Annotated in this window: 50 protein-coding genes (1 of these 50 running past the window's edge); 26 read left to right on the top strand and 24 right to left on the bottom strand. The window is 37.0% G+C overall.

Annotated features, from left to right (window positions below; genetic code table 11):
• The first annotated feature begins 90 nt into the window (after nt 1-90).
• Nucleotides 91-906, top strand: a complete 816-nt coding sequence (locus AC27VX_RS01345) for a GLPGLI family protein (protein WP_488693486.1) — start codon at nt 91-93, stop codon at nt 904-906.
• Between the two features lie 323 nt (nt 907-1,229).
• Here AC27VX_RS01345 and AC27VX_RS01340 read toward each other — a convergent pair whose 3' ends face one another.
• Nucleotides 1,230-2,765 carry a YifB family Mg chelatase-like AAA ATPase gene (locus AC27VX_RS01340; RefSeq protein ID WP_488693484.1) on the bottom strand — a complete coding sequence of 512 codons (1,536 nt, stop codon included), beginning with the start codon at nt 2,763-2,765 and terminating at the stop codon, nt 1,230-1,232.
• A 575-nt stretch (nt 2,766-3,340) separates the two neighbouring features.
• Here AC27VX_RS01340 and AC27VX_RS01335 point away from each other — a divergent pair.
• Nucleotides 3,341-4,549 carry a PepSY-associated TM helix domain-containing protein gene (locus AC27VX_RS01335; RefSeq protein WP_488693482.1) on the top strand — a complete coding sequence of 403 codons (1,209 nt, stop codon included), beginning with the start codon at nt 3,341-3,343 and terminating at the stop codon, nt 4,547-4,549.
• A gap of 10 nt (nt 4,550-4,559) precedes the next feature.
• Nucleotides 4,560-6,686 (top strand): TonB-dependent receptor domain-containing protein, encoded by a 2,127-nt coding sequence (locus tag AC27VX_RS01330; protein ID WP_488693480.1) that lies wholly within the window; start codon nt 4,560-4,562, stop codon nt 6,684-6,686.
• Nucleotides 6,687-6,880: 194 nt separating this feature from the next.
• Here AC27VX_RS01330 and AC27VX_RS01325 read toward each other — a convergent pair whose 3' ends face one another.
• The 11 genes from AC27VX_RS01325 to AC27VX_RS01275 form a co-directional block, all read right to left on the bottom strand.
• Complete coding sequence (locus tag AC27VX_RS01325; protein WP_236856806.1) at nt 6,881-8,083, bottom strand: DUF4374 domain-containing protein; 1,203 nt, start codon at nt 8,081-8,083, stop codon at nt 6,881-6,883.
• 6 nt (nt 8,084-8,089) lie between these two features.
• The gene (locus AC27VX_RS01320) at nt 8,090-10,450 is read right to left on the bottom strand and encodes a TonB-dependent receptor (RefSeq protein ID WP_488693478.1); all 2,361 of its coding nucleotides are present in this window, start codon (nt 10,448-10,450) and stop codon (nt 8,090-8,092) included.
• Nucleotides 10,451-10,939: 489 nt separating this feature from the next.
• On the bottom strand, nt 10,940-11,902 hold the full coding sequence (locus AC27VX_RS01315; RefSeq protein ID WP_488693476.1) for a T9SS type A sorting domain-containing protein: 963 nt from the start codon (nt 11,900-11,902) through the stop codon (nt 10,940-10,942).
• Between the two features lie 43 nt (nt 11,903-11,945).
• Entirely contained in the window at nt 11,946-13,358 is a 1,413-nt protein-coding gene (locus AC27VX_RS01310; RefSeq protein ID WP_488693474.1) for an outer membrane beta-barrel protein, read from the bottom strand.
• A complete protein-coding gene (locus tag AC27VX_RS01305; RefSeq protein WP_236856802.1) occupies nt 13,351-13,917 on the bottom strand; it encodes an RNA polymerase sigma factor in 567 nt (188 codons plus the stop codon). The genes AC27VX_RS01310 and AC27VX_RS01305 overlap by 8 nt, the downstream gene beginning before the upstream one ends.
• A 98-nt stretch (nt 13,918-14,015) precedes the next feature.
• Nucleotides 14,016-14,591 carry a DUF4840 domain-containing protein gene (locus tag AC27VX_RS01300; protein ID WP_488693472.1) on the bottom strand — a complete coding sequence of 192 codons (576 nt, stop codon included), beginning with the start codon at nt 14,589-14,591 and terminating at the stop codon, nt 14,016-14,018.
• Between the two features lie 224 nt (nt 14,592-14,815).
• Nucleotides 14,816-16,231: an efflux transporter outer membrane subunit gene (locus AC27VX_RS01295; protein ID WP_488693470.1), complete on the bottom strand. Its 1,416-nt coding sequence runs from the start codon at nt 16,229-16,231 to the stop codon at nt 14,816-14,818.
• Nucleotides 16,218-19,376, bottom strand: coding sequence for an efflux RND transporter permease subunit (locus tag AC27VX_RS01290; protein WP_488693468.1), 3,159 nt, complete (start codon nt 19,374-19,376; stop codon nt 16,218-16,220). The genes AC27VX_RS01295 and AC27VX_RS01290 overlap by 14 nt, the downstream gene beginning before the upstream one ends.
• Before the next feature lie 30 nt (nt 19,377-19,406).
• Nucleotides 19,407-20,525, bottom strand: coding sequence for an efflux RND transporter periplasmic adaptor subunit (locus tag AC27VX_RS01285; protein WP_488693466.1), 1,119 nt, complete (start codon nt 20,523-20,525; stop codon nt 19,407-19,409).
• A gap of 355 nt (nt 20,526-20,880) precedes the next feature.
• Nucleotides 20,881-21,645 (bottom strand): LytR/AlgR family response regulator transcription factor, encoded by a 765-nt coding sequence (locus AC27VX_RS01280; RefSeq protein WP_236856797.1) that lies wholly within the window; start codon nt 21,643-21,645, stop codon nt 20,881-20,883.
• Nucleotides 21,642-22,700, bottom strand: coding sequence for a sensor histidine kinase (locus tag AC27VX_RS01275; RefSeq protein ID WP_236856796.1), 1,059 nt, complete (start codon nt 22,698-22,700; stop codon nt 21,642-21,644). Before AC27VX_RS01275 ends, AC27VX_RS01280 begins: the two co-directional genes overlap by 4 nt.
• Nucleotides 22,701-22,989: 289 nt before the next feature.
• Here AC27VX_RS01275 and AC27VX_RS01270 point away from each other — a divergent pair, with 289 nt between their 5' ends.
• Entirely contained in the window at nt 22,990-23,814 is an 825-nt protein-coding gene (locus tag AC27VX_RS01270) for a universal stress protein (RefSeq protein WP_488693463.1), read from the top strand.
• A 208-nt stretch (nt 23,815-24,022) separates the two neighbouring features.
• Here the strand turns inward: AC27VX_RS01270 and AC27VX_RS01265 are convergent, their stop codons facing one another.
• Entirely contained in the window at nt 24,023-24,283 is a 261-nt protein-coding gene (locus AC27VX_RS01265; protein ID WP_488693461.1) for a hypothetical protein, read from the bottom strand.
• Nucleotides 24,284-24,629: 346 nt separating this feature from the next.
• Here AC27VX_RS01265 and AC27VX_RS01260 point away from each other — a divergent pair, with 346 nt between their 5' ends.
• From AC27VX_RS01260 to AC27VX_RS01225, 8 genes are all read left to right on the top strand, one after another.
• Nucleotides 24,630-25,961 carry a hypothetical protein gene (locus tag AC27VX_RS01260; protein WP_236856793.1) on the top strand — a complete coding sequence of 444 codons (1,332 nt, stop codon included), beginning with the start codon at nt 24,630-24,632 and terminating at the stop codon, nt 25,959-25,961.
• Between the two features lie 16 nt (nt 25,962-25,977).
• Entirely contained in the window at nt 25,978-27,156 is a 1,179-nt protein-coding gene (locus tag AC27VX_RS01255) for a lamin tail domain-containing protein (RefSeq protein WP_236856792.1), read from the top strand.
• 84 nt (nt 27,157-27,240) lie between these two features.
• Nucleotides 27,241-34,080 carry an RHS repeat-associated core domain-containing protein gene (locus tag AC27VX_RS01250; protein WP_488693459.1) on the top strand — a complete coding sequence of 2,280 codons (6,840 nt, stop codon included), beginning with the start codon at nt 27,241-27,243 and terminating at the stop codon, nt 34,078-34,080.
• Nucleotides 34,070-34,603, top strand: coding sequence for a hypothetical protein (locus tag AC27VX_RS01245; protein ID WP_236856790.1), 534 nt, complete (start codon nt 34,070-34,072; stop codon nt 34,601-34,603). Before AC27VX_RS01250 ends, AC27VX_RS01245 begins: the two co-directional genes overlap by 11 nt.
• Before the next feature lie 101 nt (nt 34,604-34,704).
• A complete protein-coding gene (locus AC27VX_RS01240; RefSeq protein ID WP_488693457.1) occupies nt 34,705-35,214 on the top strand; it encodes a hypothetical protein in 510 nt (169 codons plus the stop codon).
• Nucleotides 35,211-35,558 carry a tRNA-binding protein gene (locus AC27VX_RS01235; protein ID WP_488693455.1) on the top strand — a complete coding sequence of 116 codons (348 nt, stop codon included), beginning with the start codon at nt 35,211-35,213 and terminating at the stop codon, nt 35,556-35,558. The genes AC27VX_RS01240 and AC27VX_RS01235 overlap by 4 nt, the downstream gene beginning before the upstream one ends.
• A gap of 14 nt (nt 35,559-35,572) precedes the next feature.
• Nucleotides 35,573-36,274, top strand: a complete 702-nt coding sequence (locus AC27VX_RS01230; RefSeq protein WP_300687858.1) for a 3'-5' exonuclease — start codon at nt 35,573-35,575, stop codon at nt 36,272-36,274.
• A 3-nt stretch (nt 36,275-36,277) separates the two neighbouring features.
• Nucleotides 36,278-36,604, top strand: a complete 327-nt coding sequence (locus tag AC27VX_RS01225; protein ID WP_034691980.1) for an SUF system Fe-S cluster assembly protein — start codon at nt 36,278-36,280, stop codon at nt 36,602-36,604.
• A 51-nt stretch (nt 36,605-36,655) separates the two neighbouring features.
• Here AC27VX_RS01225 and AC27VX_RS01220 read toward each other — a convergent pair whose 3' ends face one another.
• Nucleotides 36,656-37,492, bottom strand: a complete 837-nt coding sequence (locus AC27VX_RS01220) for a sulfurtransferase (protein ID WP_236856786.1) — start codon at nt 37,490-37,492, stop codon at nt 36,656-36,658.
• Between the two features lie 142 nt (nt 37,493-37,634).
• Nucleotides 37,635-38,483, bottom strand: a complete 849-nt coding sequence (locus AC27VX_RS01215) for a hydroxymethylglutaryl-CoA lyase (RefSeq protein ID WP_236856785.1) — start codon at nt 38,481-38,483, stop codon at nt 37,635-37,637.
• A 189-nt stretch (nt 38,484-38,672) separates the two neighbouring features.
• Here AC27VX_RS01215 and pepT point away from each other — a divergent pair, with 189 nt between their 5' ends.
• The 6 genes from pepT (at nt 38,673) to AC27VX_RS01185 (ending at nt 43,536) form a co-directional block, all read left to right on the top strand.
• The gene (gene pepT, locus AC27VX_RS01210; protein WP_488693451.1) at nt 38,673-39,920 is read left to right on the top strand and encodes a peptidase T; all 1,248 of its coding nucleotides are present in this window, start codon (nt 38,673-38,675) and stop codon (nt 39,918-39,920) included.
• A gap of 2 nt (nt 39,921-39,922) precedes the next feature.
• On the top strand, nt 39,923-40,489 hold the full coding sequence (locus AC27VX_RS01205) for an energy transducer TonB (RefSeq protein WP_236856783.1): 567 nt from the start codon (nt 39,923-39,925) through the stop codon (nt 40,487-40,489).
• 198 nt (nt 40,490-40,687) lie between these two features.
• On the top strand, nt 40,688-40,927 hold the full coding sequence (locus AC27VX_RS01200) for a hypothetical protein (protein ID WP_236856782.1): 240 nt from the start codon (nt 40,688-40,690) through the stop codon (nt 40,925-40,927).
• Nucleotides 40,928-41,073: 146 nt separating this feature from the next.
• Nucleotides 41,074-41,670 (top strand): porin family protein, encoded by a 597-nt coding sequence (locus tag AC27VX_RS01195; protein ID WP_488693449.1) that lies wholly within the window; start codon nt 41,074-41,076, stop codon nt 41,668-41,670.
• 80 nt (nt 41,671-41,750) lie between these two features.
• Nucleotides 41,751-42,821 (top strand): sensor histidine kinase, encoded by a 1,071-nt coding sequence (locus AC27VX_RS01190; RefSeq protein ID WP_488693447.1) that lies wholly within the window; start codon nt 41,751-41,753, stop codon nt 42,819-42,821.
• Nucleotides 42,802-43,536, top strand: coding sequence for a LytR/AlgR family response regulator transcription factor (locus AC27VX_RS01185; RefSeq protein ID WP_236856779.1), 735 nt, complete (start codon nt 42,802-42,804; stop codon nt 43,534-43,536). Before AC27VX_RS01190 ends, AC27VX_RS01185 begins: the two co-directional genes overlap by 20 nt.
• A 62-nt stretch (nt 43,537-43,598) precedes the next feature.
• Here the strand turns inward: AC27VX_RS01185 and AC27VX_RS01180 are convergent, their stop codons facing one another.
• The 5 genes from AC27VX_RS01180 to AC27VX_RS01160 form a co-directional block, all read right to left on the bottom strand.
• Nucleotides 43,599-44,507 carry a DUF6268 family outer membrane beta-barrel protein gene (locus tag AC27VX_RS01180; RefSeq protein ID WP_488693444.1) on the bottom strand — a complete coding sequence of 303 codons (909 nt, stop codon included), beginning with the start codon at nt 44,505-44,507 and terminating at the stop codon, nt 43,599-43,601.
• Nucleotides 44,508-44,707: 200 nt separating this feature from the next.
• Nucleotides 44,708-45,904, bottom strand: coding sequence for a multidrug effflux MFS transporter (locus AC27VX_RS01175; protein WP_300688477.1), 1,197 nt, complete (start codon nt 45,902-45,904; stop codon nt 44,708-44,710).
• Between the two features lie 169 nt (nt 45,905-46,073).
• Nucleotides 46,074-46,892: a helix-turn-helix domain-containing protein gene (locus AC27VX_RS01170; RefSeq protein ID WP_236856776.1), complete on the bottom strand. Its 819-nt coding sequence runs from the start codon at nt 46,890-46,892 to the stop codon at nt 46,074-46,076.
• Between the two features lie 89 nt (nt 46,893-46,981).
• Complete coding sequence (gene thiL / locus AC27VX_RS01165) at nt 46,982-48,043, bottom strand: thiamine-phosphate kinase (protein ID WP_488693442.1); 1,062 nt, start codon at nt 48,041-48,043, stop codon at nt 46,982-46,984.
• A gap of 87 nt (nt 48,044-48,130) precedes the next feature.
• Complete coding sequence (locus tag AC27VX_RS01160; protein ID WP_236856774.1) at nt 48,131-48,625, bottom strand: acyl-CoA thioesterase; 495 nt, start codon at nt 48,623-48,625, stop codon at nt 48,131-48,133.
• Between the two features lie 114 nt (nt 48,626-48,739).
• On the opposite strand from AC27VX_RS01160, the gene AC27VX_RS01155 reads away from it, so the two are divergent.
• From AC27VX_RS01155 to AC27VX_RS01140, 4 genes are read left to right on the top strand one after another with little or no spacing between them, the layout of a single operon-like run.
• Nucleotides 48,740-49,942 carry a BaiN/RdsA family NAD(P)/FAD-dependent oxidoreductase gene (locus AC27VX_RS01155; protein WP_488693439.1) on the top strand — a complete coding sequence of 401 codons (1,203 nt, stop codon included), beginning with the start codon at nt 48,740-48,742 and terminating at the stop codon, nt 49,940-49,942.
• A gap of 16 nt (nt 49,943-49,958) precedes the next feature.
• Nucleotides 49,959-50,360, top strand: coding sequence for a hypothetical protein (locus tag AC27VX_RS01150; protein ID WP_236856772.1), 402 nt, complete (start codon nt 49,959-49,961; stop codon nt 50,358-50,360).
• 5 nt (nt 50,361-50,365) lie between these two features.
• Entirely contained in the window at nt 50,366-51,004 is a 639-nt protein-coding gene (locus AC27VX_RS01145) for a DUF2306 domain-containing protein (RefSeq protein WP_488693437.1), read from the top strand.
• A complete protein-coding gene (locus tag AC27VX_RS01140; RefSeq protein WP_488693435.1) occupies nt 51,001-51,921 on the top strand; it encodes a YARHG domain-containing protein in 921 nt (306 codons plus the stop codon). Before AC27VX_RS01145 ends, AC27VX_RS01140 begins: the two co-directional genes overlap by 4 nt.
• A 9-nt stretch (nt 51,922-51,930) precedes the next feature.
• Here AC27VX_RS01140 and AC27VX_RS01135 read toward each other — a convergent pair whose 3' ends face one another.
• The 3 genes from AC27VX_RS01135 to AC27VX_RS01125 all read right to left on the bottom strand — a co-directional run bounded on the left by AC27VX_RS01135 (nt 51,931) and on the right by AC27VX_RS01125 (nt 53,553).
• Nucleotides 51,931-52,320 carry a ribosomal maturation YjgA family protein gene (locus tag AC27VX_RS01135; RefSeq protein ID WP_488693433.1) on the bottom strand — a complete coding sequence of 130 codons (390 nt, stop codon included), beginning with the start codon at nt 52,318-52,320 and terminating at the stop codon, nt 51,931-51,933.
• Nucleotides 52,321-52,396: 76 nt separating this feature from the next.
• Nucleotides 52,397-53,053, bottom strand: a complete 657-nt coding sequence (locus tag AC27VX_RS01130; protein ID WP_488693431.1) for a thioredoxin family protein — start codon at nt 53,051-53,053, stop codon at nt 52,397-52,399.
• An 11-nt stretch (nt 53,054-53,064) separates the two neighbouring features.
• Nucleotides 53,065-53,553: a TlpA family protein disulfide reductase gene (locus AC27VX_RS01125; protein WP_236856767.1), complete on the bottom strand. Its 489-nt coding sequence runs from the start codon at nt 53,551-53,553 to the stop codon at nt 53,065-53,067.
• A 164-nt stretch (nt 53,554-53,717) separates the two neighbouring features.
• On the opposite strand from AC27VX_RS01125, the gene AC27VX_RS01120 reads away from it, so the two are divergent.
• The 4 genes from AC27VX_RS01120 to AC27VX_RS01105 all read left to right on the top strand — a co-directional run bounded on the left by AC27VX_RS01120 (nt 53,718) and on the right by AC27VX_RS01105 (nt 55,370).
• Nucleotides 53,718-54,563 carry a hypothetical protein gene (locus tag AC27VX_RS01120; RefSeq protein ID WP_236856766.1) on the top strand — a complete coding sequence of 282 codons (846 nt, stop codon included), beginning with the start codon at nt 53,718-53,720 and terminating at the stop codon, nt 54,561-54,563.
• Between the two features lie 116 nt (nt 54,564-54,679).
• On the top strand, nt 54,680-54,838 hold the full coding sequence (locus AC27VX_RS01115; protein ID WP_236856765.1) for a hypothetical protein: 159 nt from the start codon (nt 54,680-54,682) through the stop codon (nt 54,836-54,838).
• A gap of 39 nt (nt 54,839-54,877) precedes the next feature.
• Complete coding sequence (locus tag AC27VX_RS01110) at nt 54,878-55,033, top strand: class IIb bacteriocin, lactobin A/cerein 7B family (RefSeq protein ID WP_236856764.1); 156 nt, start codon at nt 54,878-54,880, stop codon at nt 55,031-55,033.
• A gap of 172 nt (nt 55,034-55,205) precedes the next feature.
• Complete coding sequence (locus tag AC27VX_RS01105; RefSeq protein ID WP_236856763.1) at nt 55,206-55,370, top strand: bacteriocin; 165 nt, start codon at nt 55,206-55,208, stop codon at nt 55,368-55,370.
• 29 nt (nt 55,371-55,399) lie between these two features.
• On the opposite strand, the gene mutS is transcribed toward AC27VX_RS01105, so the two are convergent.
• Nucleotides 55,400-57,671: the 3' portion of a DNA mismatch repair protein MutS gene (gene mutS, locus AC27VX_RS01100; protein WP_488693428.1), read on the bottom strand. Its footprint extends 320 nt past the window's final position; only the last 2,272 of its 2,592 coding nucleotides appear in the window; its start codon lies beyond the right edge, outside the window; it ends in the stop codon at nt 55,400-55,402.

Genomic DNA, 57,671 nt, shown 5'->3' with positions numbered 1-57,671 from the left:
TCATTCTTATCTTTTGAGCCGATATCAATATGAATCCCTCCGTTTTGGAAAAATAAATGAATATTTTTTATGAATTTATAATATAATTCGATGATTAGAAATATTAAATACTATTTGATTTTATTTGTAATAATATCATGTAACCTTTTAGGGCAGAAATCAAGCTTTATCTATGAATTAAAATATAAACCTCATACTGACAGTAAAAAAACGGAGGCCATAACTTATTACCTAGATACAGATAAAAACTTATCACTATTTCGTTCAATAATGTTCCGAAAATCAGATTCATTAGCCGTTAAAAGAGGATATCCTAATGGGTTTGATACTGAATTTAATAATAAGCAACTCTATGTGAAAAAAGATACTAAAGCAAATACTATTTTAAAATACGTATTCATTCCTATAGTATATTCAACGTTTGCCATAAAAATTAATGATAAGCTCGATTGGGAAATATTGCCTGAAAAACAAAAAATCGGAAATTATTTTTGTCAAAAGGCTAAAACTTCTTATGGAGGTAGGATCTGGAATGCTTGGTTTACATCTGAAATTCCAATTTCTGACGGTCCTTATATTTTTAATGGTTTACCTGGCTTAATCATAAAAATATATGATGAAAAACAAGATTATGAATTTGAACTGGTACAGATCAAAGATTTAAAATGGAAAGAATTATATCCCTCAAAATATCAGAAATTGATTACTTGGGATGATTTTCAAAAAATACAAACCGACTTTTACAATAATCCTTTATCTACACTTAAAAAAGGAGATATTTTAAATGAAGATGCATCTGGCAACATTTCTGAAGCAAATCACAGAGATATGAAAGAGTCTATTAAAAAAAATATTATAAGTAAAAATAATCCAATAGAATTAAATTATAAAGTAGATTTCAAATAAAAATAGTCTGAATTGAATTCTATTTATTAATTCCATAGTATTTTATAGCCATTTCTTTTAAAGGATTTATACTCCATTCTTTCCATTCTTCCGTATAAGGATCATAGCCACATTTCAAAGGTTTAGAAGTATCTAAACCTTCTTTGTTTTGATGAGTTTTTTCAGTAAATGCTCGGCAGTCTGTACATATATAACGAAATTCGCAGTCTTTGCATATCTCAACATATATATTATCCAGTCAAAACAAAGGCTATGAAATAAAAAAATATCGTTTTAAAGTAACTCATAGCTTATCACAGTAATTCTTTGCCGTTGCTTTACTTCTAAGCATTCCAAAACTCTCTGTCCAAGCTTCTGTATTGTATGGCTTCAGAAATATGTTGGGAAAGAATATTTTCTGAGCTATCCAGATCAGCAATGGTTCTGGCAACTTTAAGAATTCTATCGTAGGCTCTTGCGGAAAGATTCAGTTTTTCCATAGCTATCTTTATAAGATTAAAAGAACTTTCGTCCAGCTCACAAAAAGCTTCAATTTCCCTGGGACCAATCTGGGCATTACTGCTGATGTTAAGGTTTTTATAACGTTCATTCTGAATTTCTCTTGCCTTCAAAACACGTTCACGCACATCTTTGCTTTTTTCACCTTTTCTCTTTTCAGAAAGCTGTTCAAATTCCACTTTCTGAACTTCAATATGAATATCTATTCTATCCAGAAGCGGTCCGGAAAGCTTATTCATGTACCGCTGCATTTCATATACTGAAGAGGTATTGCTGGGATCATCCGGAAAAAAACCACTTGGACTGGGATTCATTGAGGCTACCAGCATGAAGCTTGCAGGATAATTTACGGTAAAACGCGCTCTTGAAATGGTCACCTCACGGTCTTCTAAAGGCTGACGCATTACTTCCAATACGGTTCGTTTAAATTCCGGCATTTCATCCAGAAACAGGACTCCGTTGTGGGCAAGAGAAATTTCTCCAGGCTGCGGATAGCTTCCTCCACCAACGAGTGCTACGTCTGAGATTGTATGGTGAGGAGCTCTGAAGGGCCGAACAGTCATGAGGGATGATTCGGTTCCCATTTTACCTGCCACGGAATGTATCTTTGTGGTTTCCAGCGCTTCTTTTAAGGTAAGTGGAGGCAAGATACTTGGAACTCTTTTGGCAAGCATTGTTTTTCCACTTCCCGGAGGTCCGATCAGGATAATATTATGCCCACCGGCTGCGGCAACTTCCATAGCTCTTTTGGCTGTTTCCTGACCTTTAACTTCAGAAAAATCAAAGGGGAAATTATTAATCTTTTCATGAAATTCTTTTCTGGTATCCAGCACTACTTTCTCAAGAACCTTTCCTTCGTTAAAAAAGTCAATCACCTCTTTAATATTTTCCACTCCATATACGTCAAGATCACTCACAATAGCTGCTTCTCTCGCATTTTGAACAGGAAGAATAATTCCTTTAAAGCCTTCTTCTTTTGCCTGAATAGCGATGGGTAAGACTCCTTTGATGGGCTGTAAACTTCCGTCCAGCGAAAGCTCTCCCATAATGATATAGTTTTGAATTTCTTCAGCTAGAATTTGATCTGATGCCGCTAAAATTCCAATAGCGATACTCAAGTCATAAGCAGAACCTTCTTTTCTAAGGTCTGCCGGAGCCATATTAATAGTAATCTTTTTCCCCGGAATCTTGTAGTTTACATTCTTCAATGCAGCAGAAATCCTGTAACTGCTTTCTTTAATAGCATTATCAGGAAGTCCAACCAAGTGATACCCTACTCCTCCGGTATCTACATTTACTTCAATAGTTATGGTCTGAGCGGAAACACCATGAATGGCACTTCCATAAATTTTGATCAACATAAGTACTTTTTGAAGTAAATATAAATAATATACTATTTTGAAAATCTGTAAGATAAGCTGCTTATTTTCTACAAAAACAAATAAATTAAAAAAGATATTAATAAAAGGAGTATTAAAATTTTACCATCAGCGCTATTTAGGCTTGCATGTAATTAAGATAAGCTCGCTCCTTAAGTACGCTAAAAATTTTAGGATAAAATAGGCTTTACGAAGCTTTTTAAAGTCTCAAACTCCGGGGAATTTGTTCAACGGATCTATTTCTCTTTGGAGAGATCACTTTGCCAAGTAATATTCTAGATCACTTATCATAGTTGCTTCTCTATCTTTTGTTCAGGAAAAATCATTCCATTAACGTCTACAATTATTACTATCATGCCAGAACTTACCTTAAAAACGGCATCTTTTTGCCGGTCTCTCTTTTATCCTGAAATAAATATCAAATCTCATAAATCCTAATAAAAGTCAGGTTTTGAAGGTAAAATAAAGCATCGCGTTGTTTAGAATTATTATAAATAAAACTATATTTGTATTTTATTTATTTTTAATAAGACTAAATAGTAATAATAACCGTATAAATGCAGCAAGTCGTTAAAAAGAAGTCTAAGGGAACCTTCAAAAAATATATTTTGAAAGCCCACCTCTGGCTGGGACTTCTTTCAGGTATCATTGTTTTAATCGTTTCTTTATCAGGTGCATTTTTTGTTTTCAATGAAGACATTACTTCTGCATTGCGTAAAGAACATTCATATCATGGAGAGAAAGATATCCAGCATAAAAAGCCTATTCCTATACGCGAGCTAAAAGACCTCGTCAATGATCAACTGAAAAACGAAATCGTCAAAACAGATGATGTCACCATCCCTATGGACCCTTCCCGCTCCTACCAGTTCGGACTGATTAAAATCAATCCTGATGGGTGGAACCACTTTAACACCTTTATTGTTTATAAAAACGTTTACGTAAACCAATATACCGGAAAGGTACTCGCAATCTATGATGTAAAAAACAATCCATTCTTTATCAGTATGATCCTACACCGCTCATTGCTCCTGAGCAATAAAATTGGAGGTACTATTGTGGGAGTATCTACCATTATCTTTGTGGTAATGCTGATTACAGGGATTATCCTATGGTGGCCGAAGAACAAAAAGATGCGCAAACAGCGTCTATGGTTTCGCTGGGAGAAGGTAAAAGGCTGGCGCCGCAAGAACTACGATGTACATAATATACTGGGCTTTTATGCCTCCTTTCTAGCCATTATTGTTGCTATTACAGGGATTATGTATTCCTTCCGTATTACCCAAATATGGTTATATGCATTACTCAATGGCTTTTCCACTGCTACACCAGATTACAGTAAGTACAAAACAACTGCTCCGGAATCTGTGGAAACAGCAACAACTATAGACCGCATCATAGAACAGGTAAAAATCCACTACCCAAAGGCATATTCCTTTGGAATTGACTTGGAAGATCATGCTGACGCTGATCACCAACATGATAACCTAAGTGTCTGGATCAAAGAAAAAGAATTCACTTATGCCGAGTCTTCAATGATGATTTTTGATGAGCATTCGGGGAAACTTCTGTTTAGCCGCCCGCATCAAGACAAGCCCATGGCAGAAAGAGCTACAGATGCCACCTATGATCTGCACGTGGGTGCTTTCTTTGGAATGCCGGGAAAAATACTGGCGTTCATAATGAGCTTATTCTGCGCTTCATTGCCGATAACCGGGTTTATGATCTGGTGGGGCCGGAGAAATAAAAAGAAAACAACAACCTAAATCCATTAACATGAAGAAACACTATATATGGTTACCTCTAATGGCGAGCCTGAATGCCTACGGACAAACGGAAGAAAGCCTGAAAGATTCTTTGCAGACAGAAAAAACTTCAGAAATTAGTGGCATTGTTATAAAAGGCAGCAAAGCAATTTTTCAGCAAAAGGCTGATAAAATGATTTTTAATGTTGAAAACAGTGTATTGTCTGATGGTACAACTGTCCTGGAATTACTGGGTAAAACACCCGGTGTGGTGGTTTCGCAGGAGGGCGAGCTGTCCTTACGTGGTAAGAAAGGGGTAAGTGTAATGATTAATGGTAAGCTGAGCTCCCTATCAACTAAGGAATTGGCCAACTTATTACGCTCTACCAATTCTACACTGGTAAAGAATATTGAAATTATCGCAAATCCATCCTCCAAATACGATGCTGCGGGAAATGCAGGTATCATTAATATTATTCTTAAAAAGAGTTCACTGGAAGGCTTTAGCGGCAACTATTACCTGAATGGCGGAAGAGGCCGTAAAAATAGAATTAATACCGGACTGAGCCTGAGCTATACTCATAAGAAGCTTTCTCTGAATGGAGATTATAGTTATACTTTCCGTGGTGAGGAGGAACGACGGGTCTTTAGCCAGGTTTTCTTTGATGAAAAACAACCTCAGCAAATCACAAGGAAAACAGATCAAAATTCAATAACCAGCGAGCCTTTAACCTCCAATAATTTTAAATTTGGTGCAGATTATGCTTTCAGTGATAAAACGACTATTGGTGCTTTATTTGATGCTAAAATAGGAAGATATGAAGATTTTTCGGGGGGTGAAAACAGAATATTTCAGCCTGCAGATAATCTTTTTGCTCATGTACTTTCGGATAACAAAAGCAAAGAAAACTGGTACGACTATACGTATAATCTAAAGGGTACGCACATCTTCAATGATAAGGACTATAAGGTAGATGTAGATCTGGAATACGAAACTTCACGTTTCAATTCCCGCCAGAATCAGCTTTCTGATGCATTGGTGAATCAGGGAACAGAGAAGTTTAACAATAGAAGAGGCAGCATTGCTTCCCGCTTAAAGGTCTTCAATGCCAAGGTCGATTTTACACTCCCTTTTAGCGATAGACATAATCTGGAAGCAGGTCTGAAGTCTACTGTAAAGTCTAACAACAATCCTTCAGAGTATTTTATACAACAGGGTGAAGACTGGATAAATGACGATAAAGCAAGTAATGAATATGTCTATAAAGAGCAAATTCATGCATTATACGCCAATTACAAATTAAATCTGGCGAAATGGAACTTCCAGCTGGGATTGAGAACGGAAATGACCCATACAGACATCAACCAGAAAACATCCCGGGAGCAAAGAAAAAGGAATTATACCAATCTTTTCCCAAGCGCATCCATCAAATACCAGATGAATGATCAGCATGGATTTTATGCTTCATACAGTAAAAGGATCAACAGGCCGAGTCATTTCGACCTGAACCCGTTTCGTTTTTATGATGATCCATTCAACTATTGGCAAGGAAATCCAAATCTGAATCCGGAGTTTACCTATGCAACAGAATTGGGGTATACCTGGGGAAAATATATCATAGCATCAGCTTACTTTAGTGTAACAAATGATGTAATGACAGAAGTCTACAACTACCAGCCGGACACAGGAATCCTGGTAAAGACTCAGGACAACCTGAACAGGTCTTATGTATATGGTGCCAACATCACAGCAACAACAAAGCTTTTCAAGTTCTGGTCGCTTACCTCCATGCTTAATGTATTCAACAATGAGTATAAAGGTGATTACCAGAATTATTCAGTAAACAGCTCACAACTGGCATTTACATTAAATGCACAAAACAGCTTCAGCATTGCAAAAGGTGTAAAAGCAGAGGTTAACGCACAGTATTTCTCGAAATCAAATATTGGCTTGTTTATCCGCGATGCTTATTTTGATCTGACACTGGGGATTTCGAAAACATTATTGAAGGATAAAGCAACTTTAAAACTTGCAGTGACAGATTTGTTAAAAACAAATAATTACCGTGTAACCGGAAATAACTTCAGTTCTACAATCCGACAAAAATACAATCTGGACAGCCGGGTGGTAACGCTCTCGTTTAATTACAAACTTTAAACATTAAATCATTTATATAAAAGCTATCGAAAAGCTTAGAATGGCCGGATATTTTCCCGGTCATTTTTTTGTTAAACCTGGGAACCGCCTCAGAGTTATTAAGCGGAAACAAAAAACTGTTCTCAATAATTTTGAGAACAGTTTTTTTTACCAATTAAATATTCAATATTTTCTACCAAATTGATAGCCTGTGATTAGTCATATAATTTATCGAAGCGGGCAAAGCCAGAAATACCATCCGGAAGCTTCATGCCCTTAGTTACTTTGTCAGTTTGTACATCATAGATCCATACATAATTGCCTCCTTTATTTGTGTTTACCGCGATGTATAACTTTTTATCCTGAAAAAACATCCCTTGTTCATAGGGTTCATCTCCCGGCAGTTCATCCAGTATCCGAATCAATTGTTTGGTTTCGATATCTATGATGGCATACCGACCATTATAGGTACTCCCTAATGCAGGATCGCGGTACAGAACCACCATCTTATTGTTGCCAATATAATCTATCACTGTTTCCAGAGATTTACCTCCTACCAGATCGGTAAGATTTATCTGATACCCTGCATCGGGTGAAGTAGCACCTTTAAGCGCCCTGAAAAGATAAATATTACTTGATCCTGCTCCTGCACGTGGAAAACAAGTGTAGTAAAAAGCTTCTTTATCCTTCGTAAAAGTCGTTTTGAAATAGGGGGAACCATTAGCAACCCCAGGGCTCCGGCTATCAGTTATTGAATTTTTCACTTTGAAAGTGGTATAATCTATTACAGCAAAGTTATAATATTCCGGCGTAAGCCATTTACCATCGCGGAAGTTGTACTGCAAATAGATCTGTCCATCCATATAACTCATAGCACCCAGTGCGTAGAAATTATAAGCATTCGGGAAAGGCTGAAATCCTTCAATCTCGCCCTGACGGATAATACTAAGATCAGCAACATTGAAAATGGTATAGCGTATGTGCTGGCCATCTCCTGTTTCTCCCACAACTACCAAAGTGTTATCATTTACCCATACATAGCTGGAAATATCAGTAATATAGGTATAAGGAACTTCTTTTATGGTGGTGAGCCTATCCTGTGTGTATTTAAACTTTTTGAGCACCCCCTGATCGGTTTTGTAATTATAAATAAAACCGTTTTTTACAATATAGGAATAGGTTCCTTTAGAGTTTATCTCGTCTCCTTCTTTGGTAATATCCATTTCACCTTTTGTAAGGTCATTGGTAGCCGTCATATAATGTACAGTGTTGGGCCAGCTTCCTAAAGCGGAAAGCAGAAAGTATTTATAGTCTTTTTCGCCGCTATTGGAACTGTCGGAGCCTGGTTCACGTTCACAGCCAATTACGGATAAACATATTAGTATTAAAAATATACTATTTCTTAAATATTGTGTCATGATTTTTTACTTAAGGAGATATCTGAATTTTACATAAAAAGCGCGTCCCTGCTTCTGAAGTTTAAAGTTGTCATATGCCAGTGCATCACTAAGGTTGGTTACATCGAACGCCAAATTATACCTTCCGTTCTTCATGGAATAACTTATACCTATGTTGTGCAGAGTTTGTCTTGGAACAATCGGAATATTTCTAGGATTTCCGTAGGATTTCCAGTTTTTGTAGAACCACTCTGTCATCTGTAGTCCGTAGTAAAGCTCTACCCTGCTTTCTTTCTGAAACCAGTCATCTTTTCCGATGCTTACATTCACATTCCCAAATAACCATGGTTGGTTTGGAACATCTTTTTTGTAAGTTGCTGAAACTACATCCTCGCTGTTGTTGGCAAATTTTGTATTGTCATAAGCTTTGTTATAGCTTACATTCGCTAACACGTTCAGGAGTCTTTTGTATTGATAGCTCAGCTCTCCTTCCAGTCCGCGGGTAAGGATATTGGACAGGTTTTCATATTTGAAGGTGCTGTTGTACAGATTAGGAACCGTATAGATAAAATCCTTTGTGTCACGTATATACCCTGAACCTTCTATCCGGAAAGCATGTGATCCCCACTGGTGATTATAGTATAGGCCCACGTTTACATTATTACTGGTTTCAGGCTTCAGATCCATATTACTCGTTACAGCAACACCATCTCCAAATATTTCCTGTGGCTCTATCAAACGATAGGCATGTTCAAATGATCCTTTTATCCCCATTCCTCTCGTAATCTTTACAGTTGTAGCAAATCCGTAACCCCAGTTACTAAAATTATCTTTTGCAGGATAATCAGTTCTGGTCACCGGATCGAAAACCGTTTTCTGAAGTCCTACGCGATAATATTTACTAAAGAAAATATTAGTCCAGTGCTTATTGAAAAAGTCCTGCTGATAAGCCATAGACAAGATCTGCTTGGTCATCTTCGCAGGAAACACATTTTCTTTCTGCTCTTCAAGTTTATTGAATGTGGTATTTTTAATATAATCGAGTACATAATTAAAAATAAGCTTATGATGTTCAGCTATTCTGTAAGTAGCCCCAGCTTGTGAATAAAAGCGGTCTTCGTACTGCATTATGATACTACTGCCTCCTTTTTCACTTGAAGCAGCAGGCTCGAAAGTACCATCCCAGCTATATTTACGCATAAGGGTATCGGTTGCTTTCTGAGTACTTTTAGAAAAACCTGCATAAACATTCACATCCAGACGGTCATTGAAGAGATTAGTCTTTTTATACTTCATAAAGTAATTATAAGCTTCTCCGTTTTGCTTTACTCCACCATAAACTACTTCCTGGTTGGATCCTGTCTGTATCTGTTTGTCGAAAAGTGACTGTGACATTCCTACAAAGAAAGAATCCGCCCAGCTTTTATTTTCAAATCCAACTTCAGCCATACCAAAAACAGATTGATATCTGTCGTTAAAGCGTTTTACATTTCTTAGCTCATATTCGTTTTTAGCTGCATTCCAGATTTTCATATCCTTCATCAGGTAGTTGTTATCAGAATGGTTATAAAAACTGTTGATGCGAAGGATTATTCCCGTTTTATCATCTTTAACCTCTCCATTCAGATTGATCCGTTGTGTATTAAAAGATCCTACACTTATCCCGGCATCCAGGTAGTTCTTGCTGCTCCCGGGAGTAATAATATTTACAGCACCTCCCATAGCATCAGTACTTAAATGAATAGGAACAACACCTTTATAAATCTCCACACGCTCAGCCATATTTACAGGTAATGTACTCAGGTCTACCCCTTTCCCAAGCATTTCCAAAGGAACGCCGTCTATAAAGAATTTCACAGCTTTTCCGGACATTCCGTTGATAGAGAAGTTATAATCTGAACCCACACCACCCTGCTGGCGAACTTTGATCCCTGTAGTTCTGTTCAGAACCTGATTAAGATCCGCCGTGGTATTGGCCAATTTGGCAACATCTATAGCATTAACGGTAAAAGCACCGTCTTGCAGTGCTTTCACTTTACCTTTTCCGTGTACTATAATTTCTTCTACAACTGCCTTATCCTCGTATAGCTGAATACCTACCGAAGATACTTCGCTGCCGAAGTTCATTTTCTTTCTGAGCTTTTTATAGCCATCCAGACTGAAAACCAATGTGGCCTCTCCCTTCTTGTAATGAATACTGAAATTTCCATTTTGATCGGTTTGTGTTTTGATTTTTGCATTTTCAATAAAAATGGACACTCCACTTAATCCCTTTTTTGTATGGTCCTGCACCACTCCTTGAATGGTAAAACCAGCATCTTGTGCATTGATGAGGGAAATTGAAAGGGTAAAAATGAGAAAGATAAAAATACGCTGATACAATTTCATTATTTATAATTATTATAAATAGCAAAATTAAAGGATACCTATGAATCTCCAAAGGAAAAAGTCTTTTTATTTTTATTTATTCTAATTATAATTAATGAATAATATTAGATACATAGTGTAATTAGCTTATAATCATGAATAAGCATTAACAACATCGAATTGAAATTTGAGAGCTCCTCTTGTACGTGAGGCTAGCTATTTTTAACAAAAAATCGGCACAAAATCAATTTGTACCGATCCCAACCATTATTAAAACTAACAAATAGATTATCAGTAAAGAAGTCAGATGCCGAAAAGAAGAATTTCCATTGGATTTAATTATGATCATTATTTAACAAGGATTAATAAAACACTCTTCATCTGCCGCACTTAAAGTATTAAAAAAAAGTGCTTTGCTCTTCTTCTATTGAACAAGGAACGTTCTTCTTCCGGCACCCGTACTTCCTACCACAATCAAACTTTAAACTTTTCTGAGTTCTGATCTTAATCTTATTTCTTTACAAATCTGTTTTTATATTCAATTCCCTTAGTACTTTTGGAAAGAACAATATAATTTCCCGGTACCAGGTGGCTTACATCAATTGCCTGCTTATACTGATGATCATTTTTTGTCAGAATCAGCTTTCCGGACATATCCATGATCTTAATTTGTTTATATTCTTCATTTTCTTTACCAATGTACAGGAACTGTGCTGTAGGATTTGGATATATTCTCAGTTGATTATCTTTAGCCTTTACTTCTCCTGTTGCCAGATTGCTGCAAAATTCCCAATTTCCGAAGTTGAGTTCTAAAAATGCAAATGGGTCTAACATCTGGCATTGATCCTGACAGTATTCTGTGCAGGCATAAAATCCATATTTTCCAGAAGCTACAGCATTATAGGTGGAGCCTACTACGCCAGGGATTATACAAGGATCATTTCCGGCCGGAGGATTGGCTCCCGGAACACACTTGAACCAAATGTGCTTGCCATATACTGCAGGAAAAATATTTTCAAGTTTTACGGTAGCTCCGTTACATACATTCACCGCTCCCGTGTCTGTCTGTTCATAGGTTCCCGGTGTGAAAGTAGACATCATAGCAGGGAGACCATAGACAAATCCGTCTGCAAAAACGGCAGAACTTTCTGCTGTACAGTCACCTTCTTTAACTATGACTTTAAAATAATTCAGCTGTTCACTGCCATTGACAGTCAGTTGCTGTGATGTGGCTCCCGGAATGGCTACCCAAGGATTGGTATTGGGGGTCTGCCAGGTCCATTCCTGCTTATACCATTGATAGCTTCCATAGCTCTGCGTCGTAGAAAGTATCTCATCTTCCGTATCACAGAACAGGATGGTGGCAGGATATTTCAAACCTAGCCTCGGACTGCTTATTGTCGGGTTACACTGCGCCTTTATATTCAGAAAGCTGAATAATACAAACGCTAAAAGAATTAGTTTTGTTTTCATATATAGATATTTAAGTTGATTTTTATTTAAACATCCTCTACATTCAATCCAGCAGCAATCTGACTCCGAATTTTATATTAAAATGGAGTGGTTTTTCTTTATAAATAGTATTGGGAGCATTGTCTCCTTTGAAGTGATATCCTATTCCCGGCTCTGCATAAATTCCAAATTTATCAATGACTTTCAGCTGAAATCCAATAGCTGTATTCACAGAAAACTGCAGTGGCTTATGCTCCAGTCTTTCCTTGGAAGTTTCTTTTATTTCATCATTAACGATATAATTTGTTGTAATGCTTCCTGACACGGGCTTCTCCAGAAGGGCTCCTCCTGTTACATATCCTGTAAATTGACCCTTTTGCACCACATTATAATTGACCTGAACCGGAATTCCGATATAATGAACAATCTGATCGCCTTTGATATAATTAGCCTCGGTCCCTGAATGGAGTTCGGAAGCAAGCTTTGTATAATTCAGTCCCGTTCCTATCCCCCAATTTTTTCCTAAGTTATAATAAAGGGATAACCCAAAAGTGACCGGTATTTTATGCCTGATCCGTGCTTCTACCGGCTGACTCTGATTGGCAAGAAATATTGCAGTAAGAGGATCATCTGTATATTCAGAGGCGCTCCAAACCTGTTCTGTATTCATTGGTTTACCATCCATAGAGGCATACCCCGGAAACTGCTGTACCGCAGAATTGGAAGAAACATTTCCTGTAAGCATACTCAGCATCCATGATTTTTTCTCCTGAGACTTTTCCGCCTTATTTTTCGAATTTTCAGCATATACTTCTTTTGGCAACTCTTTAAAAAGAACCTCATCTTTTGTCTTTTCTTTGAGGGAGTCACTTATATTTTCATTGGCTGAAGCTGTTTTCCGAGACTCCGGATATTCATAGGATAACATCGCTATTGTCTCCGGGCTTTTTTCTAATTTTCTTAAGAGTTCATTATTATTAATCTTGTCCTGTCCTTGTTTTTTAAAATTAGGAGCCTTCAAACTGTTTTCCCGGCCCTCTATATTAAAACTGTTTTGCACTAAAGGAAAATCTGAGCTTAAAGGAATAGCTTCCTCTCTATTTGAGTTATTTTGATTTTCTGATTTTCCAGGGGCTGCAATCTTTTCTTCTTCTTTTCTACTATTGGCAGACTTTTGAGAAAGAGTTTTCTGGCTGCTATTGACAGGCAGCATTTTTATAACCCAAAAAAGCAATGCTACTGCTGCTGCAATTCCTCCAACACGATAAAGCCAAGGTTTTTTTCTGCTTTCTATGTTTGCCAACTTTGATTCCACTTCAGTATCATGTTGATTTTCAGAAAATAAACCTACAACTATTGCATTCTTATCTTCTTCGGAAAATAATTCATCTCGGATGTCATCCCACAAACCATCAGGAATATCTTCTTCATGGTCTTCCATTCTGCTTCGCAGGCTATTTAACCATTCATTATTCATATTGTGCTTTTTTTGACATTTTAAACTCTTTTATTTTCAGAACAAGCAATCCTTTTGCCCTGTGAAATTGGGAAGCGGAAGAGTTTTCTGCAATACCAAGGATTCCGGCAATTTCTTTATGGCTCTTTTTCTCAAATACATACAGATTAAAAACAGTTCTATACCCATCCGGCAGTAACCTGATCATTTTCATAATTTCATCCTTTGGAATCTCTTCAAAATCCGGCTCTTCTTCATTGGGGATATCAGGAATATCTTCTACTTCAACTGCTGATTTAAAGTCACCTTTCTGCTGGATATGTTTCAAAGCTTCATTTACAACAATACGGGTGATCCAGGCCTTTAATGAACCATTCCCCCTGTACTCAAAAGACTCTATAGAGCGGAACATCTTGATAAAGCTGTTTTGAAGTACATCATGAACATCCTCTCTTTCAGTGACGTAACGGGAACAGACATAAGTCAGATTTCCGGAATAAGCTCCAAAAAGCTCTTTCCAGGCAGCCTCTTCCTTGTTCAGAAGGTGCTTTACCAAAATCTGTTCTTTAGTTTCTTCCATATACTGCTCCCGTGGCTTTTTGAATACTGATTAAAATTTTCAGGCAAAAATAGATTGCATCTTATAAAGTGCAATCCATTTAGAACCAGATCTATTAATTAATTTTTTATGCAGAATGGAAAATTATAATTAATAATTTCATAAGGTGCTAGTAACGTTCCATCTACCGTTATTTTCTGTGCCGTAAAAGCAAACCTCAGCGAACGGTCCATTCCTACATAAAATCCTTTCTCCTTAGCTTCCAATGTGACCACCGTTTTTTTATTCACTCCGTCCACAGGAATCTGAAACTCGAGTGTTTTAGGGGAAAAAACCAATTCTACAGCATTATTGCCTTTGTTTACTGAAGCGGTGTAGGTAAGGTTATATTTCACTTTTCCTATTGCTTTTATAGCAGCTTCTGTTTTTACCGGATCTTTCACTACCGTTTTTACAATTTCATTGATTGGAAATTCTGCAAAACTTATGGTATCTTTTTTTACTTTAAAATCTTTAATACTCTCTGTTTTGGTGGTTCCCTGTACGATAATAAGCTTTCCTTTGTAATTGCCAGGCATCTCTTCCAGCCTTACCGGCGGAATATCTGGTCCGTCATCATTGCAAGAGTATAAAGTGAATCCTGTAAATATCAGTAGTACGGCTATAAAAAATTGGGGTACTGTAAAGTTTTTCATTGCATTATTTTTTTCGTTAAACATTATTTATTTTAGAGTACTCATCTATATAAATCTCATTTTCCGGAAATCTTGCATGTTTATTAAATAAAAATTCTCATTTTTCCGTAAATAACTGATTTACTGAATGTATTTTTTCATCATTCTTCTGTTACCATTTTCTTAAATCCAAAAAAGGAAGCTACAATCGTAACTTCCTTTGTGCATTTATTTATTATTTATATTTATTCAACTCCACCGCCAAGCGCGCGATAGAGGTCAACCTCAGCATTCAATCTTTCAAGTGTAACATTTACTGCTTCCAGATCATTCTGAAGCTTATTGTTTTGGGCTGTTATCACTTCCAGATAGGTTGCCATACCGCTCTTATAAAGCTTAAGAGCATCATTGATTCCTTTATCTAAAATGGCTGTTCTCTGTTCCAAAAGCTGTAGTCTTTCGATAGAACCTTTAGATTTTGCCATTGCATCGGATACTTCTCCTACAGCTGTCATCACTGATTGCTTAAAGTTGACAGCCGCTTTTTCCTGCTCAATCAATGCTGTTTCATAAGCTGTCTTCAACTGCTTTTTCTGAAAAATAGGAGCAGCCAGATTGGCGGCAACTGCTTTGGTAATGGATCCCGGAATGTCAAACCATGAGCTGAATTTATTAGAGTTTACTCCAATCTGCGGGCTCAGGCTAATACTTGGATACATCGCCGCTTTTGCCAATCCTGTTTTTGAATTAAGGCTGATGACATTGAATTCTGCAACTTTCAAATCAGGTCTGCGGCTCAGCAGCTGCGCAGGAAGTCCTTCAGAAAGTTTGTTTTCAGGAATCATCATTTTCAGGCTTCCTTCTCTTTTTACTTTATCTGGATATTCCCCACAAAGAATACTCAATGCGTTCTCCTGAATGGAAATATTCTGTTTTGCCAATGGGATCAGCAATTCGGCAGTTTTCTTCTGTGCCTCGGATTGCTGCACTGCCAATGAGTTGATCTGCCCTGCTTTAAACTGAAGATTCATCATCTTAAGGGTATTATCACTCAGATCAATATTTTGCTCAGCTATTTTTAACTGTTCATCCAGACTTATTAAATTATAGTACGCCTGAGCTACCTGAACAATGATTCTGCTTTTTATAGCATTTAAGTTTTCTTTTTGAGCAAAATATTCCGCTGCCGCAGATTCTTTCTGCATTTTAGCTTTCCCCCAGATGTCTACCTCCCAGGAAAGTCTTAGGGCTCCGCTAAAATCATCAATATATTTAGTGCCTACAAACTGCTCATTAAGAGAACCGTTCAGCGTATTGGTAGAAGCCCAGCTTCTGGTCGCACCGGCACTGAAATCCAGAGTGGGCATTAGGGAAAGCTTAGCTTGTCTGTAGGCCAGATCCAGCTGTTCTATATTTTTCAGGGCAACATTCATTTCACTATTTCTGGCAAGTGCTTTATCTATTAATCCTATCAATTTAGGATCTTTAAAAAAGGTCTTCCATGGAAGTACTACAGTGTCTCCTGTAACCTGCATCGGTTCTCTATAGGTTTCGGGAACCTGAAGCTCGGTTCTCGTATAAGGTTTCCCCACGGTGCAAGACACCAGAACTGATGCCATTGCGCCTGAAATAAGGAAATTTTTTATATTAAATATTCTCATTGGTCAATTGATTTTGTATGACAGGATACTTCTTTTTGGATGAAAATTTCTCATCCAGATACTGGAAGAACATATACAGCACAGGGATTACAAATACTCCTAAAACAACTCCGCTCAACATTCCTATGGCAGCACTTACACTGATCGATTTGTTCCCTGAGGCCATTCCCCCTGTAGAAATCATCAGCGGAATCATTCCTACAATGAAGGCAAGAGAGGTCATGATAATGGGACGTAATCTTGCTTTGGCCCCCTCCAGCGCTGAATCCAGAATAGAAAGTCCTGATTTTCTACGTTGTACGGCAAACTCCACAATAAGAATTGCATTTTTGGCCAATAGACCAATAAGCATGATCAATCCTACCTGTACATAGATGTTATTATCTAGTCCAATCGCTTTAATTCCTAAAAATGCTCCTACTATTCCTGTCGGAATGGACAGCATCACCGCCAAAGGAAGGATATAGCTTTCATACTGTGCGGCAAGAAGCAGATAAACAAAAAGCAGACATAATCCAAGGATCACAATGGTCTGGCTTCCTGCTGATTTTTCCTCTAAGCTTAATCCTGTCCATTCATAGCTGTAATCAGAAGGAAGTTTATTGAAGACAGGCTCAATTTTATCCATTAAGGCTCCGTTACTTATTCCCGGTTTAGGTACCACATTGATGTTTAATGAATTATAAAGATTATATCGTTGTACAGATTCTGGTCCGTATACTTTTTTCAATGTAATCAGCGTACTGGCAGGAACCATTTCTCCTTTATCATTCTTCACAAAAATATCGTTGAATGCCTGTTCATCCATTCTGAAAACACCGTCGGCTTTTATATTGACTCTATAGAATTTTCCAAATCTTGAGAAATTCTGAGACTGATCACCGGAAAAATAAGTCTGTATAGATCCCAAAAGACTGGCAATGCTAACTCCTAACTGCTTTGCTTTATCTTCATTCACTTCCAGCTCCAACTGAGGATAATCTGCTCTAAACATGGTATAAGCATAGGCCACTTCCGGAACTTTCATCAGTTGACCGATTACATCATCCGCCTTGGCTTTAAGAACCTGAGGATCTCTACCCATACGGTCCTGAAGCACTATTTCTGCATCATTGGTCACTCCATATCCTTCTACCGGAGGCATTCTGAAGCTCATTACACTTCCTTCTTTGATCACGGAGAGTTTTCCATTCACAATCTCCATGATTTCATCAATATTCTGAACGGCTCCTCTTTCTTTTTTAGGTTTCAATTTTACAAACCCCATCGCATATGCAGGCCCTGCACTATTACTCAACAGGTTGAATCCTGTAATGGATGTATTTTCCTGAACAGCGTCTACAGTTTTTAAAATCTCATTGATCTTGTTAGACACCTCAGTTGTTTTTGTTAATCCTGTTCCAGGTGGCATACTTAATGAGTAGATGAAGAATCCATCATCTTCCATAGGAACAAAACTTTTGGTGGTGCTTGACATTAACCATGCTGAAAGCCCTATAATTCCTACGACCAACCCTCCGGCGATCCATTTTCGTCCAATTAAAAATCTTACTCCTTTCGCATAACGCTCAGTTATATTATTGAAACCTGCATTGAAAGCAACAGAGAATCGTTTTCCGAATCCTTTAGGTTTTCCTCCTTCTTCTGCATGGTGATTTTTCAAAAATACAGCACACAAAGCTGGTGTTAAAGTAAGAGCGTTCACCGCAGAAATAATAATTGCAATAGCCAATGTATAGGCAAACTGCTTGTAGAAAAGGCCTGCGGAACCTGACATAAATCCGATAGGAATAAATACGGCAGACATTACCAGAGTAATGGATATAACGGCTCCTGTGATTTCGCTCATCGCTTTATGGGTAGCCTCTCTTCCGGAAAGATCTGTCCCTTCCATGTTGCTATGCACAGCCTCTACAACCACAATGGCATCATCGACAACAATACCGATTGCCAATACCAGGGCAAAAAGGGTTAGTACATTAATGGTAAATCCAAGCACCAGCAGGAAGAAGAAGGTTCCAATAATCGCTACCGGAACTGCAATTGCCGGAATGATAGTAGACCTGAAATCCTGCAAAAAGATAAATACTACAATAAATACAAGGATAAAGGCTTCTATCAGGGTAGATTTCACCTGTCCTGTAGCTTCATCCAGTCTTTCTTTGGTACTCATCACTTTGGTATATTTAATACCGGGAGGGAAGGATTTCGACAACTGATCAATGGCTTTATTGACTCCTATTTCAATTTCGTTGGCATTGGAGCCTGTAGTCTGCATAATGGCCACCGTAACCGCATTCTTACCATTGGAAAGGTTATCTCCACTGTTATTGATGGATCCGAATTCTACACGGGCCACATCTTTAAGTCTTATCACATTGGTTCCGTCATTTTTAACAACTATATTTTCATATTGTTCCGGTTTATTCTTTTTTCCTTTATATCTTATTACATACTCCAGCGCTGCATTAGATTCCTCTCCTAATTTTCCTGGTGCGGATTCTAAACTGTGGTCTGCAATGGCATTGGAAACATCTGATGGCTCAAGTCCATAGGAAGACATCTTCTGCGGATTCAGCCAGATTCTCATTGAGTAATCTTTCACCCCGAAAATCTGTGCCTGCCCTACTCCTTTTACCCTTTTGATTTGCGGAATAAGGTTGATGTTGGCATAGTTCTGCAGAAAGGTTTCATCATACTGTTTATTATCTTCGGTATAAATATTGAAAATCAGCACCATACTGTTCTGCTGCTTGGAGGTTGTGAGCCCCATCCTTACCACTTCCTGAGGAAGAATAGGAGTAGCCTGCTGTACACGGTTTTGTACGTTTACTGCAGCCTGGTCAGCATTCACTCCCTGTTTGAATATCACAGAGATAGTAAATGTCCCATCATTACTCGCTGTGGATTTCATATAGCTCATGTCTTCCACCCCATTGATCTGCTCTTCTAAGGGCGTTACTACAGAACGGATCACTGTCTCACTGTTTCCTCCCGGATAAGACCCTGAAACGGTTATCGTAGGTGGAGAAATGTCGGGAAATCTTGTTACCGCCAGCTGGTTTAATCCTATAATTCCCAAAATGACAATTATAAGGGATATTACCGTTGCCAGTACCGGGCGGTCTATTATCTTTTTTAACATTTTTAAATTTTCTTAAGAATGATTATAAAACTATTTTGAAGGCACCACTTTGGCCACAACCAGAGCTCCGTCTGTAAGTGCATCAATTCTATTGACCGCAATCTTATCTCCGGCATTCACGCCTTCTTTTACAAAGTAATCTTCGGATGTACTTCCTGAGATTTTAATCTGAGCCATCTTCACCTTATCCTTTCCTTCCAGCTTATATACAAAAAATTTATCCTGAATATCTTTCACGGAAGTCTTCGGAAGTTTGATCACTCCGTTCAAAGCATTATGAATCATTACTCTGGCCGTTCCTCCTGCTCTCAACAGTTTATCCGGATTCTGGAAAACCGCTTTCATCTGAATACTTCCTGTACTTCTGTCAAAGTTTCCACTGGCATTTTCAAGTTTTCCATTTAAAGAATACGTGGAACCATCTGCGAGGATCAATTCTACATTTTCTGCATTATTTCCTGACACGGCTGCTCTTCTATGTGCAATAAAGTCGGCTTCATTCATGGAGAAATAAACATTCACAGTGTTTATGCTTGAGAGGGTCGTCAACGGAGAAGTATCAGTAGGGCTGATGAGGTTTCCGATTCTATTGGGAATTCTCCCGATATATCCGCTTACAGGTGCTTTGATATAGGTAAAGTTAGCATTAATCTTTGAGGAACCTAATGAAGATTGTGCCTGTGCAACCTGTGCAGAAGCCGATTTATAACTGGCCTGTGCTGTTTTCAGCTGCATATCAGACACTACTTTTCCTTCTACAAGAGGTTTAAGTTTTTCAACTTCCAGTCTCGCTGTTTCCTGAGCGGCCTGAGCAGCTTTCAGTCCTGCTTCATTGGTATTCACCTGTTCATTGTATACTGAAGGATTAATTCTGAATAGCGTCTGTCCTTTATTAACATATTGTCCTTCTTTAATATATACTGCTTCCAGATATCCTGTTACCTGAGCTTTGATATTCACATTATCCTGGCCTTCAATACTTCCCGGATAACCTGTAGCTACATCTGCGTCTCCTGATTTCATCTGGATGAAGTCTGTAGGAAGTGCCTGCATCTGCTGGGCATTTTCCTGGCCGTTTCCGGAACCGCAAGAATAAAGTATTGCTGCTGCGGTGAGTGAAAGAACCCAATATCCCTTTCTGTAGTTCATAACATTTGCTTTTAAATTTTACACTGCAAAATAACTTCATCTATTAAGGATATTCATCCGGAAATCTGGTGAAGTGTAATTAATCGCAGGTGAAGCGTATGACAGGAAAAATGAAAGGAAAAGGGAATTTTAGTCTGAAATTTTACTGATTTTTGTTTTTTGACAGGGCTAAAAATGGAAAGAGGACGGCGAAAATCGCAGAGCAGCAAAGTATCTTATTTATATGATGTTTTTAAGACACAAGAAAATCAGAGATTTTAAGTAGTCTCTTTTTTGGTCGTGGATGTACGAATAATAAAGGTTTTGTACATCTCTGGCAAATGTAGTTTTATCTTCCGTGTTCTTATTTATCTCATTAATAATCCATCCAGGATTTGAATGTGGAGGCTTTTTCACGACTTACAATAACCTCCATTTCAGGCTGTTTACGAAGTTCCAGTTTAAGTTTTCCATTAAAATGGTTAGAAATCTGTTTTACAGAGTCAATATGAATGATAAACTGCCTGTTCGCCCTAAAAAAAGATTTAGGATCTAACTGTTTTTCAAGTTCTTCAAGAGTTTGCGGAACATTTTCAACAATTCCGGTGGCCAGCATTGCTTTGCTCATTCCAAGTTCTGTATAGAAGTATAAAATGTCTTCAGCCAGAACGGTTTTATAACCATCCCGATGGGCAATAAGAAATCGCTTTCTGTAATCTTTAGGCTGGATATAATTCAGAAGTCCTTCAATCGCTGTTCCTACGAATGGCACTGTTTCTATAAAGGTTTCGTAGCGTCTGAGGGCAATATCAAGCTCTTCTTCTTCCACGGGTTTCAGGAGATAATCTATGCTGTTGTATTTAAATGCCTGAACTGCATATTCATCATATGCGGTTGTGAAAATCACAGGACTTCTTACCTCAAACTTATTAAAAATTTCGAAGCTTAAGCCATCTGCCAAACGTACATCCATCATGATCATATCAGGTGCCGGATTATTTTCAAGCCAATTAACGGATGAGGTAATGGAGTCTTCTACAGCAACAATTTCTGCGTTGGGTCTCAGTTTTAGCAAAAGTCTTTTCAGCCTGTCTGCATTGGGCTTTTCGTCTTCGATGATTAAAATTTTATTAAGCTTCATATCAGGGGAAGTTTTACGATAAATTGATTTTCAGTTTGTTCTATGATGGGTTTTGTGTATCCGAGGATCTCATACCGTGTAATAATATTGGTGAGCCCTACTCCTGAGGAATCAGGTTTATTAATCAGTGGTAAAACGCTGTTGGAAACAACCAGTTCTTTAGTGGGAAGTGTGTACACTTTTATTTTTAATGGATTTGCTTTTGAGGTCTGATTGTGTTTAATGGCATTTTCCACCAGTAGCTGCAGTGATAAGGGAAGGGTATACATTGGTTTGTATTCTTCTTCAATGTCAATGGTAAAGATAACTCCCTCTCCTATTCTTTTTTCGATTAAAAAAATATAAGAATCTAAAAATTTGAGCTCTTCCTCTAAAGCGATGATGTCTTTTTTGGAATTAACGAGAAGATAGCGATACACTCTGGCAAATTTTTCTGAGTATTCATATCCTAGCTGCTGGTCCTCCAGGATAAGCTCAGATAAAACACTGAGGTTGTTAAAAATAAAATGGGGATCTATCTGTAATTTAAGAGCCTGAAGTTCTGCTGCCATTGCTGCCTGTTTGTGTTTTGACGCTCTCAGTTTATGCTGAGCCGCTTCTACTGCTGTTTTTTTCCAGTTAGCCAAAAGGTAATCTACGGTATTAAAAGCACTGATAATAAGAGATATAATAATATTAGTTGCCACCCACTGTCCCAATAAAGTATATTCTTTCCGGGAATCCATCTCCGGCAGGCTTTCAGATGTACTTTCGATAATGAAATTAATAACAATTACCATAAGGATACTCCCAATGATCTGAAGACTTCCCTGAATCAATAGCCTTTTTATGGTTCTGTTTCTCCAGGGAAGCAGCCTGTTGAGGATTCCATCAATAGAAATACTGACCTCGGAAATGATAACTGAGAAGAAAAACACCCACAATAAATCTTCTACAATGGTTTGCCAGGGCGACTCAAAATAGCCTTCCCAATGGGGATCAAACGGATTGATCAGATAGGAAAAAACACAGAAAGTGATGATGGCCACCGTCCAGATCACCAGTCTTCTCTTCATGGTAGAGAGTATTTTTTTATTCCGTACTATTTTTTTCCTGATTTTCGAAATCCTGTTCATATCTGGGGATTTATGATTGTAAATATAGAAATAGATTTTATATGGCACTCCAGCCTTTTAAACGAGACCGCTAAAACCATGTTTGAAACGTTAAATAGAAGACTTAAAATGAATTCTAACGTTTCATCACCTGAAAACGACATTTCATCATCGTTTTATGCAATATCACATTGTTTTTTACAGAAGATAAACCCTTCTATGATAGTTTTGCAGTATCAAATCCGGTACAATGAAAGTAATAATTGTCTGCACAGATTTTTCCCGGGAAGCTGAAAATGCCATTCATTATGCAGCGTCTCTGGCTAAGGAAAATAAATATAGTATCCTTCTTTTCAACCTACAAACGATTTCTATTCATGCTCTGAATGCTCAGGCGTCTGCAGATTTCTTCTACTCTCAGACGATTAAAAATCAAAAGAAAATGGAAGATAAAGTGACCGAGATCAATACCATATATGCTATTAAAGCAGAATATTACCTGGCTTCCGGTAATTTTATAGAAGAACTGGAAAAATGTATTGGTACCCACGACTGTAGTTTTATAGTGATGGGAATGGCAGATAAAACTCTTGAACAAAGACTTTTAGGAAATACTGTTACGAAGGCTGTTCATCAAATCAAAAAACCTGTCTTAATTGTTCCTTCCCATATAGAATACACTGGAATAAGCAAAATCCTTTTTGCTTATGAAACCCACAAAAGCATGACCTGGTCAGCCATGAATGATCTCTATTATTTCGTAAAGGAGTTTAATTCTGATATTGAGATCTTCAATGTAAGTGAGAATCTGGAAGACTTCGCAGAGGTAATTCATGATACTGATCTCAACTCCGTATATGATATGAATGATATTAAATACAGTTTTAAAATGGTTAAAGCCATAGAGATAATCAAAGCTATTGAAGAGGAAATCAGGTTAACCAATCCGGATCTCCTGACAATGGTTCCTTTTCAGTACAATCTTCTGGAGTCTATTTTTCACAGAAGTAAAACCTCTATTATGGCTTATAAAAATAAAATTCCCTTATTGTCAATTCCCCTAAACACAGATTAAGAATCAATAAAAATCTTTATCATTTGAATTATCCTTTTTGCCCATAAAGACTAAATTTTACACTTAATCTTGTTTAACATGACCGGGAAATATTTCCTGGTCATGTTTTTTTATTACTAATATTCTAGAAAACCTTTCTGTATGTTTTCGAACAATGAAAAACTACCTGAAGATGGCTAAAAATATCAGCGAAATCTTTTTGACATTTTCATGTTTGCCCTACTTTAACAAAGTCAGAAGTTGCTTCAATGTATTCTATTCCACTATCAGAATTTACTACATACTTATCTCCGTTTTTCGAATTGTGTTTCCCCATCAGAGACTTCTCAACAAGATCATCTATTTGTGTATAAGGGCTCACTATAACAAATTCCAGTGATTCGAAATGGTCATCTTCATTATATTTAAACTTAAGAGATTCTAAATCTTTTCTAGATAGAAATTCTTTAACATACGATAAATATTCCATCAATAAGAAAAAATTTCCATAAAATCGGGAATTTAGAGTTAAAAAACAGAACTAAAATTCCAAAAATCATAAACAAAGATAAACTGGGAAAATGGATTTTCCACAAGATTTGAGCTGAGGAAAATATTTAGCCTCATTATAAAATGATGACCGTAACAAAAAAATAACAAACATCTTGTGAAATATTTTTCCTGAATTAATAATTTTGATTAATTTTGCCCCCGTTAAGGGAAGGAAAACGATTAAGAGTTTATTAAAGTTAAACCGAAAGAACAGGCCTATTATTCAGTAGTAGCAACCTACCTTCCCTTTTCTTTTAAAAAAAACACTAATTTCCACGAACTTTATGGTTTCTAGAAAACGATTTTTGCAACTTTCAGCGTTGAGTGCTGGTTCGTTGCTTATTCCTTCCTTCTTTTTTTCAAAAAGCACCTTAAGTCCGCAAAATTTCCTGACAAATGACGACATCAATACTCTTCTCAAGAGTGCTAAGACGTTTTGCAAGGAGAAAAAATGGGCAAAGGCAAAAGGAAAGTATGAACAGATAATATCCAGCCGTCCTCAGGAGGTAAGAGCTTATGATGGGTTACGGCGATGTATTTTTCAAAAACCCAAACAGGAATCCGCTTATCTCCAGATTTTGGAAACAGCGGTTCAACAGTATCCTGAGAATAAAGAACTGAAGCAAAGGCTATATAGCCAGTATATAAAAATAGCTACAGGAAATAAAAAGGTCAGTAGGTTGAAGAATAAAAATCTTCTTTCTGTAGCACAAAATAAACTTTCCGAACTTGCTTTGCAGCACCCTGATGATAAATGTTTACAGCATCAACTTGCAAAGGTAAATAAGCTGATTTCTTTCAATGCCGGTGATCTTCATCATAAAAAGAACACCAATATAAAACAGCTTCACAAACAAAATCAAAAACTTTTCAAGGCACGGTTTGATCTTTTAACCAATGATCAGCTCTCTACGAAACTTACTCAGCTTAAGAATAAGCCCTATAAAAAGGAAAGAGAGAATCATATCAGGGAACTCTATCTTATTCTTATCAAAAGAAATATAAAAAGCAATGGCTCCGATCAGGCAATTGTACTTGCCAAAGAGTATCATAGTCTATATCCTAAAGATCGGTCAGCGGTTTATTGGATCAGAAGACTTGGTAAACAAAAGAGAGATTTCCAAACGCTGCTGGCCATGGAGGAAAAAAATCACACTGTAAGACAGAATTTCTGGAGTGCCGCTTCATATTATAATGCCGCTAAAAAATCTCAGCCTTCGAATTCATCAAAACTTCAGCTACTTCTTTCTGATATGGAACAAAAGAAAACGGATGAGAATCAAGAGTTTATTCTACAATGTAAAAAAATAGATTTCTACCTGCTGCAAAATCAAACCACGGAGGCTGAAAACAAACTTAATGTTTTGCTGAAGACAAAAGCAGGAATTAAAAACACTTCTATTATAGATTCAGTTAATACTTTAGTGATAAGATACTTGAAGAAAACTAGTCAGGAAAATATAACACAGAAATACCTCTATCTGGTAATAAATGCAAAGGATCTCACAACAAGTTCAGATTCCTGGGAGCAAAAAATTGCACAGCTTAACCAAAACAGAAATTTTTCCAAATCCATTTATATTGAGAAACTTCAAAAGTATTTAAATAAAGTATAATTTCTCCTAACTAACCATGAAAAAACAATTATTTGGAGGGATATTTCTATTATTACCTCTTTTATCATCTGCTCAGCTAATCATCACTGAGGTCTACAGAGATACGCCTTATTCGGAATACATAGATATCAACTATGGTCCATATCAAAATCCTAGCCCTGATTTGTTTGAAAAGCTAAGAAAAAGACATCGTGGGGAATTCATTGAAATTTTTAATGCCAGCGACACCGATTTAAATCTTAAAGACTGGAAGTTAAGGGATAATGAAGGAAGTTTTGATCTGCCGGACAAAATAATAAAGTCCGGACAATTTATGGTTGTGGTTGCAAACAATAATTCCGGAGGGGACTATTTTCCAACTTTTTTTTCAACGACACAAGGTAAGGAGGACCAAATTATCTATCAGAATGTCATTAAGTTAAGTAATACAGACGAAAGTATTGCTCTGATAGCCAAAACAGTTGCTGGTCACAATATAAGCCAGGAATATGTTGCTTCCGGAGTTTCTTTCCAACAGGAAGGCAACAATATGGGGATTTCTGCAGGATTTGATGCTGTCGCCAACCCAAGTATATTTTATGAGGTAAAAGACTGGCAGTATGATTTTAATACACCTCAATTCCCTAACCCATTGGTAGCTACTATTAAACCTCCCATTAAACCGCTGGAGGACTATGTAGGAAATATTTTAGCTCAGAATTATGATATTCTCACATGGGATTCAAACGCCGGAGATCTGATAGATAATAAATGTAATATTGATATTCCTTATATTTCTCAATCTTTTAATGTGGGGCCAACTTCAGGAAGTAAAAAGTTCAATTTTGATGAAGCCGGTAACAGCTCAGCTTTAAACACGGGTGTCTTAAAGACCATTTCAGAATTATCTGACCAATCTGCAGAAAATAAAAATACGGGAGATCATCTGGAACAAATCAAAATGGCAATCCAGCTGTCTCCAAACCCTACTTCAGATATTGTGAACGTAAGTATTACAGGTATTGCCCAAGGAAAAGTAACTTCTGTTCAGGTATTCAGTGGTACAGGAGCTCTTCTTTTTACCAAAAATAATTTACAGGATTCTTCAAATTTTAACTTCAGTTTCAGCTTAGGAAACCAGATAACGGGAGTATATGTAGCCAACTTTACATTGAACACCGGACAACTTGTAGGTAAAAACATTTTGAAACGCTAATAAAAAAATCATAATGCGCCATAGCATACCCGCTCATGGCCTTTACTATCATAATAATATCTATAAGATCATAATCAGTTTCGTATGATAAAAAATATAAAATTTCTTGGAGTTGTTACGCTTCTATTTTTAGCACAATTTGTGCGGGCTCAGCAGGCAACTTCCGTATCTCTTGAATATAATACTTCAGGATATAAAGAAAATCAATCTAATTCTTCAAAGAACATTCCGGCAGACTACAGTCTTATTCCTTCTGTAAAATCAGAAATGTCTGTCAGCGAAGGAGGATCACTTACTTACACCGTTCCTGTGGAAACCTTAAAAGGGCTGAATAATTTTCAACCTAATGTAGCCTTGGCTTACAACAGCCAGGGAGGAAACGGAAATGCCGGATGGGGATGGAACTTAGCAGGCCTGTCTATCATAAGCAGAGGAGGAAAAAGTCAGTATCTGGATGGAATTACAATAGGACCGCAATTTAATGAAAATGATCCTTTTTACCTGGATGGACAAAGATTATTAAAAAAATCTGATACAGAATACATTACCCAAAATTCTTCTAAGATAAAGATCACTAAATCTTCCGGAAGTTCTAGTTTTACTGTTCAATACACTGATGGGAAAATAGCCTGGTATCAAGAGCTTTCCCCGGGACAGCATTATGTGGTGAAAATCTCAGACTCATTTGACAATGAGATCCACTATACCTATACTGTTACGAATAACACTCCTAAGCTGGATAAAATTTCCTACGGAGGCACCAATGCAAATACGGACAAATTTTATCTAAAGGTTCTATACAAAGACCGTAAAAAGATTGCAATAATCTATAGAAACGGACAACAATACATTAACAGCAAACTTATTTCTGAAATCATTACCGGATCTACCTATGCCGGAGATTACAGAAAATATACTTTTAATTATGACTTTATAGATTCTGACAGTAATGAAAGATTACGTACAATTAATGTATACAATGAAGCAGGAGAAAGCCTTAGACCACTGAATTTCAACTATAATTCTCCCAATTCCACAGGTATTGCTGAGGTAACGAAACGTCAGCTTGCTACTACTCCAGCAAGTACACACAGATTAGGAGATGTTACTGCCGGAAATATTTACAACAACAGCGGAAATGATGTTTTTTATGTTTCAGCTACGGTTACAGATTTTAGAAGTGGACCTTCTGGTGGGTTTGGCGGGCCTCCTCCCCCTCCTCCAGAGCCGGGAAGCATCAGAAATCCTATATTTTACCTTAACAGTCCATATGGTCCTATAACTCCGGCCACTTATGTCAATGCTCATACGAGAATCTTTACGGGAAAAACATTAATTAATGATAGTAAGATTACAACCAACGATCAGCTAATCATTGTCAATACACTTTCCAAAACAAATGAATCTCAACAGGGGTTAATAGAAATCAAAGATTTAAAAACCGGAAAAACTAAAGTATTAACAGGGGGACCATCTATTCCTTGGGTGACTGGTGGGTTTCAGGGGCAGCCAACCCATACTACACCTCCTAGAATAGCACAAAAAATGTTTATTTCGGGAGATTTTAATAATGACGGGCTTTTCGATCTTATATACATCAGCGGAACTACCCAGGCTAATCAAAAACTATACTTATATGAGGTAGGTAAAGAAACCGGAGATATCATTACAAGAAAAGAGTTTGCTGTAACTTCTTTACTGCTTACAGAAGACAATTACAGACTTTTGGAAATGGACGGCGACGGGGTTCCGGAAATCATGATTATCTCCGGAAACCAATACGGCATTTACAAGATCAATACAACCGATATGACTATAAAGCCTTTTGGAGATATCGCCGGACAGTCTTCTGCCAACATTTTAAATGACCTTAGCTACGACAGTAGCGGAAATCTTATTACTCCAATTCTGTTGGGGGACTTTAACGGAGATGGACTTACCGACTTTGTAACTCCTAAGATTGTATTCAATACCGTGAGTCCTTTCTCAAAATTACGGCCTATCATTGAAAATACAACTCAGTTTATGTGGTGGTTGTATACTTCGGATGGTAAAAAGTTTATTCCAAGTCAACTTGATCTTACAGCTCAGAAACTAGCTTATATAAAGCCTTCCCAAGATGAAACCGTTCCAAAACAATCCGGATGGGATTTATTTTTATGGGGTCCTGATAGCTCTATGACAGGTTTTGCTGTAGGAAATGTTGTTGTAACAGATATCAATAATGACGGGAAATCTGACCTTGTTTCCATCAGTAAGTTTGGTAAAATAAAGTATAATGATCCAAACCCTCTGATCAGTAATTTCACTTATGAAAATGTTAATGATTGGTATACTGAACAAGTATATTCGCATTCGTGCTTTAATACGACTGCCCAATCTATGCCAGCAACCTATATCAGCATATTTCAGGAATACAGATGTAACTTTCCGGGGTTCTCTCAATATGTGGGGCCACATCAATTTGGAAATGTACAGCTCCCGGGAACATATATGACGATGTTACCCAATTTTAATAAGGTAAAGTTCTTTGTCAATACAACGGATAATAACGGGAATACATCTTTTACCAAACTGAATCAGGAAATTGATTTACAAAATGAGAAAATAACACCATTCTCTCTTTTCACCGTTTCTGATGAGGTTAACTTCTTAAATACTTATAAAACATCCATCAGTAATTTCGACATCACTACGGGATCTGAGTTTAAGATTACATTCAACAATAACAATTTCCTAGAAAAGCAGATTCAGGAAGTAGATAACGGTTCTACTGTTCTTCAAAAGGTTGAATACCGCCCAATGATGAAACTGGATACAAAGGAAGAAATATGTTATCAACACAAGGATAATGATTTAAAATATCCTTTGTACTCGCATCAGACCAACGGAGCATTATATCTTGTTAATAAGATTCATACTCTTTTCAGCGGAAAAATTCTGTCAAAAGAGTATCGTTATGAAAATGCAATACAAAGCCTTGACGGACGCGGAGTCTTAGGGTTCCAAAAAACATATGTGTCTGACGGATATGAATCTGTTCTACAAAATGGAAAATACAGAAATAAGAAGCTTGCCAACGCTCTTTTCTGGACCATTAACACCAAAGATCCGCTATTGGATAATGCCTTAGTAAAAACATCTTACGGAGGAATTTCCAAATTTTTAACAGAGACCAACATCGTCAATAAAAAATTCACTACAGGAAATCAAAGTATCATTCTGAGTACTGAAGAACTTACTCAGGACTATCTGAGAAAAATGGTTGTTCTTAAAAGATATACTTACGATGAATCTGATGATCTAAAACTAAAGAAGGTTTGGACAAATTATAATGATCAAACTGTAACGCACACTAATTTCTCTTATGTGCCGGAATTCACTAATGGTCAGCATTATTTTTATGGCAAAATAAGCGAACAAGTGAACAATTCTTTTAGAGAAGGTGATTTTTTTACAGCAAAAGAAGTAAGTATTTATTATCCAACTCATGGTGGTTTAAAAGAAATTCAAAAATTCAGCCAGAACTCACAGCCAGTCGTTAAAAATTTCCTCTATGACAGCTACGGAAACCCCACACAGGAAACACTTTCTACTGTTGGAATAGCCTCTCAGACGACAACTTACGAATATGACCCTACTCACCGTTACCGGAATTCTACAACTTCTTCGGATGGCTTAGTTTCAAGTGCCGTAATAAATCCGAAGGGAAGAACCCTGGAACAAACATCAGCTGTTGGATCATTGAAAACTTACTTTGGCTATGACAACTGGGGTAATATTACAACCATTACTGACTATCTGGGTAAAAAAACGTTTATTTCCAAATCTGCAGCCACTGGAATTCAGGGTGGAATATACCAGATATCTACAAAAAAAGAGGCTGAAGCAGAAACCATCTCTGTATACGATGAATTTGACAGAGAAATTTTGAAAAAAACTCAGAGCATTAATGGAAAATGGATCGTTAAAAAATCTGAGTATGACATTTTTGGAAAAATAATAAAAGACTCACGTTCATCTTTTGAAGGTGACCAAACTCAATGGAATACTATAGAATACGATTCTTATAATCGTCCTGTAAAAAACATTACCTATACAGGAAAAACCATTATTACTTGCTATGAAGGATTAAAAGTAACAACAGATGATGGTTATCAAAAAACTTCAAAAACAATGGATGCCTTAGGCAACACCATTATACATCAGGATCATGGAGGAATTATCAATTATAGCTATTATGCAAACGGGGCTCTAAAAGAAACCGATTATGAGGGCAGCAAAACAACCTATGAAATTGATGATTGGGGTAACAAAAAGAAAGTAACGGAACCGTCAGCAGGAACTTTCAATTACCAATATGACAACCTGGGAAGACTTGTAAGGGAAGATACTCCGAAAGGATATACTATTATTCAGTATGATAATTCAGGAAAAACCGAATTTGAAAAAACCTATGGAAATACATCTGCTGAGAACACAAATATTGAAAGATATTATCAGTATAACCCCACCTCTAAGCTGCCGGAGAAAGTCTATGGGACAAGCAATGGGAAAAACTTTACCTATACTACAGAGTATGATCAGTATTTCCGTATAAAAGGGAAAAAAGAAGAAACTCCCGATTTTTCATATACCAGCTCCTTAACTTTTGACAGCTTTGGGAGAGTAGATGAAACCCATATTTCGGCGACATGGCTAAATCCACTTTACTCTACTTCCTCAAAAATAAAAAATGTGTATGACAGTAATGGTATACTGATACAACAAAATAATGTAGATGCTAATAAAACAATATGGCATATTTCATCTACAAATGCAATGAACCAGATTGCTCAGATGGAATATGGCAATGGTTATATTTTAAACAATTATTACAGTCCGCAGAATGGAAGCCTGCTAAGGGTAAATCATGCTAATGGAAGCCTTGTCGCCCTTGATATAAGCTACGATTTTGATGTCAATAAAGGAGTTCTCAAATCCAGAAATAATAACAATTTCGGGAAAAATGAAACTTTTGAGTATGACCAGCTAAACAGGCTGGTTAAGGAAACAACCAACGGAACTGTTACCAATCAATACTCTTATGACAAAAGAGGAAGAATGACCGCAAACCTTGAACTGGGTTACTATAACTACAATGGAGCGAATGATTATAAACTTAATAATATAGCCTTCAATGCCAGCGGACAGCAGGTAAATACCAACAGAGGTTTTGCTGAAGTAACTTACAATGCATTCAATGCACCATTGACGGTTAAGGTACCAAACAAAGAGGACTTAAGCTTTGAATACAGCCTGTTAAAATCAAGATATTCTATGACCTCCGCAATATCGGGTAAGAAAAAGTTCTATTCTGCTGATGGAACAATAGAATTTACCAGAAGATCAGGAAAAGGAGGAGGTAAGCTTGAAATTATCACCTATATCACAGGAGATCCTTATTCTGCAAACTACATCAAGAAAGATATAATAAATATCGCAGGGGCAACACAGGAGTCGCAAAATTACTACCTGCATCGTGACCATCTTGGAAGTATACTTGCCATTACCAAAGAGGATGGCTCTGTAGCCGAGAAACGTTTTTTTGATGCCTGGGGGAATCTTAAGGGACTGGCAGATAGTACCGGTCAGTTTGTTAATCTGGACCAGTTTACAGGAGAATCATTATTATTAGACAGAGGATATAGTGGCCATGAGCATTTATGGAGAGCGGGGCTTATCCATATGAATGCAAGAATTTATGATCCTATTCTGAGAAGATTTTTAAGCCCTGACAATGTCCTGCAGGAGCCGTTTGATACCCAGAATTATAACAGATACGGATATGTATTCAATAATCCTCTACTGTATACTGATCCAAGTGGAAATATCGGTTTAGCAGCTGTTTTACTTATTGCAGTAGCAGTCTCTGCCACTACCCATGCTATTGTAAATACTATAAAAGGAGTTCCTTACTGGTATGGTATGGGCCAGGCAATGACAACGGGTCTTGCGGCAGGTATCATCAGTTTTGGAGTAGGAAGTGTCGCCACTTCCATGTTTTCAGAAGCGCTCACAGTGGGTAAGGCTGCTTTCCAGGCTGGAATGCATGCATTGTCTGGTGGTATGATGTCTGAAATCAACGGTGGTACATTTATTTCAGGATTTATGAGCGGAGCTATCTCATCTATCATTTCAAGTGGTGTCGAAACGCTAGGGGGAATAGCAGAAGATTTTCAATTAACCAATGAAAGTGAGGGCGTAGGAATTTTAACTACTTTTGGAAGTAGAAATCCAGGAACAATTAAAGCCATCATGCTTGCATCAGGAGGTCTTTCGGGAGGGGTATCATCTACGATTGCGGGAGGGAATTTCTGGGATGGACTACAGCAGGGACTAATGACCTCGGGATTAAATCACGTTGCCCATTATTTAGCCATTAATTATGAAATCACCAACCTCATCAGAGATAAAGTAACCAACCCTGACGATGTACCTGAAATGAACACAAAATCAATAACCAGAGTGAAAGCAGAAATTCATTCTTTATTTGATGAGCGTATGAAAAAATATGAAGCTAAAGCTAAAGTTACCATCGATCCGGATAAAGTTACCATATTTGCTGCTGAAACATCGAACGGAAAAATTGGTGCTAACACAGGTAAATTTGACGGACCGCTAGTTATCACATTTTTTAAAGCTGCCTTTCAGTCTAATTATTCACTTGCAGTGGCCATTCTTCATGAGTACTATCATGTTGCTGATTTTGCTTCAGGACAAGCCACAAAAAATTTCTTAAATTTTAAGAAAACATTTAATGCCCAGCAAAGTGCTTTAAAAATGAAAGGATTAAATGAAAAAAAAGCTTATGAATTCGTTTTCAAACTAGGAGATACAAACAGCCAGTGGACTCCTGAAAAACAAAAAATGTATGGACTTTAAAAGAATTAAATTATTGATACTTCTTGTCGTTTTTGGGAATTTATTTTATTCCCAAAAACTAAAGATTTCAGCATCCTCACCTGCCACAGGAATTTTTGATGTGATACTTACCAATACTACCAATCATGAAATAAAGATTGTCATTGATACTACAGGTATTAATTTCGCGTGTAAAAAGGAGGATATCTATAACAATAACTATTTAAGAATTGCACTATGTACAACAATCCCAAAAAACACGGATTTCCCAACAGGAATAGAATTTAATCAACATGAACCTGATAACAAATACGGAGGATATCTGTCCCCAAAAGAATATATTGAAGCATCAAAAATTCTTTTGAAACCTGGCGAGCAGAAGAAAATAGGCTTTAATATTTTCAAACAAAAAGATATTTTCAGTAAACTGGATAAAAAACCAACTTTACTAAAATCCAGAATGATCCTTTTCAAAAATGATTTAATAGATGAAACCTTTATATCAAATACCTTTACTGCAAAAATGCCATTAAAAAAATGGTGATAAACAAAAAACAGTTGATTTCTTCAACTGTTTTTTTGTTTTTAGAAACCTTCTTTGTAATTATCAATATTTTAATACATTTGTTATAAAACATATTCAGAGTGAATTTCGAGCAGGTAAATCTACACCTTGACGCTTATAAAGAGCATAACCAGATTTTGGATACGGCAGAATATCTGATCCATTCTTTTAATCTGGAACATGACAACTTCGCAGGGTTTGGATTCAGGGAAGAGCTTTCTCCTGTCTCTATGCTTCTTACTGCTGAAGGAGAACTGGGAGGTCCGCAAACCGTAATGATCCCGAGAAATTTATTCGATTTTGATTTGAATCTTGTCCTGAATATGGTTGCCCATGAAATGCTTCATGTAAGGCAGAAAGCTCCAGGGCAGGTTATAGAAGATAAAAATGAAAGAGAATTTCAGGCCTATTATGAAATGCTTTTTCATAAAGTATTCCCACAAATTCCGGAAGTCTCAGACTTTCATAAAAAATTCTTTGGCGGAAAAGCTTTAGAATATTATAAAAGAATGGGGGAAGATTCTGTGTTGCAACAAAAATATGCAGATCAGAAAACAGAAGTAGAACATTTAATCAGTAAATTATCATGACAGTAAAACCAGATATTACCTGGGCAGATTTTGAAAAAATAGACATCCGCTGCGGAACAATAATCGCTGTAAACGATTTCGAAAAAGCAAGAAATCCCTCTTACCAACTGGAAATTGACTTCGGGGACTTAGGAATCCGAAAATCGTCAGCACAGATTACTACTCTTTATGAAAAAGAAGACCTTGTAGGAAAACAAATCTTAGCAGTCGTTAATTTCCCTAAAAAACAGATTGCCAATTTCTTCAGCGAATGCCTTGTACTGGGAGTATATGGTGAAGATAAAAAAGACGTCACTCTTATATCTCCCTCACTACCCGTAAAAAACGGAATGCAGCTAGGATAATAAACAAAACACACATGATACAGCACATACCATTAGAAAGAGTCTTATTTCTTGATATTGAAACCGTTCCTCAGGCTGCATCCTGGGATGATTTATCTGAAACAGACCAATATCTCTGGGACAAGAAAACAAGATTTCAGAGAAAAGAAGAAGTCACCGCAGAAGAATTTTATGAAAGAGCAGGCATTATGGCCGAGTTCGGAAAAATTATCTGCATCACGATAGGAATGATTGAGAAGAATGAAACGTTGAAAATAAAAAGCTTCTCAGGACATGATGAAAAGAAAATGCTCAGAGAATTTGGTGAAATTTTCAACAGTCCAAGACTTAATAATGTCATTCTCTGTGCCCATAACGGAAAAGAATTTGATTTTCCATGGATTGCAAGACGATACCTGATCAATGGAATGCAGCCGCCCGCTCCATTTCAGATGTTTGGAAAAAAACCATGGGAGATCCCTCATATAGACACCATGGAACTATGGAAATTCGGGGATTATAAGAGTTTTGTATCACTGGAATTATTGGCTCATGTATTCGGTATTCCCACTCCGAAGGATGATATTGACGGCTCAATGGTTTCATCAATTTACTACATAGAAAAAGACTTGCAGCGAATTGTTGATTATTGTGAAAAAGATGTCTTAACTTTGGCAAATATTTTCCGGCGTATGCGTCAGGAAGATTTGTTGAAAAGGAATATCAATCTAGATTAAAAAATGAAATTTACAGACGATCAAATTGCTGACATTGGTGAGGAAATCATTGGTGTACTGAAAACCGTATATGACCCCGAAATTCCGGTAGATATTTACGAATTAGGACTGATTTATGATGTCCAGATCTCCGATGATGCTGACGTAAAAATTATAATGACACTGACTACTCCGAACTGTCCTGTTGCTGAAACTCTTCCGCAAGAGGTAAAAGATAAAGTGGCTGAAGTAGAAAATGTAAAAAGCGTTGATTTAGAGCTTACTTTCGAACCGAGCTGGAATAAAGATATGATGAGCGAGGAGGCAAAGTTTGAACTGGGAATGCTTTAATCATTCTTAAAAATATAAAACCCCGAAAAATTAATTTTCGGGGTTTTACTTTTATATCTCTTTTGCAATTTCTTTTCCTTCTCTCCTGCTCCATTCACTCCATGAACCTACATACAGATCCGGGATCGGATATCCGGCATAATCTAAAGCTAAAATGGTATGGCATGCTGTAACTCCCGATCCACAGTGGATGATCAAATGCTCAGCCTTATTTTCCAGTATTTTACCGTATTTTTCCTTTAGAATTTCCGGCTTAAGAAAATTTCCGTTTTCATCAAGATTTTCAGAAAAAGGAATATTAATAGCCCCAGGAATATGACCGGCAACCAAATCAATCGGCTCAGATTCTCCTCTATAACGATAAGCATCTCTTACATCAATGACAGTAGAAGAAGTCTTTTCCAATTCATTTTCAACCTTTTCTAAGTCGGAAACAGGCAAATCCCAATGTTCTTTTCTTATCAGTGGAGATTTTTCAAATGTTTCTTCTCCAGACGAAAATTCAATTCCAATCTTTTCTGCAGACTGAATTCCTCCATCCAGAACCTGAACGTTTTTAAATCCAAAAGACCTCAGCATCCACCAGGCTCTGGCAGCTGCATTCGATCCGTTTTTGTCATCATATACTACAATATGAGAATTTTCAGCAATCCCAAGATTAGAAAGTGTTTCAGCAAATTTCTCCGGGTTTGGAAGCGGATGTCTTCCTCCAAAAGCGGCATTTTCAACTGTTTCAGCCAGATCTTTGTCCAGATCAATGAATCTGGCCCCTTTGATATGCTTTTCCAGGTAGTTTTCCTGAACATCTTTTCCAGCTCTTGCATCAAGAATAACGAGGTTTTCTGACGGAAGGTTTTTCAATTCGGATGGTGAGATTATTGGAGACATTGTATTGGTTTTAGGATTAATATAACTTATGTTTTGGCAAAAGCCACTGCATTTTAATAGAGTAAAGCGGACTACGGCCCGCTCTTCTTGATATTTTATAGGTCACAGAATTTTCATCCGTGAGAATTATTATTAATTCATTTTAAAAATGAAAAATATCTTTCGCTTTATTGTAAGAGCTTTCAAAGTTTAAAAGATTCAGCTTGTGATCTGCTTTTTCAACACTCATAAAGTTGATCACCTGCTCAGTAGGCATATTACCTACCAAATCATCTTTAGCCATAGGACATCCTCCGATTCCTTTGATAGCACTGTCGAATCTTCTGCAACCTTGATCATAAGCTGCTTTCAGTTTTGAATAAGACTCTTCATAACGGTTATGAAAGTGTCCTCCGAAATTGATTTCAGGATATTTTGAAGGAATTTTCTCAAATAAAAGCGCAATCGTTTCTGGTGTAGCCACTCCGGTTGTATCAGAAAGCAGGATATCCTTTATTCCGATCTCTGAAAATCGCTGTGCCCATTGGTCTACATCTTCCCACTTCCACATTTCTCCATACGGGTTTCCAAAAGCCATCGAGAAATAAATATTCAGCTGTTTTCCTTCTGTTTTTACCAGTTCAAGCATTTTAATGATCTCATCAAAAGCTTCTTCCTGACTCTTATTGGTATTTCTGTGCTGAAAAGTTTCGGAAATAGAAAACGGAAATCCAAGAATATCGACAGACTGATGCTTCAGTGCTTTTTCAGCACCTCTGTAATTTCCGATAATAGCAGAAACTTTTGTATTGGAGCGGGACTTATCAATATTTTCGGCAACCTCATCAGAGTCAGCCATCTGCGGAATTGCTTTTGGAGAAACAAAACTCAGACAATCCAATACATCAAAACCAACATCCATAAGTGAGTTGATATAATCTATTTTTTTATCGGTAGGGATAAACTCTCCCCATCCCTGCATGGCATCTCTAGGACATTCTGTAAGAAACATTTTTACTTTTTGATTTTCTCAAATATAATAAAACTAAACTACTTAGTATACTGTACATACAAATCTAACACTATTTTGATTTTCAAAGATTTATATCTGATTTATAATTTCAATAACTGATATTCAGTCTCAAATAATGCATTCTGAGCATCAAATTTGCTAACTTTGTTAAAATTTATGATAAATCTGATGAGTACAATAGAATTCAATCCTTTATGGAAAGAGAAATTACTGAACCGTTTTCTTAGTTATGTAAAAATATATTCAACGAGTGATGCAGAAAGTGAAGCAACTCCTTCTACAGAGCGTCAGTGGGATATTGCCAATTATATTACAGAAGAATTGAGAACAATCGGTTTAGAAGATGTTTCAATTGATGAGCACGGTTATATTATGGGCTATGTTCCTTCTAACCTTGAAAATGATGACAGACCTACGATTGGTTTCATTTCACACTACGATACATCACCTGATTTCAGCGGAGAAAATGTAAAGCCTCAGATTTGGGAGAATTATGACGGGAATGATCTTTTACTGAACCAGGCTACAGGATTCAAGTTGTCTCCTTCAAAATTTGAAAGTTTAAAAAAATATGTTGGCCAGACTTTAATTACCACTGACGGAACTACCCTTCTTGGCGCTGATGATAAAGCGGGCTGTGCAGAAATTGTAACGGCTGCTGAGTATCTTATCGCTCATCCAGAAATCAAGCATGGAAGAATTGCGGTAGGATTTACCCCGGACGAAGAGATCGGAAGAGGTGCTCATAAATTTGATGTAGCTAAATTCGGTGCTGAATGGGCCTATACAATGGATGGTGGAGAAGTAGGTGAATTAGAATATGAAAACTTTAACGCTGCAGGCGCTGTTGTAAAAATCCACGGACTGAGCGTACACCCTGGTTATGCTTATGGAAAAATGGTTAATGCTGCACTTTTAGCCGCTGAGTTCGCACAAATACTTCCAGCTAATGAAACTCCTGCAACCACTAAAGGTTTTGATGGGTTTTATCATTTAATGGATATTACAGCGGATATCTCTGAAGCTAAACTTCAATATATTATTCGTGATCATGATGCCGAAAAGTTTGAAGCGAGAAAGAGGTTCTTAGAAGAAAAAGTAGCTGAATTTAACCAAAAACACGGTGAAGGAACAGCTGAAGTGGAGATCAAAGAGCAATACAGAAATATGAAGCAGCAGTTTGAAGGTAAAATGCACATCATAGACCTTGCTGCAAAAGCAATGACAGAAGCAGGCATTGAGCCTAAGATCAAAGCAATCAGAGGAGGAACAGACGGTGCACAGTTATCCTACATGGGACTTCCTTGTCCAAACATCTTTGCAGGAGGAATCAACTTCCATGGGCCGTATGAATATGTAGCTCTGGAAAGTATGGAAAAAGCAACCGGTGTAATTATTAATATTGTAAAAGCGTGATAATGAAAAAGCTCTTTGCATTAGCATTCATTTTCTCTTTTGTCTTCGGAAGTGCCCAGATCTCTGAGTTCCAGAGAGCAGATTCCCGATATGAAAGAAAGAAAAAGGCTCTGTATAACAAATACCCAAAGCCTAACGATTTAAGAACTAAGCGGGAGTGGCTTCTTACTGAGGATAAGATAAATGCTTATAAAGAAGCTCTTGACAAAATTTCTGAAGAAGAAAAAAAAGCAATAGCTAATGATCCACCTCTAAAGAATAAGGTAACCAAAGAAGCAGAATATGAAACAGGAAAAGTTTCTTTTCTGAAAATGCTGTATGAAGCTGTTGATCTTGATTTTTTAAATTATTCTTCAGACACTTACAGAGCTACATTAAGCTTTATAGTAGATTCTAAAGGCAATGCATTAGATGCTAAAATTAAAGGAAACAATGAAGATGTAAATGCATTTATCCAGGCTGCCTTTTATCGTATACAGGATAAGGGCAAATGGAAACCTGCAGAAGATAAGGGGAAACCTGTTTCATCCACAGTTACTATTCCTTTACAACTTATATTAAAAAAATAAACATCCATAAACCCATTGTTACAGCAATGGGTTTTATTTTTTCAGCATGCAGTGGGGAAGTTATCATCATACTTTCTCTAGCTCTTTTTCATTCAATCACAATAAGTTATAATACAATCGATTACTTTTTCAGTATATTTACAATGTAATACAAACCGAATCATTAATTTTTTTAACCAAAACTTTACTATGAAAAAAATGAAAAAACTTTTGAGAAAGGATTTATCAACCATTCTGGGCAGCGGACTGGGAGATGGCTGTCATATGGGAGGTGACTCTTATAACTGTCAAAATGACTGCCAGTGTACTTTTGGAAGTGCCTGTGAAATGTATGAAAACGGAAGTGCGGGACAGTGCATTGCTGTTGGAGGAAATCCTGGCGGCGGCGGAGGAGGAGGATGTAATCCACCATCCCGTTGTGAAGAACAGCCTTTTTAATAAAAATACAATCGGAAGCAGATATGCTTTCGATTTTTTTCATCCAAAAACAGATCCTCGTCAAAAGATCTCTGCCATTCATCAAATAAAATTTCATCTCATCAACGAGAATTGTTGTTTTGCATCAAATAATAGTATTTAATTTTATGAAACAACAATTTTTAGCATTTAGCTCTTTGCTTTTATGCATCATCAGCTCCGTAAACATTTATGCACAGCAAACCCCATCTTTTCATATTGGAGTAAAGGGAGGAACAAGTTTTACAAAAACCCCAACGGAGTCTTCTTCCTTGGAAGGGAAATACGGCTTCGGTTATCAGGCAGGAATTATGACCAGAATGGATATCGGAAAGCTTTATGTGCAAGGAGAAGCCTTATTCAACAAAAGAAAAACGTCCTACGAAGCAAAAGATGGAAGCTCGGCAAAACTAAGTTGGAATGCCATTGACATCCCGGTAGTTGTAGGATATAAAGTGGTAAAAACAGATGATTTTAATGTAAGAGTATTTGCCGGCGGAGTCTACAGCTATGCTTTTAATAACAAAATTTCCACTTCACAGGCTGTCGCCGAAGGCTTTAAAAATTTTGATAAATCCAATATTGGAATTACAGGCGGTTTGGGAATAGATTATAAGAATTTCACCGTAGATCTGAGATATGAAAACGGGCTTTCAAATATCAGTAAAGAGTTCAGGTCTAAACCTCACAGCTTTAGCCTTGGGATAGGGTATTTCCTGTTCTAAAAACTTAAATTACCTTTACATGATTAGAAACTGTTTCCCTTCAGTTTCTAATTTTTTATCAATCAACTTTAGATTATTTCATGGCAAGATTTTTTGTTTTAAGAAAACATACTTTCATTATCCTTTTCTGGCTCGTTTTTACGGTTGCCATTTGGATTAATTTTCAAGCTACATCGAATGGGTACACTGCGGTTTTTCAGACTTTTGTGATCACAGCTACGTCCTTTATTTTCACTCATTTTCTTACAACAAAACTACTTCCCAAGGCCCTTCGTTCAAAAAGGATGGGTTTCTTTCTTACACAGGCCACCCTGATTATTTTTGCATTAAGCTTTATATATTCTTTGATATTCACCTATGTTAAAGGAAGTTCGGACACTGTGCTTCCCCCAGATTTTTCTGATCAGATTCCTATTTTATGGAAGGGATTCTACCTTGCCCTTCCCGCCTCTTTCTTAATTAACGGTGCTGCCTGCGGTGTAAAATTCTATCAGGAGCATGGAAAAATAGAGCGGGATCATATTCTTCTTCAGCAGGCACATCTGGAAAACCAACTCAAGCTTTTACAAGATCAGATCAATCCGCATGTGGTATTCAACATTCTGAATCACATTCATATTTTAATGAGAACAGATACTCAGCTTGCAGATTATCTGCTCCTTAAATTTTCAGATATCTTACGCTACCAGCTTTACCACTGTAATCAAAACACTGTCCCTTTAGATAAAGATATAGAGCATATTCAGAATCTGGTAGAAGTTGAAAAACTGAGATGGGGTAATGAACTGGACGTAAAGACAATCTGGGAGATTAGCAGTAACAAAGCTTTTATTGCCCCTCTTCTCTTGGTAACTTTTATTGAAAATGCATTCAAATATGTGTGCAGGCTTCCCGGCCATAAAGGTCACATCTCAATTTCTTGTATGGAAAGAGATAAAGTTCTCTCCTTTTATATAGAAAATTCTTATTCTGATGTATTGAGCTATAAAAAGAAGGATGGAGTTGGAGGAATTGGTCTTGAAAACGTAAAAAAACGCCTAAAATTACAGTATCCAGGCTCCCATGATTTAAAAATAGAAGCTGATCAGAATATATTCAAAGTAACTTTAACCTTAAATTTAGCTGAGTATCATGAGTACTACTATTCCTAAAATGAAATGCCTCATTATAGATGACGAACCTCTGGCAAGATTCCATCTTAAAGAGCTGGCCGGCCAGATTGACTTTTTATCAGTGGAAGGGACCTGTGCCACAGCACTGGAAGCTGATACTATAGTGAAGGAAAAAGAAATAGACCTTCTTCTTCTGGATATTAATATGCCCTACCTTACCGGTCTTGAGTTTCTGGAGCAGCTGGAAAACCCTCCTTTATGTATTCTCACTACCGCTTACTCTGAATATGCTTTAGAGGGATTCAGGCTTCAGGTGGTAGACTATCTTTTGAAGCCTATTGCTTTTAACCGTTTTTATCAGGCTGTAAATAAAGCACAGCAGCAGTTTATTGTCAGTGAAAAACTGAGAAAAAATATTCCCCTTGATGATCCTTTTCTGTACGTAAGGCAATCTGACAGCTTTATTAAAGTTTCATGGGTGGATATTCTCTACGTAGAAAGTATGCAGAATTATACCAGGCTTCATTTTAAAGATAAATCGCTGATCATTCATCAGACAATGAAGGCTATTGAAGAATCGCTTCCCTCTGATCATTTTTTCAGGATCCATAAGTCTTATCTGATCAATATTACCCATATCGATATGATCTCCGGAGGACGTATTTTTATTAATAAGATCGAACTTCCCATTTCCCGTAACCGAAAGGAAGAGCTGCTGAATCAGGTGGTTTATAAAAAATTGATCAGCAAATAATTTTAAAAGGGAAGATACAGTAGTATGATGACAGCCTTAGGCATCTTCCCTTTTTGAATCTTCTATGGAAGATTCCAGTGTAATGATACTGCTGCATAGAATGTGCTTGCGAATCTGGGATCTGCCATTTTTTTGTCCCGGAAAATATTTTTGATTTTTCGGTCACTTTCACTGAAGCTTCTTAATAATGCAGTTCCGCCTGTAAGACGCAATGTAAGTTTATCATTGATCTTAAACTCCGGTCTGAGTCCGGCAGTGATCTGCTGGTAACCCAACAGTATTGATTTTCCGTCCTTATTTCTTTCTACGGTCATTCCGTTAAGGTTTACTACAGCTTTTAATGCAAATTGATCAGAAAACAGATATCCGGCTTCCATTCCTTCCGGGAAGTTGATATTAAACTTAATTTTTCCGTTCGTCTTCCAGTCAAAATAGATCCAGGGTAAAATCATAGGAACGCCAAATGCTGTTGTCAATACCGGACCTCCTCCCAAAGCAAGATTAGGATTGAAATGTCTGATAAACAAAATTCCACCCTGTCCCAATACATCATCAAAGTTCACTTTTTCCATATCGGTATATACTCCTACCGATGCTGTCATCATCATACTCCACTTTTTACCCAGAGGCCTCATATGCTGAAGTCCGACCTGCGCATTCAGCATCTGGTCAGGAAATAATTGAGTGTCATAGTTGGTGTGTTTCATCTTTGCATAGGATCCGCTGAGAAGCATTGACCAGGCTCTTACTTTTCCATCTGTATCTTTTTTTACAGATAATGGAATCCTCAGATTCAGATCTACTCTTTTAAAATCACTTTTAGAATTGGTTTTGGTACTGTCTTCAGGGCGTATATAATTGGAGCCTGGTATATATTCGGTTTTAAGCTCGGCAGATATTCCGGATTGTGCACTTACCCAATACCCTAATGGCAATAAACAGCAGATAGCTGTCAAAAGGTTCCTTTTCATATTTTAAATTTTATGCAAATAGAACCCTTTGGCAATTTTTTACAAAAATTACTTGATTAAGTGTTTGGATAGTATGACAACAGGATCAAATAACAGGATTAATATAATATTAACAACTCATTAAAAAAGATAACCTTTTTAAAATAACTATACCCCTACTTAACTGTAACACAACCATAGAAACAGAGCCATTGCTATTTTTACACAGCAGCTTTTTGATTTTTAAAAATACGATACCCAAACCAAACTGCAATCAAAGCAATTCCTGCACGGGCCACCACCATTGGAATAATAGAGTCTGCTTCCAAAAGACCGATGAGTCCTGACATCAAAAATGTAACCATCAACTGCATAAATCCAAGCAAGGCTGCAGCCGTCCCGCGTCCTTCTTTAAATGGGGATAAAGCATGTGCTGAAGTAATAGGAAATAAAATTCCGATCGCAAGTAATGACAAATAGAGCATTGCAATTTCTAAAGCTACAGAAAGATTTTCTGCTGCAATTAAGATATGCAGGGTACACACAACCAGTAAAATAATTGTGGCAATAAATAAAAGAGTTGAATTACTTATTCTCTTGATCAGTTTGGGTGTAATGTAAGCAGCTGTTATCAAAGCCAGCGAGTTAAAAGCAAATATAAAACTGAAAACCCCGCTTGAGAAACCATGAAGTTCCATAAACAGAAACGGAGCATTTGAAATGTAGATGATAAGAGAGGCAAAAGCAATACTTCCGATCATCGTACTGTTGATAAAATCTTTATTTGAAATGATCATTTTCAGCTGATCTTTTAAGCTTTTTTCATTTTCATGGTCGTACTCGTCAGGAAGACTGATTTTCGCATTAGTTTCAGGAATGTATTTGTACACCATAAAAAAAGTAATCAGCCCCATGACACACAGGAAAGCAAAAGAACTGTTCCAGCCCCAAAACTTAAGAAATACACTTCCCAGCAAAGGTGCAACAATAGGCGCAATACCACTGATCTGTGACTGTTGGGAAAAGATTGCTACAGATTTTTGTTTATCATAAAGGTCAATAACAATGGCTCTTCCTATGACAATTCCGGCACTTCCTCCAAAAGCTTGTAGAAAACGCATTGCCCATAAAACATAAATATCTGATGTAAAATAGATGGCTGTAGCGCCTATGATAAAAAGTAAAAGTCCACAATACAGCATAGGTTTACGGCCTTTTTTATCCGATAAAGGCCCCCATAAAAGCTGTCCGAATGCAAAACCGGCAAAGAAAACCGAAATGGATATCTGGATATGCCCAATATCAGTATTAAAAATCTGGGCCATATTTGGAAAAGCGGGGAGATAAAGATCGATACTCAGAGACTCCAACGTGTTGAGTAGTGCCAAAATAAACACTACAATATTCAAATTCTTCATAAATAGTCATATAGCCTTCACAGGCGATTTTTGAGAGTACAAAAATGCTGTAAAAAGCAAAGGCTTACAATAAAAGAACTGAAGGATGACTAGCACAAACTGAGGATTACACCTCTAAATATTTCCTTTTTATCAATTTTAAAATAAAACAACGGGAACTTTCTGAAGATTAGCCTTTTGCTGTTTTAAATTCTTCAGGACTCTGCCCGGTATGTTTTTTGAAAAATCTTGAAAAATAAGAAGCATCACCGAATCCCAGCTTAAAACTTACTTCTTTCACGGTCAGAGCTCCAAAACTAAGCTCTCTCTTGGCCTCCAGCACAAGACGTTGGGCAATCATCTTTTTTACTGTAGTACCTCTCAGTAAACGTACAATATCGTTAAGGTGATGAGCGCTTATTTTAAGATGATCGGCATAGAAACCGGTTTCCTTTTGCAGTATATAATTCTTTTCTATCAGCCCTACCAATTCCTGAACTCTCTGCCGGTCATTAAGTAAGGGTTCGTGGGGATTAATTTGTTCCGCAATGATAATACAAAATGCTTTCAGATAGGCCTTTAAGAGCTCAGTTCTTGAAGCCTCCTTATATTCCTGCTCAATAAGTGACATGATCGCGGTACAGGTCTTTTCATTTTGTGGATTTAAATAAAAGGGAAGTACCCCTCCTGTGAGTAACCACTCTATATCACAAACTTCATTGAAAATCTCCCGGCTTATGGCCATTGCATACCCTTCCTCTCCTGCTAATTTCATATTGAATGCCTGTCCCGGTGCAATGATGCAGATTTGATTGTTATCTAGTTTGTAACTTTCAAAATCCAATTCTAAGCGACTGTTTTCATACACCTCTCTGAACCAGATAATTTCAAAAAAATTATGCCGGTGTACATCATGGAAATTTTCCGGACCGGCTGCACTCAAGGTACTCATCTGAAATTTTTCAGATGTAAGATGGTGGACCGGAATTTCTTTTTCGGGTATGATCATGATTCTATTTTAAAATCGTTAAGCTACAAACAAAAACCACAGCAAAAAAAGTGCTGCGGTTTTCTACAATATTCAAAATTAAATATAATTTATCCATTCTGGTTACCAAGGAAGGCGTCCCAGCCCTGTGCCGTAAGAGCAACAAGCTGGTTAGAACCCCTTGCTACCATAAAGTTTCCATCTTCTTTTTCAACAGCATATCCTATAATGGTAAAATCAGGATGGTTTTTAATTTTATCAAAATCATTAGATGAAATGGTAAACAGTAATTCATAATCCTCACCACCACTTAAGGCAGTCATTACAGGATTTAAATTCATTTCATCTGCCGTAGAGATCGTAAGGCTATCCATCGGAATTTTTTCTTCATAAAGCCTGAACCCTACTCCTGACTGATCAGAAAGGTGAAGAATTTCAGAAGCCAGACCATCAGAAATATCAATCATAGAAGTTGGCTTAATATCCAGTTCTTCCAAAATGGTTTTAATATCTGTTCTTGCTTCAGGTTTTAACTGTCTTTCCAGGATATAATCATATCCCTCCATCTCCGGCTGCATATTTGGATCTGCAAGATAAACAGCATGTTCTCTCTCCAAAATCTGAAGTCCCATGTAGGCCCCACCTAAGTCTCCGCTTACTACAAGAAGATCATTAGCTTTAGCACCACTTCTTTTTACAATATTCTCTTCATTCTCAAGTCCTACAGCGGTAATACTCATCACCAGTCCGGAATTAGAACTTGTAGTATCTCCTCCAATCAGATCTACCTTGTATCTTGTACATGCAGCCTGTATTCCTGCATAGATTTCTTCTAAAGCTTCTACCGGAAAACGGTTGGAAACAGCAAGGGAAACCAGTATCTGAGCAGGAACAGCATTCATAGCAGCAATATCGCTAAGGTTTACCACTACAGCTTTATAGCCAAGGTGCTTTAAAGGGACATACCCTAAATTAAAATGTACTCCTTCTGCCAGAACGTCTGTCGTAAGAACTACTTTTTTATTTTCGGGATTGATCACTGCCGCATCATCTCCTACTCCAAGTATTGAAGATTCATTGGATAGGGGAAAATTTTCCGTCAAATGTTTAATAAGGCCAAATTCTCCCAATTTTGAAATGGGCGTCAGCTCCTGTGATTTATCTTCAAACATAATTTTTTGTATTAATATTCAATGTAAAAAGTATTAATGATTCAAAGTTACCTTCTAAACATTAAACTCTAAACCTTGAATTCTGAATTATTTTGTAAGTTCTGCCGGATCAATATTGTGTGGATGAAAAGGGAACTTTTTAAAGTCTTCTTTTGACAAAACCACAGTTTCCGGGCTTTTATATTTATTCATGGCTTCCACAACATCATCTGGCGGGGTCGTCATTTTTCTAAGCATCATATCGATCCATACTCCTGTAGCTTCAGAAGTAGCACAGTGTACCCCATCCGGAGTATAAAACTTGTGTACAAAACGGTAGATAGAAGAATCTTCTGAGCATCCGTCTATTTCTACACTTACGATCACCGTTTGATCTGCATAGATTTCTTTAAAGAAAGAATATCTTTCGTGCAGGATCACAGGACCTATTCCCCATCTGCTAAGCTGGGTAACGCCCATTTTTTCTTTGGTCATAAAAGCCATTCTGGCTTGCGCACAATATTGTACATATGACGAATTGGCTAAATGCTTATTAGCATCAAGATCGCTCCATCGCACTTCAAATTTATGGTAGAAAATCATTTGAAAATCGTTTTTGGTATAATTAAAATTATAATCTTCAAAAATACTCAAATAAGATGGTTTATAAAAATTGTACTTTTGAAAAAATAATCTTCAGCATAGGATTACATATACATGAAACAGATCATTATAATCGGAGGCGGTGCTGCAGGCTTTTTCTGCGCATCCAACCTTGACGAAAAGAAATACAATATTACCATTTTAGAACAGAACTCTGATGTTCTACAGAAAGTAAAAATATCAGGAGGAGGGCGCTGCAATGTGACCCACGCCTGTTTTGATCCAAGGGAGCTGGTGCAGTTTTATCCCCGTGGAAATAAGGAGTTATTGAGTGTTTTCAGCAAATTCCAACCCGGAGATACCATGGAATGGTTTGATCAGCGGAACGTTCCTCTGAAAATTGAGAATGACAACAGGACCTTTCCTGAAAGCAATTCATCACAGACCATTATCAATACTTTTTTAAATGAAACCCAGAAGAAAAATGTATCAGTAAGGACAAAATCTGTGGTGAAAGAGATTGAAAAGCAGGATGAAAAATACATTGTAAAAACCAGTTCCGGCGATTTTGAAGCAGATTATATTGTTTACGCTACAGGAAGTTCTCCCAAATCACTGAAAATCATTGAAAATCTGGGCCATAAGATTGTAGATCTTGTTCCTTCACTTTTTACTTTTAATATTAAAGATGATTTGTTAAAAGATCTTCCGGGAACAAGTTTTGAAAATGCAGGGATTTCAATTCCTAAGCTGAAAACAGATGAAAGCGGGCCGCTGCTTATTACTCACTGGGGACTTTCCGGGCCTGCGGTTTTGAAAATTTCTGCATGGGAGGCGATAAGTCTTGCGCAGCTTAAATATAATTTTGAAATAGAGGTTAATTTTATTTCAATAGATCTGGATGAAGCAGAGGAAGTGTTCCATAGTTTTAAACAAAGCAATCCTAAAAAAACCGTCGGACAGTCAAAGATTTTTGATATTACGAACAGATTCTGGCAGAAAGTTTTAGAAATTTCAAAAGTTGACCTCAACAAACAGGTTGCTAATATTTCAGGAAAGGAAATGCAGAAAATCCTTGAAAATCTTTGCAGAAAGAAATTCCAGGTGACCGGAAAATCAACGTTCAAAGATGAGTTTGTAACAGCCGGAGGGGTTGATTTAAAAGAAATTAACTTTAAAAACATGTCTTCGAAACTTCTTCCGAACTTTTATATTGCGGGAGAAGTCTTAAATATAGATGCCGTGACAGGAGGCTTCAACTTTCAGGCGTGCTGGAGTGAAGGCTGGCTGATTGCACAGGATCTCAATAATTTGTAAAAAATAAATAACACATATGAAAAAAATAATATTTCTATTTCTGTCCCTGGGATTTTGCTTATGTTTTTCCCAAGCAAAGGAAACAGTAGTAAATCCTTCTAAAGAAAACAATACCACGGAAGAGCGTAAACAGGCAGAATACCCCGGAGGAATCAATGTATTTATGAGGGAAGTGTCTCAAAAAATAGATATCAAACGAATCAAAGGAGGTCCTGGACAAGTACGGGCCAGCGCAAAGTTCTCCGTCAATACTCAGGGTGTAATAGAAAAAATTTCTATTACAGGAAGCAACGAAAAAGTGAATAAAGAAATTGAAAGAGTAATGAAGTCTATGACAACCAAATGGACGCCCGGAGAATACAAAGGAAGCCCGGCAGAGATTTTTTATACCCTTCCATTCATTGTTAATTTTGAATAATTAAAATGCTATCAGTCAAAAGAAATACCGCCATTTTCTTTAAAATCCTTTTAATTTTGGGATTCGGGTATTTCTTTTGGCTGATGGTGAAAATAACGCTGGAATATATTCCTTTTGATCCAGATGCCAGCTTTTTAATGATCAAACAAACAGAAGTTGCAGAAAGGCCGGAATATATTACATTTTTCTATACTCATGTTTATACCAGTATTTTTGTACTTCTTTCAGGCTTTCTGGCTATATTCAGAAAAAATTTCGGATTAAAAAGCTTTCACAGGAATATGGGAAAGATCTATATTTTTCTCATTCTCATCTTTGCTGCACCATCAGGATTTTACATGGGGATATGGGCAAACGGAGGTCTTCTCTCGAAGGTTTCATTTATCATTCTGGGTATTTTATGGTGGTTTTCAACCTTCAAAGCCTACCAGCTTGCCCGGAAGAAAAAGTTCAAAGAACATAAACAATGGATGTGGCGGAGCTTTGCCTTTACATTATCTGCCATTACCCTCCGAATGTGGAAAGTTATTATTGTATATTTATTTCATCCCAATCCGATGGATGTTTATCAAATCATTGCATGGCTGGGCTGGATTCCCAATATCCTTATTATTGAATATTTAATCAAAAGAAAACTAATATGAAAATTTTAAATTACACTCTTATTTCTTTACTTACGGTTTCTCTGATAAGCTGTAAAAAAGACGGAAAAAGCAATGAATCCGGAAAAGATTCTCTGACGGCAAAAAAGGATTCTGTTTTCATTCCTGAAGTTCATAAAGAATATTACGGAATTTATACAGGTGAGTTTGCCGGAATGGAAAAGGTAGTTGATAAAATGGATGGTTCAGAGTATGACGTTAACAATTATAAAAAAATCTCATTAAAAATCAATAGAATTACAAAGGACAGCGTATACGGACAAAGCATTGTCAATGGAAACCAGCGTCCGTTCAGAGGGGTTTTTAATGAAGCGACATCTTCTTTTGTACTTGATGAACCGGGAAATGATAAAACCGACGGACGATTTGAAGTAAAACTGAAAGGAGACAGCTTGAGCGGAAAATGGAATGCTTTCAATAAAACATCGGTAAAAGCACCTTCAAAAACCGTGAAACTGATCAAAAAGGAATTTGTTTACAATCCCAACTTTATGCTGGATAAGGATTCCGACATTGTGGACTGGACAAATTCTAAAGATTTTACCGAAAAATATACAGATGAAGAAACCGGAAAAACAGAAAGTTATAAAACGACTAAAAACCGTGTTGCTTCCGAAGCGATATTCAAACTCAATGCATCCAAGCAAAAACTGACCGAGAAAGATCTTAAAAACTTAAGAAAACTGGATCTGGAAATCATCAAAAACTCTGTATTTGCAAGGCATGGCTACTCTTTTAAAAAAGAAACCTACAGAAATTTCTTTGAACAAACAGACTGGTATATTCCGGTTTCAGGCAATGTAGACAATGATCTTTCGCCTATGGAAAAAGAGAACGTGGCTTTACTGAATCGTTTTACCAAATATGCAGAGGATAAATATGACAGTTTTGGCAGATAGAAACAGCTTTTAAGAATTAGAGGCTTCAGTTCTGGCCATTTTTACGAAAATATAGAGGAAAAGACAGCCTACTGCATAACAGAGAATATCAATCCACGAAAAAGAGTTCCCGATAACAATATACATCAGACTTCCGCGACGAAAGCCCAGTCTTTCTGCGATATTGAAATACTGTGCAGATTCTATAAGAAATGAAAAAAGTAAAATTCCCAAGATCAGCTTCTGATCATTTACCTCCACAAAACTCTTCACGAAAGTATAAAGAAGCATGACCACAATGACGTCGCCCAGATAAGCTCTTACAAAGAAAATATCTTTCAGGATGGTAGCGATTGAAACTTCTATAAGAAAAATAAAGAGGGTCAGAAGGAGATATTTAAGGCTAAATTTTAGTTTCATTTCAATGGTATTTTCAGGGCATGAAAAATCGGTATTCAGAAAATACCGATTTTATTTTTTTATTCAGGCAAATATATTACTTCTTTACCTTGACCGTGCAACCGATAGCTACGGTTTTCGTCATTTTCACTGGCTCACCTTTGATCAAGGCATTCACAGCATCCTGAGCATAATATTCCGATACATCATTTGGATTATCATAATTGTTGTCGATAGCTCCAATATACTTGACGATATTTTTTCCTTTTTCTTTCTGCAGTACAAAAACATGCGGAGTTTTCGTTGCTCCATACTGCGGATAGATTTTCTGGCCCTCATCTACTAAATACGGAAAAGTAAAGCCTTTCTGTTTAGCTCTCTCGATCATTTGCTGATACCCATCCTCAGGCTGTACATTAGGATCATTAGGGTTGATAGCGATTACTGGATATCCCTGGTTTTTATATTTTTTATCAAGCTCAACAATACGGTCTTCATATTTCTTCGCATAAGGACAATGGTTACAGGTAAATATAACAATGAACCCTTTTGCACTTTTTAAATCACTTAGAGAAACCATTTTACCGTCAACATTTTTAAGCTTAAAATCAGACGCTTCATCTCCAACTTCATAACCTTTTGCTGAAGAAACTTTTTCTTTCTGAGATTTATTGTGATCATGGTCAGTGGTTGTAAAACTTAACAACCCTAAGCCAACGGCAAATGCTGTGATTAAAATTTTCAGATTTTTCATATATAGATTATTTATTGTAGATTTTCTGTAATTGTTTTTTCAAGATCTTCCCTGCTCATTTCCCCATCATTGAAATTTATTTTTTCACCATTTTTATAAAACAGCGTCACCGGAATGTTACCATCCCAGTCTTTCTCAAATCTTGGAATCCAGGTATTCATTCTTTTAATATCATCCAGCAGCAGCACTTCAGCACTAAGATTTTTATTTTTCATAAACTTCAATACTTTTTCTTTATCTGCAAGCCTGTCCAATGAAACAAGAATCATTTTATACTTTGGGCTTCCTGCATATTTATTATTGATTTCCATGAAGTGAGGAAGCTCCTTTACACATGGAGCGCAGGTTGTTGACCAGAAATTCACCACAAGAAGTTTATCTTTTTCCTGCTCAATACGTTTTTCGAGTTCTTCATATTTCATCACAGGCACAAAACTCTGCTGAGCTTTGAAGAAAGTACAAAAAACAAAGACTATTAAAATCTTTAACAAATTCTTCATAATCAAATTTAATAAATTAATATAAATCAACCGCCTGCCAAACAAAATTCTCTTCCTAACACTACAGATTATATTTTTCATAAAATTATTATGTATTACCTTTATTATATTTACTATAATTGATTTTTTTTAATACTTTTACTCCCGTTTTTAAACTAGAAACCATGAAAAAATATTACTTACTACTACCTATTCTTTTTTTGGCATCTTGCTCAGACAGCAATGATGACAATGACTCATCCAACAATAATGGGAACAACAATGATAACAGCCCAGTTCTAGTAACGAAAATGATTTCGGACGGAGAAGTATCAACATATACTTACAATGGTTCGAAAATCGCTCAGATAAACAACAGTACCAATGGTGAGGTAACCACTTTTATGTATTCGGGAAACTTAATCACTCAACAGATCACTTCCGGCGCAAATACTAATTATAAAACCACTTATGCTTATGATGGAAACAGCAGATTGAGTAAAAAAATATACACTGAAACTTCTCTTTCATCCGGAGGTACTTCTACTGTAGAAACAAATTATAGCTATATTACCGGTAATAGTGTAAAGATATCCTACGTAGCAAGTTTTTCAGGATCTTCCAGTTCCAGAACCGGGACAAAAAATGCGATATTAAATACGGACGGCTCCCTGAGCAGCTGGACAGAAACGGCAGCTGTACCGGCTAATACCGGTGGATTTCATGCTGCAACAGGTACCATGAAGCCGATTGTGTATGATACTAAGAATGCTCCATTTAAAAATGTAACAGGATTCTTAAAAATTATTGACACTGAGGATGAAAACGGTTCTACCCATAACATTGTAAGTTATAATAGTATACTGAATTACAATAACGGAGCGGGAAGTGCTGAATGGACTATCTTTAAATCCAACTATGAGTATAACGCCAGCGGTTATCCTACAAAGAATTCCAGAACTTATTATAATAAGGCTGAAACCAACGTAACCAATAGCGGATTAAACATTTACGAATATAATCACTTATGATAAAAGAGAGCTTAAAGTTCTCTTTTTTGTTTTTTTAAAGGAGATATATTTTTTCACATTCTATAGAATTAAATGAATGATTTTGTATATTTGGGTGTAACCAAATTAAAATTATCATGAAAAACTTAAACATTCAGAAAAGAAAGCTTGGTAAATCAGAATTAAAAGAAATTAATGGTGGGGCTGCTCCCAGATGCTTACGTGGATTCTGCATGAATCCTGACTCAGGAGAAATGGTACCTGGCCTTGTAGGAAAAGACGGATTCTGCTGCTAACCCAGCATCTTTAAAACTAAAAACTAAATTATAACTACTATGAAAAAAACAAACATTCAAAAAAGAAAATTAACCAAAGCCGAATTAAAAGAAATTAACGGCGGAGGCGGACCAACCTGTTTAATGGCTTGCTTTTGTAATATTGACGGAGAGATGACATTAGGATCATGTACTCCGAAAGGACAATGCTGCTAAAATAACATTTATAACATTCTGAAAGTGATTGGAGAGAAATCTTCAATCACTTTTTTTTAAAGAACTCCTCTGAACAACCAATCTTCCACCAACATAACCACTTACTTTTCAGTATTTTATACTTAAATTAAAAAAATAAACCATATCTTAGAATTACCAAATTAAAATTATCATGAAAAAAACAAACACTCAAAAAAGAAAACTCACAAAAAATGAGCTAAAAGAAATCAGCGGAGGAAGAAGACCTGTCTGCCCAAGAGTAGTAAGCTGCACAGATCCGCAAACCGGAGAAGAGCGGTCCGGAGTTCCTGGTATTCAGGATGGACTATGCTGTTAACGATTGCTCAAATAAAAAAAATGATTGGATTACTTTCCAATCATTTTTTTTATTGCATTAAGCTTCATTAGAGCTTCAATAGGAGTCAGTGTATTGATATCTATTTTTGTCAGTTCTTCACGGATATTTTCCAAAACGGGGTCATCCAGCTGGAAGAAAGAAAGCTGCATATTTTCTTCGGTTACCCTTTTGATGTTTTCTGATGTACTTCCGCCGCCCTGTGTTCTGCTGGCTTCAAGTGTTTTAAGGATTTCATTCGCCCTATTTACTACTTTTGCAGGCATTCCGGCCAGTTTTGCCACATGAATACCGAAGCTATGTTCACTTCCTCCCGGTACAAGTTTTCTAAGAAAAATAATATTTCCTTTATTCTCCTGAATAGACACATGGAAGTTTTTCACCCTTTCAAAGTTGACCGTCATTTCATTCAACTCATGATAATGGGTTGCAAACAACGTTTTAGCCTGTGTAGTATGCTGATGCAGATATTCTGCAATCGCCCAGGCAATAGAAACTCCATCATAAGTAGAGGTTCCACGTCCAATCTCATCAAGTAAAATAAGGCTTCGCTCAGAGATATTATTCAGAATATTCGCCGCTTCATTCATTTCTACCATAAATGTAGATTCACCTGCTGAAATATTATCAGTAGCCCCTACCCTAGTAAAAATTTTATCCAGCATTCCGATCTCAGCATGCTTTGCCGGCACAAAACTACCAATCTGCGCCAAAAGACATACGATAGCCGTCTGACGAAGGATTGCCGACTTACCGGCCATGTTCGGTCCTGTAACCATAATGATCTGCTGAGAATCTTTATCCAGAAAGATGTCATTCGGAATGTATTTCTCTCCCAATGGAAGCGCATTCTCTATAATGGGATGTCTTGCTTCTTTTAAATCAATTGCATAGCCATCATTCAGAATAGGCTTTGTATAGCTTTCTGAAACAGCAAGTTCAGATAATCCGGAGGCAACATCAAGCTGGGCAATGATGTTGGAATTCCCCTGAATCTGATCAATATAAACCATGGTTTCTGCGCACAGATTTCTGTACAGAGAGGTTTCCAGCACACCGATTTTTTCTTCAGCCCCCAGAATCTGACTCTCATATTCCTTCAGTTCTTCGGTGATATATCTTTCAGCATTCACAAGGGTCTGTTTTCTTACCCAGTCATCAGGAACTTTATCTTTATGGGTATTTCTTACTTCAATATAATAACCGAAAACATTATTAAAATCAATTTTAAGGCTGGTAATTCCTGTTCTTTCAATTTCCCTCTGGCACATATCATCCAGGAATCCGCGGCCTTTGCTCTGTAGATTTCTCAATCTGTCCAGTTCTTCAGAGACCCCTTCTTTAATGACATTTCCTTTGGCAATGCTTACCGGAAGCTCTTCATTAAGGTGATTCTGTAAAAATTTAATCAGTTCTTCCAGATCAAATAAAGGTTCAAGCCATGCCAGTACATCTGCATGAGGATGCAATAAAGCTTTGATTTTATGAATATTAATTAAACTCTGGCGCAGATGTCCCAATTCTCTTGGCGAAATTTTCTCGGCTGCCAGTTTTCCCATCAGTCTGTCCAGATCAGATATAGACTTCAGCAGTTGGCAGATCTCATATTTCAGATGGTCATTCTCGTTTAAGAAATCAATCAGAGAAAGCCTTCTCATAATCTCATCCACCGATTTTAAGGGAAGAATAATTCTTCTCCTCAATAGTCTTCCTCCCATTGGAGTAGACGTTTTGTCTATAATATCCAATAGTGATTTTCCCTGTGGATTACTTGGATAGACAATTTCCAGGTTTCTTAAGGTAAAATTATCCATCATCAGATAATCTTCCTGTGGAATAACCTGAAGTTTTGTAATATGGGCAAGCAGATTGTGGTGGGTATCTTCAACAAGATAGGCAAAAATAGCACCTGCAGCTGTAATCGCTAATGGAATATTTTCCACTCCAAATCCTTTTAAAGATTTAGTTTTGAAATGATTGGTTAGTTTATCGTAGGCAAAATTATATTGAAAAGCCCAGTCTTCAAGTTTAAAAGCATTTTTATTTTTAAACTGTTCCGGGATCTGTGCACTTCTCTGATAAATAATCTCACTTGGATCAAAGGTATTGACAATATGCAATAGTTTTTCCAGATTCCCTTCGCTTACCAAAAATTCTCCTGTAGAGATATCTACTAAGGCTATTCCGTATTTTTCTTTCTCTTTATGTAAGGAAAGAAGAAAATTATTCTTTTTCGAGTTCAGGACCTGGTCATTGAAGGTAACTCCTGGCGTCACCAGCTCG

The organism is Chryseobacterium sp. 14P4.3.2, from assembly GCF_057799275.1.
The sequence above is the reverse complement of the archived record's forward strand: the minus strand, read 5'-3'. Positions and strand labels throughout refer to the sequence as shown.

Bases quoted from the DNA above. Each gene is read 5' to 3' on its own strand.
- AC27VX_RS01270 (WP_488693463.1), top strand. From the start codon at position 22,990: ATGAAAGTAATAATTGTCTGCACAGATTTTTCCCGGGAAGCTGAAAAT.
- AC27VX_RS01245 (WP_236856790.1), top strand. From the start codon at position 34,070: ATGGACTTTAAAAGAATTAAATTATTGATACTTCTTGTCGTTTTTGGG.
- AC27VX_RS01140 (WP_488693435.1), top strand. From the start codon at position 51,001: ATGAAAATTTTAAATTACACTCTTATTTCTTTACTTACGGTTTCTCTG.
- AC27VX_RS01105 (WP_236856763.1), top strand. From the start codon at position 55,206: ATGAAAAAAACAAACACTCAAAAAAGAAAACTCACAAAAAATGAGCTA.
- AC27VX_RS01205 (WP_236856783.1), top strand. From the start codon at position 39,923: ATGAAAAAGCTCTTTGCATTAGCATTCATTTTCTCTTTTGTCTTCGGA.
- pepT (WP_488693451.1), top strand. From the start codon at position 38,673: ATGAGTACAATAGAATTCAATCCTTTATGGAAAGAGAAATTACTGAAC.
- AC27VX_RS01305 (WP_236856802.1), bottom strand. From the start codon at position 13,917: ATGGAAGAAACTAAAGAACAGATTTTGGTAAAGCACCTTCTGAACAAG.
- AC27VX_RS01195 (WP_488693449.1), top strand. From the start codon at position 41,074: ATGAAACAACAATTTTTAGCATTTAGCTCTTTGCTTTTATGCATCATC.
- AC27VX_RS01180 (WP_488693444.1), bottom strand. From the start codon at position 44,507: ATGAAAAGGAACCTTTTGACAGCTATCTGCTGTTTATTGCCATTAGGG.
- AC27VX_RS01265 (WP_488693461.1), bottom strand. From the start codon at position 24,283: ATGGAATATTTATCGTATGTTAAAGAATTTCTATCTAGAAAAGATTTA.
- AC27VX_RS01310 (WP_488693474.1), bottom strand. From the start codon at position 13,358: ATGAATAATGAATGGTTAAATAGCCTGCGAAGCAGAATGGAAGACCAT.
- AC27VX_RS01330 (WP_488693480.1), top strand. From the start codon at position 4,560: ATGAAGAAACACTATATATGGTTACCTCTAATGGCGAGCCTGAATGCC.
- AC27VX_RS01255 (WP_236856792.1), top strand. From the start codon at position 25,978: ATGAAAAAACAATTATTTGGAGGGATATTTCTATTATTACCTCTTTTA.
- AC27VX_RS01295 (WP_488693470.1), bottom strand. From the start codon at position 16,231: ATGAGAATATTTAATATAAAAAATTTCCTTATTTCAGGCGCAATGGCA.
- AC27VX_RS01170 (WP_236856776.1), bottom strand. From the start codon at position 46,892: ATGATCATACCCGAAAAAGAAATTCCGGTCCACCATCTTACATCTGAA.
- AC27VX_RS01325 (WP_236856806.1), bottom strand. From the start codon at position 8,083: ATGACACAATATTTAAGAAATAGTATATTTTTAATACTAATATGTTTA.
- AC27VX_RS01250 (WP_488693459.1), top strand. From the start codon at position 27,241: ATGATAAAAAATATAAAATTTCTTGGAGTTGTTACGCTTCTATTTTTA.
- AC27VX_RS01275 (WP_236856796.1), bottom strand. From the start codon at position 22,700: ATGAAGAGAAGACTGGTGATCTGGACGGTGGCCATCATCACTTTCTGT.
- AC27VX_RS01335 (WP_488693482.1), top strand. From the start codon at position 3,341: ATGCAGCAAGTCGTTAAAAAGAAGTCTAAGGGAACCTTCAAAAAATAT.
- AC27VX_RS01185 (WP_236856779.1), top strand. From the start codon at position 42,802: ATGAGTACTACTATTCCTAAAATGAAATGCCTCATTATAGATGACGAA.
- AC27VX_RS01225 (WP_034691980.1), top strand. From the start codon at position 36,278: ATGAAATTTACAGACGATCAAATTGCTGACATTGGTGAGGAAATCATT.
- AC27VX_RS01285 (WP_488693466.1), bottom strand. From the start codon at position 20,525: ATGAACTACAGAAAGGGATATTGGGTTCTTTCACTCACCGCAGCAGCA.
- AC27VX_RS01320 (WP_488693478.1), bottom strand. From the start codon at position 10,450: ATGAAATTGTATCAGCGTATTTTTATCTTTCTCATTTTTACCCTTTCA.
- AC27VX_RS01290 (WP_488693468.1), bottom strand. From the start codon at position 19,376: ATGTTAAAAAAGATAATAGACCGCCCGGTACTGGCAACGGTAATATCC.
- AC27VX_RS01315 (WP_488693476.1), bottom strand. From the start codon at position 11,902: ATGAAAACAAAACTAATTCTTTTAGCGTTTGTATTATTCAGCTTTCTG.
- AC27VX_RS01120 (WP_236856766.1), top strand. From the start codon at position 53,718: ATGAAAAAATATTACTTACTACTACCTATTCTTTTTTTGGCATCTTGC.
- AC27VX_RS01155 (WP_488693439.1), top strand. From the start codon at position 48,740: ATGAAACAGATCATTATAATCGGAGGCGGTGCTGCAGGCTTTTTCTGC.
- AC27VX_RS01230 (WP_300687858.1), top strand. From the start codon at position 35,573: ATGATACAGCACATACCATTAGAAAGAGTCTTATTTCTTGATATTGAA.
- AC27VX_RS01130 (WP_488693431.1), bottom strand. From the start codon at position 53,053: ATGAAAAATCTGAAAATTTTAATCACAGCATTTGCCGTTGGCTTAGGG.
- AC27VX_RS01300 (WP_488693472.1), bottom strand. From the start codon at position 14,591: ATGAAAAACTTTACAGTACCCCAATTTTTTATAGCCGTACTACTGATA.
- AC27VX_RS01115 (WP_236856765.1), top strand. From the start codon at position 54,680: ATGAAAAACTTAAACATTCAGAAAAGAAAGCTTGGTAAATCAGAATTA.
- AC27VX_RS01110 (WP_236856764.1), top strand. From the start codon at position 54,878: ATGAAAAAAACAAACATTCAAAAAAGAAAATTAACCAAAGCCGAATTA.
- AC27VX_RS01175 (WP_300688477.1), bottom strand. From the start codon at position 45,904: ATGAAGAATTTGAATATTGTAGTGTTTATTTTGGCACTACTCAACACG.
- AC27VX_RS01200 (WP_236856782.1), top strand. From the start codon at position 40,688: ATGAAAAAACTTTTGAGAAAGGATTTATCAACCATTCTGGGCAGCGGA.
- AC27VX_RS01340 (WP_488693484.1), bottom strand. From the start codon at position 2,765: ATGTTGATCAAAATTTATGGAAGTGCCATTCATGGTGTTTCCGCTCAG.
- AC27VX_RS01150 (WP_236856772.1), top strand. From the start codon at position 49,959: ATGAAAAAAATAATATTTCTATTTCTGTCCCTGGGATTTTGCTTATGT.
- AC27VX_RS01280 (WP_236856797.1), bottom strand. From the start codon at position 21,645: ATGAAGCTTAATAAAATTTTAATCATCGAAGACGAAAAGCCCAATGCA.
- AC27VX_RS01220 (WP_236856786.1), bottom strand. From the start codon at position 37,492: ATGTCTCCAATAATCTCACCATCCGAATTGAAAAACCTTCCGTCAGAA.
- thiL (WP_488693442.1), bottom strand. From the start codon at position 48,043: ATGTTTGAAGATAAATCACAGGAGCTGACGCCCATTTCAAAATTGGGA.
- AC27VX_RS01235 (WP_488693455.1), top strand. From the start codon at position 35,211: ATGACAGTAAAACCAGATATTACCTGGGCAGATTTTGAAAAAATAGAC.
- AC27VX_RS01135 (WP_488693433.1), bottom strand. From the start codon at position 52,320: ATGAAACTAAAATTTAGCCTTAAATATCTCCTTCTGACCCTCTTTATT.
- AC27VX_RS01190 (WP_488693447.1), top strand. From the start codon at position 41,751: ATGGCAAGATTTTTTGTTTTAAGAAAACATACTTTCATTATCCTTTTC.
- AC27VX_RS01125 (WP_236856767.1), bottom strand. From the start codon at position 53,553: ATGAAGAATTTGTTAAAGATTTTAATAGTCTTTGTTTTTTGTACTTTC.
- AC27VX_RS01145 (WP_488693437.1), top strand. From the start codon at position 50,366: ATGCTATCAGTCAAAAGAAATACCGCCATTTTCTTTAAAATCCTTTTA.
- AC27VX_RS01260 (WP_236856793.1), top strand. From the start codon at position 24,630: ATGGTTTCTAGAAAACGATTTTTGCAACTTTCAGCGTTGAGTGCTGGT.
- AC27VX_RS01345 (WP_488693486.1), top strand. From the start codon at position 91: ATGATTAGAAATATTAAATACTATTTGATTTTATTTGTAATAATATCA.
- AC27VX_RS01215 (WP_236856785.1), bottom strand. From the start codon at position 38,483: ATGTTTCTTACAGAATGTCCTAGAGATGCCATGCAGGGATGGGGAGAG.
- AC27VX_RS01160 (WP_236856774.1), bottom strand. From the start codon at position 48,625: ATGATTTTCTACCATAAATTTGAAGTGCGATGGAGCGATCTTGATGCT.